Origin of the sequence: Algibacter agarivorans (genome assembly GCF_039543245.1) — a bacterium.
GTDB classification, from domain to species: domain Bacteria; phylum Bacteroidota; class Bacteroidia; order Flavobacteriales; family Flavobacteriaceae; genus Algibacter_G; species Algibacter_G agarivorans.
Genome location: NZ_BAABJJ010000014.1, coordinates 115,344 through 173,014, shown reverse-complemented (window position 1 = coordinate 173,014; position 57,671 = coordinate 115,344). Strand labels below are relative to the sequence as shown.

General features: G+C 33.5%; 38 protein-coding genes and 1 tRNA gene (2 of these 39 cut by a window edge). 31 read left to right on the top strand and 8 right to left on the bottom strand.

Annotated features, from left to right (window positions below; translation table 11 throughout):
* The 3 genes from ABD935_RS07215 to ABD935_RS07205 form a co-directional block, all read left to right on the top strand.
* Positions 1–816: the 3' end of a M1 family metallopeptidase gene (locus ABD935_RS07215; RefSeq protein ID WP_345191085.1), read on the top strand. The gene continues 1,047 nt to the left of window position 1, outside the view; the window shows 816 of its 1,863 coding nt (coding positions 1,048–1,863); the start codon falls outside the window, past its left edge; it ends in the stop codon at positions 814–816.
* A 209-nt stretch (positions 817–1,025) separates the two neighbouring features.
* On the top strand, positions 1,026–1,664 hold the full coding sequence (locus tag ABD935_RS07210) for a hypothetical protein (protein ID WP_345191084.1): 639 nt from the start codon (positions 1,026–1,028) through the stop codon (positions 1,662–1,664).
* Entirely contained in the window at positions 1,664–2,197 is a 534-nt protein-coding gene (locus ABD935_RS07205) for a GIY-YIG nuclease family protein (protein ID WP_345191083.1), read from the top strand. Before ABD935_RS07210 ends, ABD935_RS07205 begins: the two co-directional genes overlap by 1 nt.
* 55 nt (positions 2,198–2,252) lie before the next feature.
* Here ABD935_RS07205 and ABD935_RS07200 read toward each other — a convergent pair whose 3' ends face one another.
* Both ABD935_RS07200 and ABD935_RS07195 read right to left on the bottom strand, forming a co-directional pair.
* Positions 2,253–3,443, bottom strand: coding sequence for a succinylglutamate desuccinylase/aspartoacylase domain-containing protein (locus ABD935_RS07200; protein ID WP_345191082.1), 1,191 nt, complete (start codon positions 3,441–3,443; stop codon positions 2,253–2,255).
* Positions 3,444–3,446: 3 nt separating this feature from the next.
* A complete protein-coding gene (locus ABD935_RS07195; RefSeq protein WP_345191081.1) occupies positions 3,447–5,297 on the bottom strand; it encodes a glutamate-cysteine ligase family protein in 1,851 nt (616 codons plus the stop codon).
* 186 nt (positions 5,298–5,483) lie between these two features.
* On the opposite strand from ABD935_RS07195, the gene rnpA reads away from it, so the two are divergent.
* The 4 genes from rnpA (at position 5,484) to ABD935_RS07175 (ending at position 9,892) form a co-directional block, all read left to right on the top strand.
* Positions 5,484–5,861: a ribonuclease P protein component gene (rnpA, locus tag ABD935_RS07190; RefSeq protein WP_345191078.1), complete on the top strand. Its 378-nt coding sequence runs from the start codon at positions 5,484–5,486 to the stop codon at positions 5,859–5,861.
* A 6-nt stretch (positions 5,862–5,867) separates the two neighbouring features.
* Positions 5,868–7,502 carry a S41 family peptidase gene (locus ABD935_RS07185; RefSeq protein WP_345191077.1) on the top strand — a complete coding sequence of 545 codons (1,635 nt, stop codon included), beginning with the start codon at positions 5,868–5,870 and terminating at the stop codon, positions 7,500–7,502.
* A 119-nt stretch (positions 7,503–7,621) separates the two neighbouring features.
* Entirely contained in the window at positions 7,622–8,479 is an 858-nt protein-coding gene (locus ABD935_RS07180) for an OmpA family protein (protein ID WP_345191076.1), read from the top strand.
* A 6-nt stretch (positions 8,480–8,485) separates the two neighbouring features.
* A complete protein-coding gene (locus ABD935_RS07175; protein WP_345191075.1) occupies positions 8,486–9,892 on the top strand; it encodes a T9SS type B sorting domain-containing protein in 1,407 nt (468 codons plus the stop codon).
* 80 nt (positions 9,893–9,972) lie between these two features.
* Here ABD935_RS07175 and ABD935_RS07170 read toward each other — a convergent pair whose 3' ends face one another.
* The 3 genes from ABD935_RS07170 to rpiB form a co-directional block, all read right to left on the bottom strand.
* On the bottom strand, positions 9,973–10,416 hold the full coding sequence (locus ABD935_RS07170) for a GNAT family N-acetyltransferase (RefSeq protein ID WP_345191072.1): 444 nt from the start codon (positions 10,414–10,416) through the stop codon (positions 9,973–9,975).
* Positions 10,417–10,543: 127 nt separating this feature from the next.
* Complete coding sequence (locus tag ABD935_RS07165; RefSeq protein ID WP_345191070.1) at positions 10,544–11,461, bottom strand: cation diffusion facilitator family transporter; 918 nt, start codon at positions 11,459–11,461, stop codon at positions 10,544–10,546.
* Positions 11,462–11,896, bottom strand: coding sequence for a ribose 5-phosphate isomerase B (rpiB, locus tag ABD935_RS07160; protein WP_345191069.1), 435 nt, complete (start codon positions 11,894–11,896; stop codon positions 11,462–11,464).
* Between the two features lie 744 nt (positions 11,897–12,640).
* Between rpiB and rnr the strand changes: the two genes are divergently transcribed.
* From rnr to ABD935_RS07060, 20 genes are all read left to right on the top strand, one after another.
* Positions 12,641–14,842, top strand: a complete 2,202-nt coding sequence (rnr, locus tag ABD935_RS07155; RefSeq protein WP_345191068.1) for a ribonuclease R — start codon at positions 12,641–12,643, stop codon at positions 14,840–14,842.
* 373 nt (positions 14,843–15,215) lie between these two features.
* Complete coding sequence (locus ABD935_RS07150) at positions 15,216–15,887, top strand: head GIN domain-containing protein (protein ID WP_345191066.1); 672 nt, start codon at positions 15,216–15,218, stop codon at positions 15,885–15,887.
* A 289-nt stretch (positions 15,888–16,176) separates the two neighbouring features.
* On the top strand, positions 16,177–18,951 hold the full coding sequence (locus tag ABD935_RS07145; RefSeq protein WP_345191065.1) for a helix-turn-helix and ligand-binding sensor domain-containing protein: 2,775 nt from the start codon (positions 16,177–16,179) through the stop codon (positions 18,949–18,951).
* A gap of 239 nt (positions 18,952–19,190) precedes the next feature.
* Positions 19,191–22,397 (top strand): SusC/RagA family TonB-linked outer membrane protein, encoded by a 3,207-nt coding sequence (locus tag ABD935_RS07140; RefSeq protein WP_345191064.1) that lies wholly within the window; start codon positions 19,191–19,193, stop codon positions 22,395–22,397.
* Positions 22,398–22,409: 12 nt separating this feature from the next.
* Entirely contained in the window at positions 22,410–23,888 is a 1,479-nt protein-coding gene (locus ABD935_RS07135) for a RagB/SusD family nutrient uptake outer membrane protein (protein ID WP_345191063.1), read from the top strand.
* Between the two features lie 11 nt (positions 23,889–23,899).
* Complete coding sequence (locus ABD935_RS07130) at positions 23,900–26,140, top strand: hypothetical protein (RefSeq protein ID WP_345191062.1); 2,241 nt, start codon at positions 23,900–23,902, stop codon at positions 26,138–26,140.
* 11 nt (positions 26,141–26,151) lie between these two features.
* A complete protein-coding gene (locus ABD935_RS07125) occupies positions 26,152–27,099 on the top strand; it encodes a PKD domain-containing protein (RefSeq protein WP_345191061.1) in 948 nt (315 codons plus the stop codon).
* A gap of 173 nt (positions 27,100–27,272) precedes the next feature.
* A complete protein-coding gene (locus ABD935_RS07120) occupies positions 27,273–28,391 on the top strand; it encodes a glycoside hydrolase family 16 protein (protein ID WP_345191060.1) in 1,119 nt (372 codons plus the stop codon).
* 485 nt (positions 28,392–28,876) lie between these two features.
* The gene (locus ABD935_RS07115) at positions 28,877–32,050 is read left to right on the top strand and encodes a glycoside hydrolase family 2 TIM barrel-domain containing protein (RefSeq protein ID WP_345191059.1); all 3,174 of its coding nucleotides are present in this window, start codon (positions 28,877–28,879) and stop codon (positions 32,048–32,050) included.
* A gap of 12 nt (positions 32,051–32,062) precedes the next feature.
* Positions 32,063–33,463: a glycosyl hydrolase family 16 gene (locus ABD935_RS07110; protein WP_345191057.1), complete on the top strand. Its 1,401-nt coding sequence runs from the start codon at positions 32,063–32,065 to the stop codon at positions 33,461–33,463.
* Positions 33,464–33,517: 54 nt separating this feature from the next.
* Positions 33,518–34,402: a glycoside hydrolase family 16 protein gene (locus ABD935_RS07105; protein WP_345191056.1), complete on the top strand. Its 885-nt coding sequence runs from the start codon at positions 33,518–33,520 to the stop codon at positions 34,400–34,402.
* Positions 34,403–34,418: 16 nt separating this feature from the next.
* Positions 34,419–36,251, top strand: coding sequence for an immunoglobulin-like domain-containing protein (locus ABD935_RS07100; protein WP_345191054.1), 1,833 nt, complete (start codon positions 34,419–34,421; stop codon positions 36,249–36,251).
* A 143-nt stretch (positions 36,252–36,394) separates the two neighbouring features.
* On the top strand, positions 36,395–39,850 hold the full coding sequence (locus tag ABD935_RS07095; RefSeq protein ID WP_345191052.1) for a hypothetical protein: 3,456 nt from the start codon (positions 36,395–36,397) through the stop codon (positions 39,848–39,850).
* A gap of 11 nt (positions 39,851–39,861) precedes the next feature.
* On the top strand, positions 39,862–41,130 hold the full coding sequence (locus ABD935_RS07090; RefSeq protein ID WP_425550204.1) for a glycoside hydrolase family 17 protein: 1,269 nt from the start codon (positions 39,862–39,864) through the stop codon (positions 41,128–41,130).
* Positions 41,131–41,186: 56 nt separating this feature from the next.
* Entirely contained in the window at positions 41,187–42,635 is a 1,449-nt protein-coding gene (locus ABD935_RS07085; protein WP_425550206.1) for a glycoside hydrolase family 30 protein, read from the top strand.
* 31 nt (positions 42,636–42,666) lie between these two features.
* The gene (locus tag ABD935_RS07080) at positions 42,667–44,229 is read left to right on the top strand and encodes an MFS transporter (RefSeq protein WP_345191049.1); all 1,563 of its coding nucleotides are present in this window, start codon (positions 42,667–42,669) and stop codon (positions 44,227–44,229) included.
* A 25-nt stretch (positions 44,230–44,254) separates the two neighbouring features.
* Positions 44,255–45,139: a glycoside hydrolase family 17 protein gene (locus ABD935_RS07075; RefSeq protein WP_345191048.1), complete on the top strand. Its 885-nt coding sequence runs from the start codon at positions 44,255–44,257 to the stop codon at positions 45,137–45,139.
* Positions 45,140–45,256: 117 nt separating this feature from the next.
* Positions 45,257–48,562 carry a VCBS repeat-containing protein gene (locus tag ABD935_RS07070; protein WP_345191046.1) on the top strand — a complete coding sequence of 1,102 codons (3,306 nt, stop codon included), beginning with the start codon at positions 45,257–45,259 and terminating at the stop codon, positions 48,560–48,562.
* Between the two features lie 496 nt (positions 48,563–49,058).
* Positions 49,059–50,540 (top strand): T9SS type A sorting domain-containing protein, encoded by a 1,482-nt coding sequence (locus tag ABD935_RS07065; protein WP_345191045.1) that lies wholly within the window; start codon positions 49,059–49,061, stop codon positions 50,538–50,540.
* A gap of 128 nt (positions 50,541–50,668) precedes the next feature.
* Positions 50,669–51,364, top strand: a complete 696-nt coding sequence (locus ABD935_RS07060; protein WP_345191044.1) for a LysE family translocator — start codon at positions 50,669–50,671, stop codon at positions 51,362–51,364.
* Positions 51,365–51,587: 223 nt separating this feature from the next.
* Here ABD935_RS07060 and ABD935_RS07055 read toward each other — a convergent pair.
* Positions 51,588–51,658: transfer RNA gene (locus tag ABD935_RS07055), tRNA-Cys, on the bottom strand.
* An 81-nt stretch (positions 51,659–51,739) separates the two neighbouring features.
* On the bottom strand, positions 51,740–52,111 hold the full coding sequence (folB, locus tag ABD935_RS07050; protein WP_345191042.1) for a dihydroneopterin aldolase: 372 nt from the start codon (positions 52,109–52,111) through the stop codon (positions 51,740–51,742).
* Positions 52,112–52,212: 101 nt separating this feature from the next.
* Here folB and ABD935_RS07045 point away from each other — a divergent pair, with 101 nt between their 5' ends.
* From ABD935_RS07045 to ABD935_RS07035, 3 genes are all read left to right on the top strand, one after another.
* Entirely contained in the window at positions 52,213–54,210 is a 1,998-nt protein-coding gene (locus ABD935_RS07045; protein ID WP_345191041.1) for a glutamine--tRNA ligase/YqeY domain fusion protein, read from the top strand.
* A gap of 343 nt (positions 54,211–54,553) precedes the next feature.
* Entirely contained in the window at positions 54,554–55,039 is a 486-nt protein-coding gene (locus ABD935_RS07040) for a DUF1761 domain-containing protein (protein ID WP_345191040.1), read from the top strand.
* A gap of 66 nt (positions 55,040–55,105) precedes the next feature.
* The gene (locus ABD935_RS07035) at positions 55,106–56,287 is read left to right on the top strand and encodes a GNAT family protein (protein ID WP_345191039.1); all 1,182 of its coding nucleotides are present in this window, start codon (positions 55,106–55,108) and stop codon (positions 56,285–56,287) included.
* Between the two features lie 85 nt (positions 56,288–56,372).
* Here ABD935_RS07035 and ABD935_RS07030 read toward each other — a convergent pair whose 3' ends face one another.
* Positions 56,373–57,296 carry an SPFH domain-containing protein gene (locus tag ABD935_RS07030; protein ID WP_345191038.1) on the bottom strand — a complete coding sequence of 308 codons (924 nt, stop codon included), beginning with the start codon at positions 57,294–57,296 and terminating at the stop codon, positions 56,373–56,375.
* A 73-nt stretch (positions 57,297–57,369) separates the two neighbouring features.
* On the opposite strand from ABD935_RS07030, the gene ABD935_RS07025 reads away from it, so the two are divergent.
* Positions 57,370–57,671, top strand: the 5' end (the start) of a protein-coding gene (locus ABD935_RS07025; RefSeq protein ID WP_345191036.1) for a hypothetical protein. 382 nt of this gene lie beyond the right edge of the window; the window shows 302 of its 684 coding nt (coding positions 1–302); it begins with the start codon at positions 57,370–57,372; its stop codon lies beyond the right edge, outside the window.

Here is a 57,671-nt window from a genome sequence, read left to right as displayed (position 1 = left end):
GGCGGTATGGAATACGGCATGTGTACACTTTTATTAGGCGAAGGTACTTATGAAGGGTTAATAAAAGGCGTAATTTCTCATGAAATGGCGCATACTTGGTTTCAGTTTTTATTAGCAAATAACGAATCGAAACACCCGTGGATGGACGAAGGGTTTTCAACTTATATTGAATACCACGGTGTTAACATTATTTTTAACGAAGGAAAAACAAACCCTTTAGAAGGTGTTTATAATGCCTATATCGCTTTAGCAAATTCTGGGAGAGAACAACCGTTAACGACTCATGGCGACCGCTATACATTTAACCGTTCATACAGTTTAGCATCGTACTATAAAGGGGGGGTGTTTTTATCGCAATTAGGATATATTATGGGTGAAGAAAATTTAAATCTTACTATTAAAAAATATTTTACAGACTTTGTTTTCAAGCATCCAAAACCTTTAGATATTATTAGAACGGCAGAAAAAATATCTGGTTTAGAATTGAATTGGTATTTAACCGACTTTGCACAAACTACCAATACTATTGATTATGCCGTTAAATCTGTTAAAGGCAACTCAGTAACTTTAGAGCGTATTGGCTTAATGCCCATGCCAATAGACCTTACAGTAACTTATACTGATGGGGTAACCGAAGAGTTTTATATTCCGTTACAAATGATGCGTGGTGAAAAACCAACGGCAGCCACCATAATAAAAGATTGGGCCTGGGCATATCCAACTTATACTTTTGAAACTAAAAAAACTATAAAATCTGTTGAAATAGACCCCTCTGGGTTAATGGCAGATGTTGATAGGGGGAATAATAAAAAGTAATGTTTAACTTAGAAAAAACAAAAAGTCACTTCGTTTAAAACGAAGTGGTTTCTTATTTATATAGCTATTTGACTTTGTCAGAAAAAAAACATAACTTCGTTTAACAATCGATAAAGCTCACTTGTGCTGAACTTGTTTCAGTATTGAAACGGAACTTAATCTTTGCGTTAGCTTTAATTTCCAAGAAAAATTCAAAACACAAGAAAAATATGATAATTGTAATAAGTTGTAGTGGTTCAAAAAACGGAGGAAATTTAGTTTATAAAAACAACGAAATTACGTTTACTTCATCGCCAGATAAAGAAAAGACTAATAATTTTAAACCTGACAGCGAAATTCCCAACGAAAATAGAACTTGGCGTGAGTATGTAAATTCTCAAGAAAATGAGATTTTACTGGAATCCTACAAACTTTACAAACCAAAAATATATAGCTCATTATATGAAAAATATGAATCCAATTTATTCATTTTATCAGCAGGTTGGGGAATAATAAATTCCGAATTTAAAATCCCAAAATATGATATTACATTTTCAAAAAAAGCGGAACAAAACTCACAACGAAAGAAAACGGACTTTTTTATAGATTTTAACCATTTAGAAAAAGTCAATCCTAATGAAAAAATCGTTTTTTTAGGTGGAGCAGATTATTTAAAACTGTTTTACAATCTAACAAAAGATTTACCAAACGAAAAAATAATATTTTATAAGAAAAAGAATATTTATTCAGATTTACCATTTCTAAAAAACGAAAGTTCATTTAAACTTATAAAATACGAAACTAAAGCGAGTACAAATTGGCATTATGGTTGTGCGAAAGGTTTGTTAGCTGACAAAATAAAACTATAATGGAAAGATTAGAAGTTAAATTTATTAGAGAAAACGACCTGAAAATCACAAAAGAACCAATTGTTTATTATTGGTGGTTTAAAACTAATGTTTTTAGGAATTTACTTTCTAAATTAGAAACAGAAATTGAATTTGAAAAAATTGAATTAAAAAAAATAAATGATATTGAATACGGTTTACTTTATATAGGTCAAGCAAAAAATGGAAATGATAGATTAGTGAAATATCATATGTTAGATTATAATAATTTTCATCAAAAAGGAGTTGAAAATGGAAGATTGTCATCTTTAAGAACTACTCTTTGTGGCTTATTAGATTTACCAATGTCTAAAAGTAAGATATCTATAAACGAATTTATGGACGAAAACTGTATTGTTGAATGGCAGAATTGTACTTTGAGTGAACTAAACGAGTTTGAACAAACTAAAATTAAAGGAAATTATTTACCATTAAATTACCAACATACGAAAGGAGTTCTTACTTCTAAACATAGAAAAATATTGAGTGAATCGAAAAAAAGAATGAGGAAATAAAAAACTTAAGCTTATACAACAACGTTAAACAAACGTCCAAAAAAACCACAACCTTTCAATACCAAGGTTCCTTTTTATAAATAGCCGTTTTAGCCACACGCTCCCGATTATTAAGCCTTAAATGCGTGCTGGTAATTTGTCTATTTCTATACCCTAACAAATGAAAAAACGCTTTGGCAAAAAATTTGGCCACGGTTAAATTTACTTGTAAAACACCTTCGGTTTTGTTTACCCAAGAAATACCTGGTAAAAGCACTAACAAACTATCCGTTTTAATACGTCTTAAAGCCATGGATAATCTTAACAAAAAGGGTTTAATAGGTTTTATAATAAAAAAACCTTCAGCACCTCTTTTTTGATACAAAGGCATAAAAATAGTGCCGTTATAGGGCGATGAGATTTCGTTAGCGTTGCTTATGGCAAGTTTTGTACCTTTTTTTATGCTTTCAAAACTTTCAAAACCATTCAACATTTTAAAGGTTTCGTTTTTTTGTATGCTATGAAGATAGACGACTTCAAAAACATCAAAAGTGTTGTTAGCTTGTTGTTTTAATTGTTCGTGATATTTAGAAAAATGAATTACCGCTTCTTCCTTTAAAATACCTGAGTACACTAAAGTTAAATAGACAAACGCAATACTATTTGTTATCGCATTTAATTCGTCATGCTGCCCAGATTCAAATCCTAAAGACACATAACCTAATTGATTTATATAACTCAATAAGGGGCCATTTAAATATTCTTCAATACCCAAAACTATGGGTAAAGGAAACTGTTCTGAAAATTTTCGGTTTATTAAAGCGTCATTAATGGTAATAAAAGGAAGTGTTTTACTGGATGTGGTATGTAAATCTATAAAATAAAACGGGGGTTGATTGGTTTCTAAAATGCTATTTAAAACATCTAATAATTCTAGTAACTCTTCTTCATCAGCATTTAAATCCGTCTTATTTTTAATGATTTGAATATCATCTTTAGTCCAAAGCCTATTTAAATCTTTTTCTATATACCGTTGATGCTTTTTTAGCGCCTTTAGGTTTCCTGAAATACCATAAATAGTACCCTTTACATAAGCCGCATTTATACCTGCCAATGCATCTTTTAGAGCAAAAATACCAGAAGTTTCATTACCATGGATACCACCAAAAAACACCACTGTTGGTCCAAGACTAGCCCCTTCAATCTTACCAAGTATTCTATCTACGGCTATAGTATAATCTAGCGCTTTGCTATAAACATTAGTCATGTATTAAAAATCATTTGAGGTCATTAAGCCTACTAATTTTCCGTCTTTAACTACCGGAAGGCTGCCGATAGCATGGTCTTTCATTAATTTTTTAGCGGTTTCAATGGGGGTGTATTCAGTAACCGTTACAATATCCGTCTTCATTAATTTTGAAACACTATGGTATTTCTGTTTGGGTTGATCTAAATACGCTTCTACATCTTTCCAACTTATTAAACCTTCCAATACCCTATCTCTATTTATAACTGGCATATGATGAATACCCTTCCATTTCATGATACTTGCAACCAAACTTATACTGTCTTTTTTATCAACCGAAAAAATATCTGAACTCATGATATGCTTTACGACTCGTTTTGCTTCAAAAGACAGGTTATCTGAATGTTTCAACATGCCCCAAACAGAAACCGGGTATCCTTTTTCTTGTTTTTCATACATTTTAGAAGTAAGTATTTGCATAGCATCATAGCGTTTATGATTCTTTAATAAACTTCTGTAACTTCTAACCATCCACTCAGAGCTATTAAAGCTTCCAACCCTGTCCTTAATAACCTTTAAATAGTATTCTGCATCTTTGGGTATAATACCAACACGATATAAACCTTTATAGGCCATAGGTAACAATTCACTTAAAATAAGCTTGTGGCTTGAGATATATTCCCCATTCCAATAAAACTGGGTAGCCATACCATAGCGCGCCGCATTAAAGAAGTTTGTTTTTACATCTTTAAAATCCCACTGTTCATGGATTCTATTATATTTACTAGGTTTCCCCATCATAACACCCACCCAAAACATCATGTTGGCAATTTCATCAATCGTGGTAGGTCCAGAAGGCATATATCTATTTTCAATTCTTAAATTTGGTTTGCCATTCATTACGCCATAGCACACTCTATTCCATGGGTAAACAGTACCGTTATGTAGCTGTAAAGCTCTTAATTTAGGGGTCTCGTTGTTGTTTATCATTTCTACACTATCTCGTGTAAAATCAGTTGTTAAAAAACTTCTGAACCTAGAAATATTGTTTTTAAAAATATCTGTAATTGTTCCTGTTTGCCATGCGTTTCCAAAACTAACTCTAGATTGCTTTTCGTTTAATAAATAGGAATTAACTCTAGTATCAATACTTTGAGTAAATAGTGCAATTCTGGTTTCGCTCCAAAGTTCTTTTCCAAATAATATAGGTGAATTGGTACACGCGCTTAACAAAGGGCCAGCAATAGCCTGTGCCCAATTATAATCATCTACAAAGTTTTTAGGGCTTAATTGTAAATGCATTTGAAAACTAGTGTTGCACCCCTCTAGCATTACCGAGTCATGCAATAAATTGAGTTCATCAACACCTTTTATGTGGATATCGAAACTTTTTCTTCGACTATCTTTTATAGCTTCGTTTAAAACTGAATAACGCGCTACGTCCGTCATACTTTGCTCATCAACATTATTAATAGATAGTGAAGGCAATATACCAGTTAATATGATTTTGATTCCTTTTTTGGAAGCCGCTTTCTTTGCTTTATCTAACAAAGCTTCCAACTGCTTGTGTAATTTTGAAAAACAGTCACCGCCTAGTTCTATAGGGTCTAGGTTGATTTCAAGATTATATTTACTTATTTCTGTTGTAAAATGACTATCGTCAATATCTTTTAATAATTCCAAGGACTTACTTTCTGGTAAAAACTCGTCATTAACCAAACAAAATTCTTGTTCAGCGCCAATACGTAAAGGGCCTTCCTCAATTAACCCTTTTTCAATCAACATATCCAACGCTTTAATATCGTTTAATAAGTGATGTATATAATTAGCTCTGTCTTTTTTAGTATTAAGTTTAGCAACATTATAATCTCCCATAAATCAATGATTTACTTAGTTTTTAAGAGAGTTAAATTTACTTTGATTTAGGGATTTTAAATATGATTTATATCATGTTGCTTAATGGCAATCGATATGTAATAACATTTTCATGAATTATTTATATCATTTAAAGGAGGACATAGTATTATTGTTATTGCTACTTTTGTAATCACAAAATTGTTTATGTCTGCAACCTACCCTAAAAAAGAAAAACTAAAAAGCAAAAAACTTATTGATCAGCTATTTACTGAGGGGCAATCGGTTTCTGCTTTTCCGTTGCGTTTGGTATATATGCCAACTACTTTTGATGAAGACGTTATAGCAAAAACAGGAGTTTCGGTAAGTAAGCGAAATTTTAAAACGGCTGTAGACAGAAATCGCATAAAACGTTTGTTAAGAGAAGTTTACCGATTAAATAAAGCAGATTTTTTTAACAATTTAACAACACAACATGCGTTTATGATTTTGTACATTGGCAAAGACAAACCCACATTTACGCAAGTTGAAACTAGAATGAAAATTTTGTTTGAAAAGTTTTCGAACAAAATTTCTAAAAAATAAATCAACATGAAAAACTTACTAAAAAAGAAAATCATAATTCCCATAATAGCCTGTGTTATATTTTTCAGTACCACTGCTTTTAAAAACGATTTTTTTGAAATAGCAAAGCAAATAGAAATCTTCACCACGTTATTCAAAGAACTCAACATGAATTATGTTGATGAAACCAATCCGGGCGATTTAATGGATACCGCCATTAAAAGTATGTTGGCAGACTTGGATCCCTACACCAATTTTATGAACGAGCAAGATGTTGAAGCTGCTAGAATCAATAATACAGGAGATTACACAGGTATCGGTGCAAAAATAAAAACCTTAAAAAATAACTTAGTGGTTATTGAGCCTTATAAAGATTACCCAGCAGATAAAGCAGGTCTAAAAGCGGGAGATGAAATTATTAAAGTTGGAAACACCTTAGTTGAAAACTATAAAGAAAGTGCTGGGGATTTACTTAAAGGCGCTCCAGATACATCTATTGAAGTTACTTACAAACGCCAAGGAAAAACACAAACCGCCACTATAAAAAGAGCAGAAGTAGAAATAAAAGCCGTGCCTCATTTTTCGTTGATTAATGACAAAACAGGATATATAGTTTTAAGCAGGTTTAGTAGAAAAGCATCAGCAGAAACAAATTATGCATTACGCGATTTAAAAGCCCAAGGCGCTGAAAAAATTATTTTAGATTTAAGGGGAAACCCTGGTGGGTTAGTTAATGAGGCCATTAATATTGTTAATCTTTTTGTTCCAAAAGGTCAACTGGTTGTAACAACAAAATCTAAAGTTAAAAAATACAACAGAACTTACTACACTAAAAAGGATCCGATAGATACCGAAATTCCATTGGTTATTTTACTAGACGGTAATAGTGCTTCTGCTAGCGAAATTGTTTCGGGCGCATTACAAGATTTAGATCGTGCCGTTATTGTTGGTTCTAGAAGTTTTGGAAAAGGCCTAGTACAACGCCCTAAGCAATTGACTTACGGCACACAGGTTAAAATTACTATTTCTAGATATTACACACCTTCTGGCAGATGTATCCAGTCTTTAGATTATTGGAATAGAAACGAAAAAAACGAGGCTATTCGAGTAACACAAGACAACTACAACGCATTTAAAACTAAAAACGGGCGACAAGTATTTGATGGCGGCGGTGTTTTACCAGATGTTTCTATGGGAAGTGATAAAAACTCACCAATTACAAAAGCTATTGTTAATAACGATTTAGTTTTTAATTATGCTACTGATTATTATTACAAACACGATGTAAAAGATGTTAATAATTTAAAGCTTTCGGACAAGGATTTTACAGACTTTAAAAACTATTTAAAAACCAATAATTTTTCATTTAAAACAGATACAGAAAAGGCACTTTATAAAGCATTTGAAACTTCAAAAAAAGAAGCCTTAAATGATAATATTGAAACCGATTTTAACGTTTTAATGTCAAATTTAACGCAATCCAAAACAAGTGTTATAGATGAAAATAAAGACTATCTATTAAAGTTAATAACGGAAGATATTGTTAAGCAATATGTCTATAGAGAAGGTTTGTATGAGTATTATAAAATACACGATTCTGAAATAAAAAAAGGCACAGAAATACTTAGTAATACATCTACTTATCAAGGCTATTTAAGATAATTTTTATTTGTTTTGATTCTTGTTTTTTGAGAATATAATATTTAAACAGAACCTATAGATAGTGGCTTGTGGCATGGTTTAGATTAAAAAACAGTATATTTATCACCTATTATCCTACTATGAATAAACTTTTGGTATTTATATTAATAACGCTTTACAGTGTGTTGGCTTTTTCTCAAAAAGAATTAACACACGAGGTGTATTTTGAAACCGATAAATATGATGTTCCTAATACTGAAGAAAATAGACTGCTTTTGTTTATTTCTACTTTAACAGATGTTGATATTGAATCTATTTCCATATTTGGTTTTTGTGATGATATTGGTGCCGATACTTACAATTTAAAATTATCACAACATCGTGCTGAGGCTATAAAAGCCATTTTTTCCAATAACGAAATAAGCGAAGATTTAATTACTAATGTAGATGGTAAAGGCGAGATTCTGCTTAAAATTGTTGAAGAAAAAAACATTTTAAAAATAAGAGGCCTAAATAGAAAAGTTGAAATTATTGTAAAACCTAAACTCCCTGAACCTAAAAAAGAAGCACCTGTTGAAATTACACCAGTTGCTAAAGAAAAAGGGGTTATAGACTTAATTAAAGAAGGTCATAAAGGTGATAAAATAATTTTTAAAGACATTTTGTTTAAAACCGGCTACGCCACAGTAACTCCAGCTTCTAAAAAAACACTAACTGATATTGCTCAAGCACTTGTAGAAAGAAAAGATATCTATTTTACTATTCAAGGGCATGTGTGTTGTACACAAATGACTAGAGATGCTGTAGATAGAAAAACTAAAAAGCGTAATTTATCTGAAGCTAGAGCAAAATATGTTTATGATTATTTTGCAAAAAAAGGTGTTAGTAAAAAGCGCATGCGTCATTTAGGATTACGTCGAAAATTTCCTCTTGGTGGTGAACCTGAATTTGATAGACGTGTAGAAATTGTAATTACCTATGTTGGCAATGCTAATTAAAAGATTATGTTCTATAAAACATGTTTTTTATTAATTAGCTTTTGTTTAATAAGCTTTAAAAGTCTTTGTCAAAACACCTTTATTCCTGATGATAATTTTGAGCAAGCATTAATAAATTTAGGTTTAGATTCTGGACCTTTAGATGATTTTGTACCAACTGTAAATATAAGCGGCCGCACAGATTTAGATGTTGCAGGTATGAACATTACAGATCTTACTGGAATAGAAGATTTTTCAGCATTAACAAGTCTGGATTGTTCAGATAATCAATTAACCGTTTTAAACATTTATCAAAACACGAGTCTAACAGAGTTATATTGTAGTAACAATCAATTAACAAATTTAGATGTCACCAATCTATCTAATTTAATACGATTGTGGTGTTTTAACAATCAATTATCGAGTCTAAATATAACTCAGAATACAGATTTGATTTCCTTGCGTTGCGAAAACAATAATTTAACAAATTTAGACACCTCAAATAATACAAACTTAAATGTTTTGGTTTGTGAGCAAAACCAAATAAACACGCTTAATTTAGCTAACAATACGGTATTGAATCGGTTTCAATGTGGTAATAACCTATTATCAAATTTAGATGTAAGTACAAATACCGATTTATCTTATTTATCGTGTGAACAAAATCAATTAACAGACTTAAACCTTGCTAATAATAGCCATTTAGCTGTTTTATTATGTTTTAACAACGAATTAACCGAACTAGATCTTTCTCAAAATTTTAGTTTAACAGATTTGAATTGCAGTAATAATGAGCTGTGTGGATTAAATATTAAAAACGGAAACAACACTAATGTCATTTTAATGAATTTTGATTCTAATCCCGTTTTAAACTGTGTTGTTGTTGATGATTCCAATGGAAACCATACAACATGGCAACCTGCTTCTTTTTCAAACTATGTAAATTCAAGGGACGCATGTGGTAACTTTATTCCTGTTGATTCTTTAGTTGATTTTATAGGTATAAATTACATATTGCCTATACTTAATAATGGTAATTATTATACTCAATCTGGTGGCTTGGGTATATTGCTAAATACTGGAGATGTTATTTCCTCATCGCAAACCATTTATATTTATAATGCATTAAATTGTAACAGTAACGAATCTAGTTTTAACATTATAATAAGTGATAGTAATTATTTTATACCAAAATACTTTACCCCAAATAACGATGGAAAACACGATGTTTGGAACGTTTTAGATAATTCAAATAGCATTAATAACATTACCATTTACAATAGATACGGAAAGCTTATAAAATTTTTACCTCCAAATTCTCAAGGTTGGGATGGCACTTTTAATGGCACGGTATTAAGTAGCGATAGTTATTGGTATGAAATTGTTTTAAATACTGGAAATGTTTTAAGAGGTTATTTTGCTTTAAAACGATAATACAAATGTCAGGTTGAGTACTTCGACTGCGCTCAGTATAAACTAAAGTCGAAACATAATTTTATACTACATTTTTTTAATCATTCTCTTACCATAGCTATATGCGGAATATCATCTTCAAGGTACTCCTCACCTACTGCTACAAAACCTAAATTAGTATAGAATTTTTTAAGATAACATTGTGCGGAAATCTTTATAGTGGTTTCATTAAAATGATGTTTTATCGCTTCCGCGGAAGCGTTCATAATATCGTAGCCATATTTAAACTGCCTTTGGTTTTTAGCAACTACTACCCTTCCAATACTTGATTCTTCAAAATAATCCCCTGGCTTAAAAACACGTGTATAAGCTACTAATTTTTCATTTTTACAACCTAAAACATGCAGCGCTTTTTGGTCTTTTCCATCAATATCTTGATACACACAATCTTGTTCTACTACAAATACTTCGCTTCGTAGTTGAAGTAAATCGTAAAGCTCTTGTTTAGTTAATTCTAAAAAGGTTTTTGTTTTAATTTCTAGCATGTTTAATGATATTTTCGTCATTGCGAGACTTTTCTAAAAAAGTCGTGGCAATCTTTTTAATTGAAAAATGAAGTTAATATATTAAACAGATTCCCAAGTCGCACACTCCTCGGAATGACGTTTCATATTAATCCTGGACAATCACGTCTTTTGCATCATCCTTACCAAATTCTGGCTGGATATTTACGTGGTTAATATCATATTTATCGAACACTAAATCTTCTATATCATGTAAAACAGCGTCAAATTGTGATAAGGTTATATCTTCGTTAAAATCGATGTGCGCTTCTAAATGAATTTCTTCTTCATTTAACTGCCAAACATGAACATGATGTACATTTTTTATACTTTCAAAGGCGTTTATCTCATCCACTATCTTCTTTATAGGAACCGTATCTGGAGTGAATAACATCAATACTTTGGTAGAATTTTTCAATAAATCAAAACCCATCCAAATTAAATATAAAGCTATAACAAATGTAAGTACACTATCTACCCAAAATACTTCATAATATTTCATTAAAAGTCCGCCTATTAAAACCGCTACACTTGCCATCATATCGGTAAATAAATGTAGGTAAGCACTTTTCATGTTCATATTGACTTCAGAATCTTTCTTTAATAAAAGTACACTAAAGCCATTACCTAAAATAGCTATTAAAGATAACCAAATAACTAAATTAGATTCTATTTCTTGTGGGTTTTGAAAACGTTCAACAGCTTCTATAATTAATAAAATAGCCACTACAATTAAGGTTGCAGCATTAATAAAAGCAGCTAAAATTTCAGCACGTTTATAACCGAAAGTTTTATGAAAAGACGCTTTCTTTTTTGATAGACCATTAGCAACGTAACTAATAATAAGCGAAATAACATCGCTAAAATTATGCAATGCATCACTTAAGAGTGCTAAACTACCAGATAGTATACCTCCTATTACTTGTGCTACAGTAATAAGAATATTAAGTAAAATGGATATAAAAAGATTACGGCTTTTTAAGTCGTTATGAGAATGTGAGTGGTTATGAGAATGGTGGTGTCCCATTTAGCAAGATAACGGAATTTTATCTATACGGTTTTGGTGACGACCGCCTTCAAATTCGGTATTTAAAAAAACCTCAACCATTTCTAAGGCCTGTGGAATAGCAGTAAACCTAGCTGGAATACATAGAATATTTGCATTATTATGTTGTCTTATTAAATGAACAATCTCTTTATTCCAACATAAACCAGCACGTATTTTTTGATGTTTATTAGCGGTCATAGCTACACCATTTGCGCTTCCACAAATTAAAATTCCAAAGTCGGCTTTATTAGTTTCAACATCTTCTGCAACAGGATGCACAAAATCAGCATAATCAACACTATCATTAGCATCGGTTCCGTAATTATTAACGGTAATTCCTTTTGATTCTAATAATGCTTTTATAGCAAATTTATACTCTGTTCCAGCGTGGTCGTTTCCTATTGAAATTGTCATTATTGTATTTATTATTGTATCAGTATACAAAGGTAATAAATTAAGAATTTAGATTCCTTTTTTACTTATTTTACTTATTTGCTTCTATTTATTAAGTCTACATCTATTATATATAAGCAAAGCGGTTTTTTTATCTATAATTTTACTTACCAAAAACTAAAATGTTCATTACTCTTGATACAAATATTAGCAACTTGTTAATAACTGTGCATTAGTTTTTAAAAGAAAAACATTGAATATCCATTTAATTTTCCAATCAAAAACCTGTACCTAACATCCTAATAAGTTACTATATTTTTTTGGTTAAGTTATAAGCATTAAAAATACAGTTGTTAGTTCTGTAAAATAGAATACTTATTAAAAAATGTTGTTAATATGGGTTGCTAACAATTGTTAATAGGATTTTAGAAAAGGTTTAATTTAAACAAGTTACCTATTTAAATAATGTTCATTTCATATCAACAACATTCCATAAGATATATATCAAAACAAAACTTAAAAAACTTATACCGCTATCAACACACTATAATAACCACCATTTATTTTTTTAAATTTAAAAGAAAACTGATTGTATTATATATAATGTGGATAACTTCAATTTAATATTAAAAACACACTATTTAATATTAAAAGCCTAACTTTGTAAAAACAAATAGCAAATCTTCTCCTAAAAATGATGCTATTTAATAATAAAATTTCCTCCCGAAACTACGGGATTAGAAATAAAATGATTACAAAAATTACATGACAAGAAAGAAAAAAGGAAAATCCAAAAAGAATGGTATTTCCAACCTTACAGATACAATCTTAAGTATATTAAAAAAAGAAAGAAATCAAAGTTTTAATTATAAACAAATTGCGGCTAAACTCGGTGTTAACGATGCCAGTAGCCGAAACCAAATCATAAAAACTTTAGCAAAATTAGCTGCTCAAGAAGAGATTATACAAGTAGAACGTGGGAAGTTTAAAGCCGTTGTAAATACGGAGTATCATATTGGTAGATTAGATTTAGCAGCCAAAGGTAATGGTTACATTATTTGCGATGATTTTGATGACGATGTATTTATAGCATCCAATAATATCAACAAAGCGTTGCATGGCGATGAAGTAGAATTTTATGCTTACAAACGCAGAAAACGCGGTAAAGCAGAAGGTGAAATTACTAATATTATAAAACGTGCAAAATCAGAGTATGTTGGCGTTATCCAAATTCACGAAAAAAAGAATTTTGCATTTGTAGTACCAGATAGTAATAAAATGTACAAAGATATTTTTGTACCCATCAATAAAATTAATAAAGCTGAAGATGGTGATAAAGTATTAGTATTGCTTGAAGACTGGCCCGAAAAAGCAGATTCACCTCATGGAAAAGTGATTCAAGTACTTGGAAAACCAGGCGATCATAATACAGAAATCCATGCGATACTTGCTGAATATGGCTTACCTCATGAGTTTCCTCATGAAGTTGAAGCATTTGCTAAGTCACTGGACACATCAATTACAGAAGAAGAAATAGCAAAGCGACGTGATATGCGTAAGGATTTAACCTTTACCATAGATCCTAAAGATGCAAAAGATTTTGATGACGCACTCTCTTTTGAAGTTTTAGATAATGGATTATACGAAATAGGCATTCATATTGCTGATGTATCGCATTATTTACAAGAAGGTACCGTATTGGATGATGAAGCTTATGAGCGAGCAACTTCAGTGTATTTAGTAGATCGCGTGGTGCCTATGCTCCCAGAAGTATTATCAAATAATGCGTGTTCGTTACGTCCGAATGAAGAGAAATTAACCTTTTCGGCAGTATTTCAAATAAATGATAAAGCTGAAATTAAAAATCAATGGTTTGGACGCACAGTTACTTATAGTGATGCACGTTATGCCTATGAAGAAGCTCAAGCAGTAATTGAGTCTAAAACCAAAACCATTCCTGCAGAAGTGTCATTAACAGGAAAAGCATACCAAACCGATCAAAAATTAGCAGATGCCATCTTAAAAATGGATGAACTCGCTAAAATTATGCGAGGCAGACGTATGCGAGATGGTGCTATTTCTTTTGATAAAGTTGAAGTAAAATTCAATTTAGATGAAAACAATAATCCCGCTGGTGTATTCTTTAAAACCAGTCAAGATGCTAATAAGTTGATTGAAGAATTTATGCTTCTAGCCAACAGAAAAGTGTCAGAATTTATTGGAAAACAGTCGCCTAAAAAAACATTTGTGTACCGTGTGCATGATGAACCAGATGAAAGTAAATTAGCTTCATTACAAAATGTAGTAAGCCGTTTTGGTTATAAACTTAATTTTAAAGACAGAAAAAGTACAACTGCATCTTTAAATAATTTATTAAAAGAAGTTGCTGGTAAAAAGGAACAAAACTTAGTGGATACCTTAACGATTAGAAGCATGAGTAAAGCGGAGTATACCACAAAAAATATTGGACATTACGGGTTGGCGTTTGATTATTACAGTCATTTTACCTCACCTATTCGTCGTTATCCAGATGTGATGGCGCATCGTTTATTACAGTTATATTTAGATGGTGGTAAATCAGCAAATGAAGACGCTTACGAAGATAAATGTAATCACTCCAGTAATATGGAAGGTTTGGCAACCCGTGCTGAGCGAGATTCTATTAAATACATGCAAATTCGTTTTATGGAAGATCATAAAGACCAAGAATTTGTAGGGGTCATTTCAGGGGTTACCGATTGGGGAATTTATGTAGAAATCATCTCCAATAAATGTGAAGGCATGGTAAGTGTTCGGGATATGAAAGATGATCATTATGCTTTCGATCAAGATTTGTATGCCATGGTTGGAAGAAGTAATGGCATGGTATATCAGTTAGGTGATGAAGTTGTAGTAAAAGTTAAAAATACCGATTTAGTTAAAAAACACTTAGATTTTAATTTGATTGGAAAGCCTGAAGAGAATTAATTAGTTTAAATTTAACTAAAAATATTAATTATACTCCCTTTAAAACAAAGGGTATATAATTTCGATTTAATCGAAATTAGGAGGGTTGAAAGCTTAAAACTTCCGGACACCATTGTTTTCAATCTTGATAGCTATCGGGATTAAAATTACAATGCTGTTATAGGTATCAGATTAGCTATTGAAACATCTTCGATTTCTTTTATATTTGTTTCAATTACGGGTACAGCGTTTAAGGTTGTTTAACAATGAACTTATTTAAATATTAGCAAAATAATTTTTTTTGAGTTCTATTATAATGTTTTCCTAAAGTTAGTCTTCCTTGTAAGAATTATTGATAATTTTGCGTTTAATGAAAAATCAAAATAGTAAAAAGATGAAACATTTAGTAATTCTTATAACATTACTTATTTCAGTAACTGGAATATCTCAAAAGCCAATAGAAAAAACCATTGGAGAGTTTACCGAATTAAAAGTATACGATTTAATTCTAGTGGAACTCGTAAAGTCCAATGAAAATAAAGTTATTATTACTGGCGAAAACAAAGAAGATGTACTTGTTAATAACAAAAATGGCAAGCTAAAAATTAAAATGAAGCTTGAAGAAGCTTTTGATGGTGCAAAAACTAAAATTGTATTGCATTATACAGCAGTTGATATCATTGATGTTAATGAAGGTGCTAAAGTAACTTCAGATGATATCATAAAACAATTTGAAATAGATTTAAAAGCTCAAGAAGGTGGTTTGATCCGTGTTCCAGTAAATGTTACTTACACGAATATAAAGGCAGTTTCTGGAGGTATAATAAAAACAATGGGGAGTTCTAAAAGTCAAGACATTTCTTTATCAGCAGGAGGTGTGTATCAAGGCGAATTATTGGAAACAGAAAAAACAGAAGTAACTATTAAAGCAGCAGGCGAAGCTCATGTATATGCATCTAAATTAGTGGATGTAAAAATTAGAGCAGGTGGTGATGTATTTATTTATGGAGACCCGGAAACCGTAAATGAAAGTAGAGTTCTTGGCGGTAGGGTAAAAAGAATGTAATTAGAATAATTTTATTACACCTTAGGGCTTTAATATTTCTGGGCTTACCTGAAATGAAAAAAAATTTTCCGAATAGCACCTATTCGATTTATCTTGAGTTTACAGATTCAAATGCATATTTAAAACCGTCTTTTTAGGCGGTTTTTATGTTTGTATAGGTTTTATTTATAATGTCTATTACCCAAACAAAAACCATACATAGTCTTCCCTAATAGTTATTTTTATTAACTTAGTAGCACAACAACTAAACCATTTTAAATTGAGAGCACTTAAGTCTATATTATTATGTATGCTTTTTTCAGCTATTTCTGTAGCTCAAGAACGCCCACCTATTGATGTCTTTTCTCCAGAAGATTATGGTGCCGAAACACAAAATTGGTCTATTTCACAATCAAAAGAAAAAAACATTTATGTCGCAAACAATAAAGGTTTATTAGAATATAATGGCGCCAATTGGAGACTATACCTTTCACCAAACGAAACCATTCTACGATCAGTTAACGTTATTGATAATCTTATATATACGGGATGTAGTAATGAATTTGGCTATTGGCAAAGAAACGAATTTGGTTTGTTGTACTACACCTCGTTGTCAAAATCCTTAGAAATTGAACTTTTAGAAGATGAAGAATTCTGGAATATTATTAGTATTGATGATTATATATTGTTTCAATCTTTAAAAAGAATATATATATACAATAAAATCAATGGTACATACAATACCATTGATTCAAAAACTATAATTTATAAAATATTTAAAGTTGACCAAACTATTTATTTTCAAAAAACAAAGGACGGCATTTATAAAATTGAAAACGGAAAGGCAAAATTAGTTTCAAAAAATCCTATCCTTAAAAACAACAGATTGGCTAATATTTTTAGCAAAGACGGTAAGTTGTTATTGGAAACTGAGAATAATGGGTTTTATATTTTAGATAACGATTTGCTTACAGAATGGAATATTCCAGCAAATAAAGAACTTTCCGAGATCAGTGTATTTCGTAGCGCTCAATTAAGAGACGGCAGTTTTATTTTAGGAACGCGATCTAATGGTATATTGCACTTAACCCAAAATGGAGAAATAGACTTTAATATAGATGTTGTTCAAGGGCTAAGCAACAATACGGTTCATTGGGTTTTTGAGGATGCTGAAGACAATATATGGTTAGCCTTAGAAAACGGTGTTAATTGTGTAAATGTTAAATCTCCTTTTAGTATTTATGAAGATTATAAAGGCAAAATAGGAGCAGTTCGCACCTCAATAGTGTTTAATAACAATTTGTACTTAGGCACAAATCAAGGATTATTTTATAAAAAAAATGATTCCAAAGAAGACTTTAAATTAGTTGAAGGCATAGAAGAAGCGGTATGGTGTTTAACTGAAATAAAAAACACTTTATTTTGCGGACATGATACAGGAACTTCTATCATTACTTATAATAAAGCTGAAAAAATAAAAGGAATCCAACAAGGGACTTGGGATATAAAACCAATAAATATAAGTAAAGATTTACTCTTACAAGGTAATTACAATGGGCTTTACGTTATTCAAAAAATTAATAACAAATGGGTGTTTAGGAATAAAATTCAGGGATTTGACCTTTCTAGTAAGTTTTTCGAAATTTACGACAATCATGTTTTTGTAAGCCACGAATACAAAGGTGTTTTTAAGATTAAAATGGATGATGATTTCACAAAAGCAATAGAAATTGAGAAAGATACTACTATAGGTAAGGAATTAAATTCGAGTTTAATAAAATATAATAATGATTTACTGTTTTCTTATAAAGAAGGCGTGTTTAAATACGACATCACGAAAAATGAATTTTTAAAAGACACGATTTTAAGCACTTTATTTAAAAAAGAAGAGTACACCTCAGGAAGGCTAATTTATATAAATAAAAATATCAATACACTTTGGGGGTTTTCTAAAGCTAATTTGAGTTATTTTTCACCAGATAAATTAAGCAATGTTCCAAAGATTAACCAAATTTCATTTTCTAAGTCTTTACCAAAGGGATTAACCGGTTACGAAAACATTTCACGCCTAAATAATCAAAGGTATTTAATAGGAACTTCAACAGGGTATATTATTGTAGATTTAGATAAAGTACAGAATAAGAATTACAACATTGCTATTAACCATGTTACAACAAGCAGTATTGATGCTGATCAAGAAATAATTAATATGGCCAGTAACGGCTTCTTTAAAAATAAGCACAATAATATAGAATTTACTTATAGTGTTGCTGAGTTTGAAAAATACCTTGATACAGAATACCAATACCAATTAGAGGGTATGTATCCAAAATGGAGTAACTGGTCTAATAATGCAAGCACATTGTTTAAAAACTTGCCACATGGCGATTATGTTTTTAAAGTAAGGGCTAGAGTTGGAAACACCATTACTAAAAATGTAGCTTCCTATAGTTTTACAATAGATAGGCCATGGTATTTAACCAAAACCATGATCGGTATATATGTGTTTTTTGTTTTGTTGTTTTCCTTCATCATGCATAACATCTACAAAAGGTACTATATAAAACAAAGAGAAAAATTATTACAAAAGTCAAATCGCGAGTTAAAGTTAAAAGAATCAGAAAACAAACAACAACTCATGATGTTCAATAATGAAAAGCTAAGGCAAGATATTGATAACAAAAACCGGGAACTGGGCATATCCACAATGAGCTTAATTAAAAAGAATGAATTTTTAAATAGTATCAAAAAAGAACTATTGCATGCTCAGGATAATAAAAGCATTAAGCAAGTGATTAAGATAATTGATAGAAATTTAAATAATAACGATGATTGGCATGTTTTTGAAGAAGCGTTTAATAATGCAGATAAAGATTTCTTGAAGAAGATTAAAAACCTGCACCCATCACTTACTTCGAACGATTTAAGACTCTGTGCTTATCTTAGATTAAACCTTTCCTCAAAAGAAATAGCACCGCTACTTAATATATCTCCTAGAAGCGTTGAGGTTAAGCGTTATAGATTACGAAAAAAAATGGATTTACCCCACGAAGCTAGTTTATCCGATTACATTTTGGAAATATAAGACCACGACGAACCTTTTTATTACCACAACACTACCACAACATTAACTGATTTAATTACTTTATTATGGTATTTGGTATAGTAAGGTATATCGTATAAAACATAGTATTTATTAGTATTTCAATAAAAATTCATACATTTTTTTATGATGTATGTTTTTTGTTGAGGTGTAAAATTAGAATATCATAACACATGGGTTTAATTTTACAGAAACTAAAAACTCGACTAAATATGAAACAAATGTTCTTAAAAACTCTAGCACTGTTTTTTGTAGCTTTTACTAGCGCACAAAATGTAGATGTTAGTGGAAATGTACAAGACAACACAGGGTTTCCAATTCCTGGTGTAAATGTTATTGTAAAAAACACGAGTAAGGGTGCTGTTACCGATTTTGATGGTAATTTCACTATTACAGCTGTTGAAATTGGCTCAACGCTTTCTGTAAGTTACCTAGGGTATGTAACAAAAGAAATTGTTGTTGCCGATAATTCTAAACTATCAATTCAGTTAGAAGAAGACTTAGCACAACTAGATGAAGTAGTTGTAATTGGTTATGGTACGCAAATTAAAGAATTAGTTTCTGGAGCTTTTACAAGTTTAGATTCTGAAAAGATAACGGAATCTAACCCAGGAAGGATAGAAGAGGCGCTTATAGGTAATGCCGCAGGTGTTCAGGTTACATCAAATTCAGGATCTCCTGGAGCTGGATTAAATATTAGAATTCGTGGGGTAACAACTAATGGTGATAATAGCCCTTTAGTAATAGTGGACGGTGTTAATATCGGTCCTGATTTAGGTATTATTGACCCTAATGATATTGAAAAAATGGATATTATTAAAGATGCCAGTTCCGCTATCTATGGTGTTCAAGCGGCTAATGGTGTTATACTTATTACAACTAAATCTGGTAAGAAAAACAGAGCTACAAAGTTTTCGTATAACTCATTTTTATCCTTGCAACAGGCTTCAAATCAACTAGACTTAATGAATGCCTCCGAGTATGCTGTATATGTAAATGAAACAGAAGCAGCAGATGGCAATGGAATTCCTTACCCTAGCATTAATGGACTTGGTGTTGGAACAGATTGGCAAGATGAATTATTTACCACATCCCCAATAATTAGCCATACAATAGGTGCTAATGGAGGGTCGGATACCGTTACATATAGTGTGAGTGCCAGTTATTTTGCCCAAGATGGTATCATAGCTCCAGATAAATCTAATTATAATAGGATGACCATTAAGAACAACTTAGGCATCGATTTATCAAAAAAATTAAAACTAAACACCTTTTTACTGTACACAAACATTAAAAGTAAAGGTATAAATGAAAGCGGTAGAGGGTCTGTTTTATATTACGGCCTAAATGCATCGCCTTTAACTTCTGTTTATGATGGTACAGATGGATCGGGACCCTCAAGAGGCTTTACATATATTGGAGATAATCAAGGTTCTGAGATTGTGAATCCTTTGGCTGTTATTAACAATACATACAATCAGTCTAAAACGAATAGGTTTACAGGAAAAATAGAATTACAATACAGTATTTTAGAAAACTTAAAAGCAACTAGCCGTTTTAATTTTAACTATGCTGATGTAGTAAATAGAGGATATAACCCTTTAAGTTATTATGGATCTGGGAAGGTTGTAAATAATGTTTCATTAGATGGAGGCGTTTTCGATTTAGATAGAAATGATAACGGAGTTACAGATGTATTTAGTACAGTAAGTGAAGACAACCAAAACTACTTCGATTATAATTTTGAGAATTTTATAGACTATAAGTTTTCAATAGGAAACCATAATGTTAGTACTTTATTGGGCTCGTCTATAAGAAGTGAGAATTTTTATGGTGCCTATGGTTTTGGATACTTAACGTTAAGTTCTGACAGAGATAGTTGGAAAAATGCTTACCTATTTAATACGCAATCTTTTATTTATGATGAGGTTGTAGATGCTGACGGGAATATTGATAGCGGAGAAACTATAAGAACTAATAGCAATGCGTCAACAGGAATAAACGAAGATAGGTGGTATTCATTCTTTGGTAGATTGCAATATGATTTTGATGGAAAATACCTCTTCTCAGCTATGTTAAGACGTGATGCATCAACAAGATTCGGTCCAGAAAATAGAGTAGGATATTTTCCTTCTATTTCGGGAGGTTGGTTAATTAGTAAAGAAGATTTTTTTAAATCAGAAAGTATTAATAAATTAAAAGTTAGGGCTAGTTGGGGTATTACTGGTAATGACAAAATAGGTAGCTACAGATGGTTAGGCTTCCTGCAAGGAACCAACGGTACAGAAGCTTCGTATTCTTTTGGAGACAATTTATACTATGGTAATGCCATTGGTGCTTTGTCTAACCCTAATTTACAATGGGAAACCAATACACAAACAAACATTGGTATAGATGCAGGGTTTTTTAATGGAAAATTAGGCTTAACGGCCGATTACTATAAGAAAACAACAGAGGACTTATTATTAATCCCAGAAGTTTCTGCTTTAGTAGGTGCTGCGGCTCCGGGTAGTTCTGCTCCAATTGTAAATGCTGGAACTATTGAGAATAAAGGGTTTGATATCAGTTTAAATTTTAATCATGACTTTTCAGAAAATTTTAAATTAGGATTAGGCTTAAACGTAACTACCATTGAGAACAAAGCTGTTAAAGTAAATAATGCAGCAGGATTTATTTCTGGAGGCTTATTTGATTTGGCTCAGGAAACATCAAGGTTCCAAACAGGTCTTCCAATCGGTGTCTTTTATGGCCTAAAAACGGATGGTATATATCAAAACCAAGCAGAAATAGATGCTCTAAACACAGATACTAACGATGATGGTACGATAAATGACCTTGACGACAAGTTTCAAGATGGCGCAGCACCAGGCGACATTAGATTTGTTGACATTGATGGTGATGGTGTTATTGATAGCTCTGTTGATCAAACGGTAATAGGTAACCCTATCCCTGATGCCACGGTAGGATTCAATCTGAACCTAAATTATAAAGATTTTGATTTTGGCACCTCACTATATGCGTCAATAGGTAACGATGTGGTTAGAAGTTATGAACGTTTTTTAACCTATAGCAACAAATCAAGATTATACTTAGACAGATGGACTGGAGAAGGGTCTTCAAATACTGTTCCAAGAGCATCAAACAATGCGTCTGGTAATGTTTTGTTTTCTGATTTTTATGTAGAAGACGGTTCTTATTTAAGAATACAGAATGTTCAATTAGGATATTCTTTACCTAGTGAAGTCTTACAAAAATTAGGCTTAGACAGGTTTAGACTTTACGTAGCTGTAAACAACTTATATACATTCACTAACTATAGTGGATATAATCCAGATGTTTCTAATGCAAGTCCATTGGGCGCAGGAGTAGATTTGGGTCAATACCCTCAAACTAGAACGTTTACTACTGGAGTTAATATTTCATTTTAAAGACTAAGCGATATGAAAAATAATATAATAAAATTAATGATTCTTGCAGTCTTAACTATCTCAGTTAATGCTTGTGATGATTATATTGATATCTCTAAAGAAGGACAACAGAATACTGAAAACTTCTTTAATTCACAACAAGATTATGAAGATGCTTTAATTGGCACCTATGATCTTTTAGGAACCAATTATTTAATTCACATACTAGGAGAAATTGCCTCAGATAATGCTTTATGTGGAGGTGAGCGGCCTACAGATGTTCTGGAATGGCAGGAAATTGATGACATGAAGCATAATCCTGATAACCTAGCACTAAGAAATGTATGGAAATGGATGTATGCTGGTATTGGTAGAGCCAACTACATTGTTGAATTTCAAAATCAAGTTGATTTTGATAGAAAGCCTGAATTATTAGCTGAAAACTTATTTTTGCGGTCATTTTACTATTTTCAATTAGTTAAGTTTTTTGGGGATGTCCCGTTAGTTGTTGACGGCAGAATCTCTGTTGAAGGTGCTCAGTCTATTGGTAGAACGCCTAAAGCGGACGTCTATGATAAAATTGAACAAGATTTAATAACTGCTACAAATAGTTTGCCTTGGATACAAGCGCAACCAGGCAGAGCTACAAAAGGAGCTGCGTGGGCCTTATTGGGCAAAGTGTATTTATACCAAAAGGAATATGACAAGGCTGCAGATGCTTTTGATAAAGTAATTAAGTCAAATAATTATGATTTAGTTGAGGATTTTGGAACTATTTTTCTAAATGACAACGAGAATAATGAAGAATCTGTTTTTGAAATTCAATATTCTATTGGTGTAGAAGGAGGAAGTTACGAGGAATTAGAGTATTCTGAAGGTAATGTAGCAGCAGGTTTTATGTCACCAAGATTTACAGGTGAAAAGGTAAACTGGGGTCCTTATGATGATGGCAATACGTTTAGCACGCCTGTTCAAGCACTTGTTGATTTATATGATGTTGCAGATACTAGACTCAATGCAACATTTTTTAATATTGAAGCTTTCGTTGAACAAATGCCGGGATTAACTTTTGATAAAAGAAATGAATATACGGGTTATTACAATTATAAATACATGGTATATAAAGAAGCTAACTTACCAGACCCTAGAGTTACACACGGTAATAACTATAGAGCAATCCGCTATGCAGATGTTTTATTAATGGCAGCAGAAGCTAATCTTCAAGCTACATCGCCTAAAGGAGACCCAAAAGCATTGTTGGACGAAGTGAGAGATAGAGCCTTTGGCGGAGATACCGGCTACAGAGTTCCAGCTACTTTAGAAAACATTTTGCAAGAGCGAAGACTGGAATTGGCTGGAGAAGGTCATCGGTTTTTTGATCAAGTTAGAACCAAGAAAACGAGTACGATTCCTAGCTTTGAAGTCAATAAGCATGAATTATTTCCTATTCCAAGACTTGAAATCGAGCTTGCTGGAAACACTTGGTCACAAAACCCAGGATATTCAAATTAAAAAAATAAGATATGAAAACATTAAAATATATATTTAGTTTCGCTTTAATCTTCTTCATGAGTTGCGCCGAAGATGATAATGATTTAAGCTTTATTGATAAAGTTGAGGCGCCATCAGAAGTTTCTGCAGTTTTTAAGCCCACCTTAGATGAGGATTCAGGAAATTTAGGTCTAATTAGTATTACACCAAATGCTATAGGTGCCGCGTCTTACAATATAAATTTTGGAGATGGTACTGAAATGTTAGCAGAAGTAATTCAAGGTGAAAGTGTGGTACATCAATATGCTGAACTTCCCGAAGGAGAATTTTATGATGTAATTATAGAGGCTGTTGGAATAACGGGTCTAACCACTACTGGAACAGAATCGCTACCTGTGGTTTATGAAGCACCCGAAATGAGTTGTGTATTAAACGAAAATATTGAAATAAGCAATGATATAGCTATATCTAAAGAAGTAGATGTAACTGTAACGGCTAAATATGGTATCTCTTACGAGGTATATTTTGGTGAACCAGGAAAAGATGAACCTAAAACAGCTAATAATGGAGAACCCTTAGATTACCAATATCAAGAAGCTGGAACGTACACCATTAGAGTAGTAGCAATGAGTGCGTCGTCTCAAACAACAGAGTGTGTTTTTGATTTTGAAGTTACGGCGATTTTACAACCGCTAGCTTCAGCAAAGGCACCACCATTCAGACAAACATCAGATGTTATAAGTGTTTTTAGCGATAAGGCTAATTATGAATATAACCTAGCAAATGATTTGTTCCCTTACTGGGATCAAGGAGCAAATTGGAATGTGGGCCAATTTTTAATAGAAAATGCTACGTATACAGATACAATCGTTCGCTATACAGGATTAACCTACCAAGGAGTTCAGTTAGGAGCTGAAATTGACGCTTCAGAAATGGAATTTCTACATTTAGATATTTGGACCGCTGATGATAACGATGCTCAAGTATCGCCAATTAGTGCATCAACAGGTACTAATCAGTATGATTTAGCTTTAACGGCAAATGAATGGACATCGTTTGATATTCCATTGTCGTATTTTATCGATGGAGGTATGAGTATGAGTGATATTGCTCAATTTATGTTTTTGGGAGCACCAAATGGAGGCGCCATATTCGTAGATAATATCTACTTCTGGAGAGAAGCATCTAGTTACACGCCATTACTTTTTGACGATTTTGAAGGCAATGGAAATATTACAACTTGGGATGGAGATCAAGCAGGATTAAACACCGATTTTGTAAACCCGTATGTTAATGCCGATAATTTTTCAGATACTGTTTTAGAGTATCAAGATACTGGCGGACAGTATGCAAATGTTCAATTTTTAAGAGATTCTAAATTCGATTTATCTGCAGGAAAAAGTGTATTTTCTTTAAAAATATATGTGCCATCTTCTGGTATTACAGGTAGTCAAACGAATCAAGTTTCATTAAAACTTCAAAATAGTGAATTAGGACCAAATTTATGGCAAACACAAACATACATTATTAAAGAGATTGTTCTAGACGAATGGCAGGTCGTAACATTCGATTTTGAGAATGATAACTGGATAAACCAGAATAACAATGGTACAGATCCAGATCCTGTTGATAGAACAGATTTAGATAAAGTTGTCATTCAAGTTAATGGCGAAAATAATAATGATAATGTAATAGCCTATATCGATGATTTCAACTACGGCACAACACAACCTGCAGATAGTCCTCCCTCTCCAAGAGATGGTTTTGAAGGAAAAGGGACAATCACAACATGGGTTGAAGATCAAGCAGGGTTAGATACAGATTTTGCAAATCCGTTTATGGATGCTAATAATAATTCACCTACTGTATTAGAGTATCAAGATACAGGAGGACAATATGCCAATGTTCAGTTTACTGTAACGCCTAAATTTGATTTAATGGCTAAGAGTAAATTTACATTGAAAATATATGTACCATCTTCTGGTATTACAGGAAGTCAAGAAAATAATATTTCTTTAAAACTTCAAAACAGTGAATTAGGACCGAATGTATGGCAAACACAAACATTTATTATTAAACCTATTGTTCTAGACGCTTGGCAGGAAATTACATTTGATTTTGTAAATGATGATTGGATCAATCAAAATAATAATGGTCCAGATCCAGATCCTATAGACAGAACAGATTTAGACAAAGTTGTGATACAAGTTAATGGCGAAAATAATAATGATAATGTAATAGCCTATATCGATAATTTCAATTATCATAAATAAAAAATAAAAAGATGAAAACAATTAAATATTATATAACCTTTGTTCTTGCATTAATAACATTAATGAGTTGCGAAGAAGATAATTACGAAGTTGGAGATATTATTGCACCAAGTAATGTAAAACTTACAAAAGAGATTGTTGGTGAAGACTCCAGCAATCCAGGTGGAGATGGTAGTGGCTTAGTACACTTTACAGCTACGGCTGATAATGCTATAACTTATATATACAACTTTGGGGACAATACAGATGCTGTGGCCGCATCAGGAATTACGAGTCATAGGTTTTCAAAAGTTGACACAAACACATATACGGTTACGGTTATAGCCTCTGGAACTGGAGGGTCTCAAAGTACGTCTTCAATAAATATTGATGTATATAGTTCTTTCGACGACCAAGAAGCGAAAACCTTTTTAACTGGTGGTGCTGGTAATAGTAAAAAATGGTACTGGGCAGCAGATAAAGATGGAAATATTGGATTAGGACCAAACGATGTTCAGGCAGATGGCTCACATACATATTCTGCTTGGTTTAATGCAGGTCCTTGGTGGGAAGATAAGCTATGTATGTATGATGCAGAATTTGTGTATTCACAGTCTGCTGATGGCGATGTTACTTTTGAACAGTTAACAGAAATAGCCTACGTTAATGGAGATTATGCAAACATTATAAGTATTGATGGTAATACCTGTCATGGTCTTGAAGTTGCTCCAGGACTTACTGGAGTTAAAACTGTAACCTTATCTCCATCATCTTCTATTGCAACAGAGGATGCAAAAGACCCCGCTTATAGAGGGACGACAATAAATATTTCAGATGGCGGTTTTATGTGTTGGTATAACGGTGAGAGTTCAGGTACTTTAGAGATTATTGAAATAACTAATAGTACTCTGAAAGTGAGGGTTGAAGATGGGCCTAGAGCTTGGTATTGCTTTTTTCAAACAGAAAAACCAGTACAATAAAATTTATAATTTGAAGGAGTATACGTTATGCTCCTTCATTTTTTCTTGTAGTTGAATTGAATTTTCAAAAGAAAAATAAGTAATAAATTGTAATGTAAGGAAGGGGGTTATTCACTATAATTTCCTTCCTTTTTTGTTTAAAAAGGGATTAGTAATTCAAAATCATGTACTTTATGTTTAAAAAGTTAAAATACTCGACACCATTAATTACAAGTATCTTTTGCGCGTTAATATTATCATGTTCTGCAGGAGGAGATGATTCTATAGCAACAATAACAGAACCTCAAGAAGTTATTCCTTCTAATTTAGCATTAACCATAGAAATTGTTGGAAAGGACGCTAACTATCCTTTCGGTGATGGTTCAGGAGTTATAAAGTGTACTGCAACGGCAGCTAATACCATAAAATATGGTTTTAAATTTGGAAACGATACAGAACAAGAAAATATAACAGGTAATATTCAGCACACATTTACAACTAAAGGTACAAACGATTATCTGATTACGGTTTTCGCTTATTCTAGTACTGGAAACGTAATAAGTACTTTTAAAACAGTTAGCGTTATGGTTGGAAATCAATCTGGGGTTACCTGGGCTGATGAGTTTAATACAGATGGCCCTCCTAGCCCAGCAAAATGGAATTATGATATAAGTAATGGATGTCCAAATCTTTGTGGTTGGGGGAATAATGAAGCACAATATTATACCAATAGATTAGATAATGTTATTGTCGAAAATGGAGTATTGAAAATAACTGCGAAAAAAGAGAATTACCAAGGCGCACAATATACGTCTGCAAAATTATTGACAAAAGGGAAATTTGATTTTAAGTATGGTATTATAGAAATTAGAGCAAAGCTTCCTAGCGGAGGTGGCACTTGGCCAGCAATTTGGACTCTAGGTTCTAATATTACGTCTGTAGGCTGGCCTGCTTGTGGTGAAATTGATATTATGGAACATGCTGGGAATAGGCAAGGGACCGTTCAAAGCGCTATGCATACTCCTTCAAGTTACGGGAACACCTTTAATAAAGGTTCGCAGATCCTATCTAATGTTTCAACAGAATTTCACATATATAAAGTTGAATGGACTTCTGAAGAAATGGTATTTTCTGTTGACAATATAGAACACTATAGATATAATCCATCTAATAAAAACAGCAGTACATGGCCTTATGACGCTAATCAATATCTCATTTTGAATGTTGCCATGGGCGGTAGTTTTGGAGGTGCAATAGATTCTAATTTTATTGAATCTACAATGGAAATAGACTATATAAGAGTCTCTCAATAAATTAAAAAAATATGATTCCCTTTTATCATAAACCTTATGATTCAACATTGTAAAATATTATAATTATCATACATCAGATGAAAGTTTATATGTTTTAAAAATGTCTAGTAATTTGAAGAGATAAACAATTTAGGTTTATAGAAAGTATTATTTCTCCCAAATTTGACATAACATGTAATGTGTCAAAAAAAACAAACCACAACAAACCTGATATATACCCATACAATACCACAACATTTATGTTTTTTTAGGGTGTCTTGTATTTATTGTTGCGGTGGTTATCACAATAAAACCTGGATATAATTGAGGTTTGTACAATAAAACACTAATTTTTTTAACATGTATGTTTTTTGTTGAGGTCTTTTTTGTTGATTTCTCAATTTACAAGGGTAATTTAGTTCCTAACAAACCCCTGCTATACCTTAATATTAGCATTCTATAAATTTATAATATTAGAATGATCAACTTTTAAACTAAATAAAACTATGAAAAACAATTTTCTAAAACTAGTCCTTTTCTTGTTTACAGCAACTGTATTTGCCCAAGCAGATAAAGTATCTGTTTTAAGTAATGAAGAGGGTATGAAATTAGTTGTCAATGGAGAGGACTTCATGATTAACGGTATGAACTGGGATTATATTCCTATTGGGACCAATACAGTGAATGCCGATTTTTGGAATAAATCTGATGACGTCATCAAAGCTGGGCTTGATACTGAAATGTCTCTTCTTAAAAACATGAACGTCAATGTGATTCGTCAATATACCGGTGTGCCAGCAAAATGGATTCAGTATATATACGAAAACTATGGTATCTATACCATGCTTAATCACTCTTTTGGGCGTTATGGTTTAACGCTTGATGGTGTTTGGACACCAGTAACTAAATATTCTGAGGCTCGTACTCAAGAATTTTTGATGTCTGAGGTTGAAAACCTAGTGAATGGTTATAAAAATACGCCTGGTTTGTTGCTATACTTGTTGGGTAATGAAAATAACTATGGTTTGTTCTGGGCAGGTGCAGAAACTGAAGATTTTCCAGATAGTGAAGAAGAAAAGAAATTCATTGGTGAATCCCGAGGAAGACCAATGTATAAACTCATGAATGAAGCTGCTAAAAAAATGAAGGCTATGGATGCTTCCCATCCAGTAGCTATATGTAATGGCGATGTGTTGTTTATAGATATCGTAGCAGAAGAATGTAAAGATATTGATATATACGGTGTCAACTCGTATCGGGGTGCTTCTTTTACCGACATGTTTAAGGTGGTTAAAGAGAAACTTAACAAACCAATTATGTTTACAGAGTTTGGTGCCGATGCCTATAATGCTATTGAAAAAAGTGAAGATCAAAAAGCGCAGGCCTATTATATGGTAGAAAACTGGAAGGAGATTTATCAAAATGCTGCTGGTTTAGGAAAAGCTGAAAACTCATTAGGAGGTTTTACATTTCAATTTAGTGATGGATGGTGGAAATTTGGTTTTGACAAGAGAAAGAACGCCGATGTTCATGATATTAATGTGTCATGGGCCAATGGGGGTTATGGAATAGATTTAGAACCTGGTAAAAACAATATGAACGAGGAGTGGTTTGGTATCTGTGCCAAGGGGCCAACGAATCCTAGAGGTCTTTATGATTTATACCCCCGTGCGGCATATTATGCTTTAAAGGAGGCGCATCAATTAAACCCATATAGAGAGGGTGTTAAAGCAGAGGACGTTAGTAGTCATTTTGAAGGTATTTCATTAATGGATGCAGTTCTTAGAGCGCGGGGTGATAAAGCGGCTTTAGTAGGCAGTGAAACCTCTAAAATTCGATTAAGCAATATGAGGGCAGAGTTTACAACATATAATACTGGTGGTAGTTTACTTACAACGCCTGATAGCCCAGATCCAGATGAAGATGTTTATCCAAATCAATTGGGATTTGATCATATGCAATCTTTCTTTATTGGTGTAGAAGGGAATCCAGCTCCAAATATGCGCGCAAATTTCAATGTTAATATTCTTGGAGATGTAGCTGAAAATCCCATAGATGAAATTTTTTACGAGAATAGAGGAAGAACGAAATCAGTAAACACTATCGATGGACCTTTGCCAATTACCGATTTGGATCGTGTTCAACTATATAATGCAGAGTTTGAATGGAACACGGAAGAATTGGATGTAAGGGGATTTTATCGTACCGGACATGGTCACTGGGGTTATGAAGGTGATTTCTTCGGTTTGTATCCAGAAGCAAATTATGGTCCTAATCTAGACATTTATAACGGCGTCATATCTGGTATTGAAATAGATGGTAAGAATAACTTGAACGGTTTTAAAGGCGCTTTTGGGCCTCAATTGTGGTGGGGAGCAAATCCAGCAATCTTGCTTAAATATAGTACAAAATTAGGGCATTTTGATGTTTCTGGTGTTTATCATGAAGATATAGATGATCTTGGTGAAGTAGTATCATCAAACGCTATCCCAATGCCTAAAACACGAAGAGCCACCATTCACATTAAAAGGGAATTTGGAAACCTAGGACTCGAAGTAGGAGGTATTTGGGGCGGTGACCCGTTAAATGGAAGAACATTTCAAGTTGCAGAAAACAATCCAGATTATGATGAATTTGCTCCAGATTCTGAGGCTAAATATATTATTTATAATGATAAAATTAATTCAGATGATAATTGGGGGGCAAAAGCTAAAATAACCTATCAGGGTGGTAAGTTCAATTGGTATGCTCAAGGTGCTATGCAAGGTTTAGTAGCTAATGGTGGTGCCGATCAAACCCAAACATTTACAGGATGGCAACTTAAAGACACTGGAAGTGGTAACCAAACTAATTTTCTTTCAGGGTTCACCTATACCATAGGAAATTTTCAAATTGCACCAAATTTCTTATGGCAAAAACCAATTGTAGATGCCATGCCAAATGATGTGCAGGCACCAGGAAGATTGAGAAATATTTTTGACGATCCATTTGCCGTAAGAGGGAATAGAGAAACAACCGCCGGTGAAATATTATTTACCTACGACCCTACACCAGGAACCTGGTATTATGAGTGGGATAACGATAGCGCGGAAAATGCCAAATTTGCGATGAATTTAGGTTTTGTGTTTCGTCATCATCCCACAGCTCAAGATGCTGCCATTGGATTCCTCGCAGATCGTTCATTATTTGCATTTCCAAATGCTGCACCAGCACAAGACTTGTGGGAAGCACATACTCGTATCGTATCTAAAGTGAGTCCAGATCTTGGTTTAATCGCTAACCTTTATGCTGGGAATGGTCAAGCCAAAGGTAGCGACGATAGATTAATTACACGTATTGGAGGTGATATTAGATTACTCTATAAAAAGGTTAAGCTAGTACATTCGTTTAAAATTGATGACTGGGGGCCTTTTGATTATCACCGCGATTTTAACTTAACATACCCAGTCCAGTTGATGCTGGATATTTCGACTACAGTTGGGAAACCAGGTTGGTTTATTTTACCAGGTACTAGAATGGGAATACGAGGTACATGGCGATCTCTTAATGAATTTTCGCCCAGATACAGTCCAAACAATGCTTTGGAATTTGCGAATGCGCCTATCATTAGTCCAGTTGGATTTGATAACGGAAATGAATGGGAAATTAGAACCTACGTGCACATCAATATTGGAAAATAAAAATTTATAAAAATGAAAAACATAAAATTTATTTATTTAAAAATAACACTTCTTTTCGGATTGATTTTTACAATGACTGTGAGTTGTGAAAGAGATTTGTCAGAAGATGTTGAATTCGGCAAATTCGGAACTTCTGGAGAGGTTTTTATTGATGGTTTTAGTGGCGGATTGAGCTATGATCCCTTTGGTGATTCAAAGCTAGATGCTTTCTCTGTTGATAGTGAGGTAAAATATTCAGGAAGCGCATCGATGAGATTTGATGTTCCTAGCTTTGGTGATCCTTTAGGCGCTTATGCAGGAGCTACCTTTCGGGATGCTTCTGGTCGAAATCTAACAGGGTATGATGCGCTTACATTTTGGGTAAAAGCCTCTCAGGCAGCCATCTTAAATGAAGTAGGTTTTGGAAATGATTTTGAGGGAAATAAATATCTGACTACGTTAAACAATGTTCCTTTAACCACCTATTGGCAAAAAATCATCATTCCTATTCCTTATGCCTCTAAATTACACCAAGAAAAAGGGATGTTTTGGTACGCAGAAGGTCCAGAAAATGGCTTTGGTTATACATTCTGGATTGACGATTTAAAGTTTGAAAAACTAGGTACCATTGGCCAACCTAAACCGGCTATTGTTAACGGTGAAGACCTTATACAAGACACTTACACAGGAGTTAATCTTAAAGTAACAGGGTTAACACAAACGTTTAATTTAGGTTCTGGTCTTAATCAAACGGTTTCTGCGGCGCCAAGTTACTTTGATTTTGCCTCCTCTGATCCAAGTTTAGCATCAGTAAATGAATTTGGGGATATTGAGATTATAAATGACGGAGCTCCAGTTATAACAGCAAGTTTAGCAGGTGTGGAGGCCGCTGGGTCTTTAACAGTAAATAGTTTAGGTGATTTCCAATTAGCGCCTGTACCAACAAGAGCCCCTGATAATGTGACTTCTATTTTTAGTGATTCATACACAAACTCGCCTGTAGACTTTTTTAACGGATTTTGGGAACCCTATCAAACAACCCTATCTGCTGATTTTCAAGTTGAAGGTAATAACATCTTAAATTATACCAATTTTAATTTTGTTGGAAACCAATTTTCTAATCCAACGATTGATGCATCACAAAAATCAAATGTTCATATAGACATGTTCATTCCAAGTGAGGTGCCTTCAAATATGGACTTTTTAATTACAATTGTCGATTTTGGTATTGATCAAGCCCAAGGAGGTGGTGATGACACAAGAGAACAAATATTTTTCGATAAATCTATTTGGGTTTCAAATACATGGATTACACTAGAGTTTCCAATAACATTGTCTAGTAGAAATAGTATAGGACAGATTATATATGAGAATATTAATTTTTCGTCACTAGGAAGCTTTTATTTAGATAACATCTATTTCTATAGTGAATAACACTGTATTTAGAGATTATAAATTTAAACTATGAATTCAAAAAATATAATAAGAATGAAAACGAAAATCTTTAAGCAGCATATAATATATAGAAAAGTAAACTTGGTATTTGGTATTCTTGGTCTTACGGTATTAGTTTTATTGACGGTGTTCACTAGCTGTTCAACTGACGAAACCCAAACGGTTGCCAGATTTACAGAATTGGCAATGGCGGATGAGTTTGATGTTGAAGGGGCTCCTAATCCAGCCATTTGGGGTTATAATATTGGCGATGGTAGCGATACTCCAGCAGGATCAGGCTGGGGTAATGGCGAGTTACAATACTATACCAACCGTACTGAAAACGTAAAAGTAGAAAACGGTGTTTTGATTATTTCTGCAAGGAAAGAATCATTTAACGGGTCTTCATATACTTCTGCGAGACTTTTAACCAAAGGAAAATTAGAACAAACGTATGGGCGTTTTGAAGCTCGTATGAGATTGCCTTATGGACAAGGTATTTGGCCTGCATTCTGGTTGTTGGGAGACGATTCAAACGGTACGGAAGTTTGGCCTCAAATAGGTGAAATAGACATTATGGAATATGTAGGTGATGAGCCCACTAGAATGTTTGGAACTGTTCATGGGCCATTATACTCAGGAGGGGAATCGATTAGTAAAGCATATGAATTGAATAACGATAGATTTGATACTGGATTTCACATTTTCGGAATTGAATGGGGCCCAGATTATATTAATTACTATGTTGATGATGTATTATACAATCAAATAACACCAGATGATGTTCCAGGAGAATGGGTGTTTAATCGTGGGCCTTTTTATATCATAATAAATCTCGCGGTTGGAGGATCATTACCAGGACCTCCAAATGATGAAACCGTATTTCCTCAAAACTTGCTTGTAGATTACGTAAGAGTATATAAAAGAAGTAACAACTAAACTAATAAAAAAGACGATGAAAAAATTAATTAGAACATTTAAACAGATATCAATTTTAATCTTGGCGATAACCTTTTTAGGTTGCGAAGATGATGAGGGGAATTTACCAAAAGTTGTTGCCGGGTTTACCCATACTATTAATGTAGACAATGGAGTAGTAACATTTATAAATATATCAGAAAATGCAACCAACTACAGTTGGGATTTTGGAGAGGGAAGTAATTCAACGCTTATTAACCCTGTTAAAGCTTACCCACCAGGAGAGTACTTGGTTACTTTAAAAGCAACCAATGTTGCAGGAGCGACAGAAATTTTTGTGGATACCATAGTCATTTCAGATGTTGGAGCACCAATAATCACGTTACTTGGGGATACCACTCTAAATATTAATGTTGGTGGAGTATTTACCGACCCAGGAGCAACGGCTACGGATGATTTAGATGGAGATATTACTGCTAACATTGTAGTTGCAGGAGATACTGTGGATGCTGATACAGCAGGCACGTACATCATTACATACAATGTAAGTGATGCCGCAGGAAATGCAGCGACTCAAAGAACAAGAACGGTTATAGTTGCCGCAGATGTTGTAGCGCCAGTAATCACTTTAGTAGGAAGCGAAACGATAAATATCACACTTGGAGAATCATTTACCGATCCAGGAGCAACAGCTACAGATAATGTAGATGGAGATATTACAGCCAACATTGTAGTTGCTGGAGATGCTGTAGATGTAAATACAGCTGGCACTTATATAATTACTTATAATGTTAGTGATGCCTCAGGTAATGCTGCGACGGAAGTTACAAGAACGGTTGTTGTGACTGACCCTGATGCTTGTTTAGCAGAAACAACGGAATCTTTTGCAGCAGCAGATTTTAATGTAACGTTTCAATCAGCAAATTCAGCAACAACTATAAAAACAGAAGCGTCAACCATAGTAAGAGTGGCAAATCCTGATACCAATAATGCTGTAAACAGTTCGTGCTATATAGGTGAATTTAAAAGAGAAGGAGGAGCTACAAGCGCATACGCCCATAATAAATTTGAGCTTAGTACAGGTGTTGATCTTGTGGCTAATGCTGGGTTTAAAATAAAAGTGTGGTCTCCAGTTGCTGGAGCTAAACTTACCTTAAAATTAGAAGGTGGTAACGCTGTACAAACGGATAAAAGTACTACTGTTGCTAATGCTTGGGAAGAATTAACCTTTGATTTTAGCACTGCTCAAAATGATACAAACAATAAAAGCATTGTGCTATTCTTTAATATAGAAACTACCGCAGCAGCAACGTTATATTATGATGACTTTAGGCTTTATGCCCGCACCGGCGGCGGCGGAGGCGGAGGCACACCAGGTACAGCTGCTGGTGATATAGCTGTAAATGGTGGTTTTGAAGATGGAAACCTTGATGGTTGGGCAGCATATAATAACGGAGGAACAATTGAAGCTGTTACAACACAACCTAGCACAGGAACTTATTGTGCCAAACTTTTTGCAAGTCCAGAAACTGGATTAAATCCAACACTTAAACAAGAAAGAAAAGCTGCTGGCACACTTGCCGTAGGAGATGAAGTTAAAATCACGTTTGATTATAGAGGAGCATTAACAGGAGAAAGTGGGGCTTATTCAATTCAATCTTTTGTTGAGGCTGCAAATGGAGTTAATCAAGTTGTGAATATTTCAGTTGACCCATCAGATACTTGGCAAACCTATTCAACAACTTATACTGTAGCTGCCGGTGACATAAGCGGTGGTATAACATTGGAGTTTGTAGCAATATGTGGTGGTGTACCCGGTTGTAGTTCAACGTTGTATTTAGACAACATTTCTGTAATAATAAATCCATAAGCTTTGGTCTATTTTGATATAGATAAGTAATAACAAGTAATGATATAAAAAGGTTAGTACAAAGGAATTTGCTGGCTAGCCTTTTTTTAAAAATTGAAATAAGAAAGGTTTCAAAGACCTAATAAAATTTTAAGTAAATAATAATGAATCAAACCATTTCGAAATCAGAAGAAATCGCTTTAGGGCTTTCAGATAAAGTGACTGGAGAACTAGTTACCATTAATAATGAATCGTATTATAAGATTTCTAACAGTGATGCTATGCGCCCATTTTTTATGAGCATTGTTAGTGATTCAAATCACTGGATGTTTATTTCAAGCAATGGCGGTTTAACGGCTGGGCGAAAAAACGCTGAATTTTCATTATTTCCTTATTATACAGATGATAAAATAACAGAATCTGCTGATATTACAGGAAGCAAAACCATATTTCAAATTCATATTAAAAGTAAAACCTATATATGGGAGCCATTTTCCGTAAGACAAGCAGGGTTGTACCAGATTACAAGGAATTTATACAAGAATAGTTATGGTAATAAAGTTATTTTCGAGGAGATTAATAAAGATTTAGGACTTACTTATAGGTATCAATGGAGTTCTAGCAATCAATTTGGATTTGTAAAAAAATCAACTATTATAAATAACTCTTTTAAAAACATAAGTGTTACTTTTTTAGACGGATTACAAAACATCTTACCTTCTGGAGTTACTTCCGATTTACAAAATAGTAGAAGTAATTTAGTAGATGCCTATAAAAAAAGCGAATTACTGCCAGAAGTTGGTTTAGGTGTTTATGCGCTTAGTGCTTTTATTGTTGATAAAGCAGAACCAAGTGAAGCTTTAAAATCCAATATCATTTGGTCTATAGGTGCTGAAAATCCAACATATTTAGTGTCGTCTTTACAGCTTGATAATTTTAGAAGCGGAAATAAGGTAAAACAAGAAATAGATATTAAAGCTGAAAAAGGCGCGTATTTTATTTCTTCAGATTTAGAACTTGAAGCAAATTCAGAAAAAGACTGGACGTTTGTTACCAATGTAAATCAATCGATTACTGGAGTAATTGAAATTTCAGAAATGATAAAAAATGAAACAGATTTGGCGGTTCTAGTTCAAAAGGATATTGACGCTGGAACTGAAAGGTTAATTCAATTAACGGGTGCATCTGATGGTTTACAGGCATCAGAAGATACGCTTACCAACAGCAGGCACTTTGCTAATACCCTATTCAATATCATGCGTGGTGGTATTTTTGATGATGGTTATCAAATAGAAAAAGGAGATTTTGTAAAATATATAGCTAAAGCTAATAAAGAGGTTTTCAACAAAAAAGCAAAAACCTTAAAAGCCTTACCAGAGTTATTTTCTTTAAAGGATATAAAGCATTTTGCAGAACAAAGTAAAGACAACGACTTTAAACGGCTTTGTTTTGAGTATTTACCCTTAAAATTTAGTAGAAGACATGGTGATCCGAGTAGACCTTGGAACAAGTTTTCTATTAATACACAAAGTGAAATAGATGGTTCTAAAATTTTAGATTACGAAGGGAATTGGCGCGATATTTTTCAAAACTGGGAAGCATTAGCACATGCATATCCTGAGTTTATAGAAGGTATGATTCATAAGTTTTTAAATGCGACTACTTTTGATGGTTATAACCCATACCGTGTTACAAAAGATGGCTTTGATTGGGAAATCATTGAAGAGAACGACCCTTGGTCTTATATAGGTTATTGGGGAGATCATCAAATTATATACCTTTTAAAATTCTTAGAATTTATAGAAGGGCACTACCCTGGCGCTTTAGAAAAACGCTTTAATCAAGATGTATTTGTTTATGCCAATGTGCCTTATAAAATAAAAAGCTATGCCGATACTTTAAAAAACCCAAAAGACACGATTGATTTTGATTACGATTCAGACCATAAAATCAATGAAAAAAGAGCCATTTTAGGTGCTGATGGCGCATTATTGGAAGATCAAAACTCTAACATATACAGAGTTAATTTAATCGAGAAATTATTGGCTACAGTATTGTCTAAGGTTTCAAACTTCATTCCAGAAGGAGGCATTTGGTTAAATACACAACGCCCAGAATGGAATGATGCTAACAACGCTTTGGTGGGTAATGGAGTATCCATGGTAACGCTTAATTATTTATACAGATTTTTAAGTTTCTTTGATCAAGTGGTTTCAAAAGCTGAAACAAAAGATATTAAAGTATCAGAAGAGTTAGTGAACTTCTTTAGCAATGTTGTTAAAACACTTCAAACAAACGCTAATATTCTATCTGGCAACATATCCGATAGAGACCGAAAAACAGTACTTGATGGTTTAGGACAAGCTGGAAGTAATTATAGAGAAACTATTTATAATAAAGGATTTTCAAGCTCTAAATCAGAATTAAAATTAGAAGAAATTTCGAATTTTATCGAGCTTACCAAATCATATTTGGAACATAGTATTGATGCCAACAAGCGCCCCGATAATATGTATCATGCCTATAATTTAATGACGGTTGAAAATGATGATGCCGTGTCTATTTCTTATTTATCAGAAATGCTAGAAGGTCAAGTAGCAGCATTAAGTTCTGGCTACCTCTCCCCTACTCAAGCATTGAGTTTGTTGGATGGACTAAAGCATAGTGCGTTATTTAGAGAGGATCAATACAGTTACATTCTGTATCCAAATAAAGATTTGCCTCGATTTGATAAAAAGAACAATATTCCTTCAAATAAGGTAGAGCAGTCTGCACTATTAAAAAAATTGGTTGAAGATAAAAACAGACAAATCATCGAAAAAGATGTTAAAGGACATTATCATTTCAATGGGAACTTCAACAACGCAAATAGTTTAAAAGAAGCGTTAATGAATCTAGATGATTCTTATAAATCTTTAGTTGAAAAAGAAACCGATTTATTGCTTCAAACTTTCGAAGATATTTTCGATCATAAATCTTTTACAGGGCGTTCAGGAACTTTCTTTGGTTATGAAGGATTAGGGTCTATTTACTGGCACATGGTATCTAAGTTGTTATTAGCGGTTCAAGAAAATTGTTTGTTAGCTATTAACAATAATGAAAGTGAAGAACTCATCGGGAAACTTTTAGATCATTATTACGAAATAAACGCTGGTATTGGGGTTCATAAATCGCCTGAATTATATGGTGCTTTTCCAACCGATCCCTATTCACATACACCAGCAACAAAAGGCGCACAACAACCAGGCATGACCGGACAAGTTAAAGAAGATATATTGAGCAGGTTTGGAGAGTTAGGTGTTTTTGTTGAAGATGGAAACATAGTATTTAAACCAAGTTTATTACAAATTAAAGAATTTTTAAGAACCCCATCTACATTCAATTTTACTAATGTTAGTAAAGAGCAGCAGGACATTTCACTTGATGCTAACTCATTATGCTTTACATATTGTCAAGTTCCAATCATCTACAAATTATCTGATAAAGAAGCTCTGCAAGTTGTTTTTAATAACAGCAGGCATATGGATCTAGATAATACAAGCCTTGATTTGGAAACCTCTAAATCTATTTTTGAAAGAAAAGGAGAGGTAAACCATATTATCGTTTCGATTAAAAAATAGAAACGTAAGCCATGTTAATAATTAAAAAATATATAACACTTTCAATATTAATACTAATGCTAGGATGTAATGAAACGCCGAATGCTAAAAAGCAAATAACGGCAGCCACTATTTTAGGAAATCCAGATTATTTAGCAATCTCTTATGGCGGTTACCGTCAAAAAACGCGAGATATTCAACCTACTATTGCTGAACTTAAAGAGGATATGAAGATTTTAGCAGCTATGGGTATTAAAATTCTTAGAACCTACAATGTTCAATTACAACAAGCGCCAAATATACTAAAGGCTATTTCTGAGTTAAAGGAAGAAGAACCAAACTTCGAAATGTATGTGATGTTGGGCGCTTGGATAGATTGCCAAAATGCTTGGACAGACTTGGAACCAAACCATGAAGTTGAAAGCGAACAAAATACAGGAGAAATTGCTAGAGCAGTGGCCTTAGCAAAGCAATATCCAGATATCGTAAAAATTATAGCCGTTGGAAATGAAGCTATGGTAAATTGGGCAACTAGTTATTTTGTGCGCCCTAATGTCATTTTAAAATGGGTGAATCATCTTCAGGAATTAAAGAAGTCTGGTGAACTTTCTAATGATTTATGGATTACCTGTTCAGACGATTTTTCTTCATGGGGCGGTGGCGATCCAAGTTATCATACTAAAGATTTAGAAAAACTAATCAAGGCAGTAGATTATATATCTATGCATACATACCCTATGCATAACTCTCACTATAATCCTGCTTTTTGGTTAGTTCCAGAAAATGAGAATACACTTTCGGATAAAGAAATGATAGAATCCGCTATGCAACGTGCATTAGAGTTTGCTGTAAAGCAATATGATTCTGTATCCAATTATGTAAAAAGTTTAGGGGTTAATAAACCCGTCCACATTGGAGAAACAGGCTGGGCAACGGTTTCTAACGGACATTACGGTCCCAACGGGTCAAAAGCAGCAGATGAATATAAATCTGGGCAATATTATAAGCTTATGAGAACTTGGACAAACAAACAAAAAATATCTTGCTTTTATTTCGAAGCCTTTGATGAGCAATGGAAAGATTCCCATAACTCTAAAGGGTCTGAAAATCATTTTGGTTTAATAACCCTTAATGGTGAAGCAAAACATGCCATTTGGGATTTGGTTGATAAAGGTGTTTTTGAGCGGTTAACAAGAGATGGACAATCTATAAAAAAGACCTACAATGGCGATAAAGAAGCCTTAATGCAAGATGTTTTTGTTCCGCCTACAGCAGTAGAGTTTAGTATGTCGCATCAATAAACAAACAATCAAAAATGAAAGCAACAAATATATATTTCTATAGTCTTTTTATAATTATGATGAGCTGTAATAAACCAGAAAACAAATTACAAGTTGAAGTATTTGAAACTTCAGCACAAGGAAATAAGTTGACTAAAGTTTCTGAGTTTCCTTTTACAGAAAAGAGAGTGACTATTAAGTTGATTCCAGAACAAACCTTTCAAACCATTTCGGGGTTTGGAGGCGCGTTCACGGAGTCTTCAGCGTATCTTTTAAATAAGTTAAGTCAAAAAAATAGAGATACCATTTTAAAAGCCTATTTCGCAAAAGAGGGTGCTAATTATTCGTTAACAAGAACACACATGAATTCTTGCGACTTTTCATTAAGTCAATATTCATATACTCCAGTTGAAGGGGATAAAAACTTGGAACACTTCACTATTGAAGAAGATAAGGATGATTTAATCCCCATGATAAAAGATGCCATGGCAGTATCAGAAGACGGATTTAACATTTTCGCATCACCATGGACCGCAGCACCGTGGATGAAAGATAATAACCATTGGGTGGGCGGCAAACTACTTCCAGAATATTACGATACTTGGGCGCTATTCTTTTCTAAATATGTAGACGCTTACGAGACAGAAGGCATTCCAATTTGGGGCTTTACGGTAGAAAACGAACCACATGGAAATGGTAACAATTGGGAAAGCATGCATTTTTCACCTAAGGAAATGACTGATTTTGTACAATTTCATTTAGGGCCAAAATTAGAAGCTGATGGCTATGGTGATAAAATTATTTTAGGGTATGACCAAAATAGAGCGGGCTTAAAAGAATGGGTAGATGAGATGTATAGAGATGAAGCTTCTTCAAAATACTTTCATGGTACGGCCATTCATTGGTATGAAAGCACCTATGATTATTTCCCAGAAGCCCTACAATATGCACATCATAAAGCGCCTAATAAATATTTAATAGAAACCGAAGGTTGTGTAGATTCCGAAGTCCCAAAATGGCAAGATGATGCTTGGTATTGGAGTAAGGAAGCTACGGATTGGGGTTGGGATTGGGCATCTGAAGAAGACAAACACCTACACCCAAAGTATGCTCCAGTAAACCGTTATGCCAGAGATATTATTGGATGCCTTAATAATTGGGTTGATGGTTGGGTAGACTGGAATATGGTTTTAGATAGACAAGGCGGTCCAAACTGGTTTAAAAACTGGTGCGTTGCACCTGTAATTGTAGATCCTGATGCCGATCAAGTGTACTTCACCCCTATCTATTACACCATGGCACATTTTAGTAAATATATTAGACCCAATGCTAAAATTATAGGACTAAAAAACTCCGATGATAAATTGATGGCAACAGCAGCACAAAACCCAGATGGTTCAATAGCTGTTATACTTTTTAATGAATTTGAATCCCCAAAAACTGTTACCCTAATTCTAAATGAGAAAAATGTTGAAATTACAATAGATGCGCAAGCAATTCAAACTATCGTAATTCATAAAGTATAAAAAGAAGATTAATTAACTAAACCAATAAGATATGTCAAATATAAAAACAGCAGCAAAAGATAAAGTTCCTTTTGGACAAAAAATGGCCTTTGGTTCTGGTCATTTCGTTCTTAATTTGCTACCAGGAGCCTTAGGGTTTTTTATGTTCTTTTTGCTTACGGCTTTTGGAATGGACCCGCTTTATGCAGGTATATTAGGGGCCTTACCAAGGCTTTTTGATGCACTTTCTGATCCTATTATGGGTTTTATTTCAGATAATACGAAGTCAAAATGGGGTCGTAGACGACCATATATTTTTATTGGTGCTATTTTAAGCGGATTACTATTTGCTATGACTTGGCAAATGTCTCCTGACAATTCTCAAATGTATAATTTTTGGTACTTCCTTATTTTATCAATTCTGTTTTTAGCCGGTAATACAATGTATGCTACACCATTGGTAGGTTTGGGGTATGAAATGACTTCAGATTACAATGAGCGTACCAGATTAATGGCTTTTTCAAATACTATGGGGCAAATTGCTTGGATGATTGTGCCATGGTTTTGGGTGATAATTGCAGACCCACAAGTATATGAATCTCAGGCTGTAGGAGTAAGACATTTATCCATAATTGTGGGTTGTGTCTGTGTTGTTTTAGGAATATTACCTGCTATTTTTTGTAGAGGTATAGATTCTGCCAATATGGAAAACAGAAAAGAAATAAATGTTAAAAGTTTATCTTCTAATTTAAAGGATTTATGGGAAGGTATTAAGCAGGTGTCAAAAAACAAGCCATTTATGAAGCTATGTGGAGCTACATTTTTAGTGTTCAACGGTTTTCAAATGGTAGCCGCATTTAGTGTGTATATCATTGTGTTTTATATGTATAATGGTAGTTACGCAGATGCAGGTACATGGCCAGCTTGGTTTTCAACAATTACTGCAGTTATTACAGCTTTTATTGTCATTCCTATTATTTCTGCAATGGCAAATAAATGGGGTAAAAGAAAAGCATTTATTATCTCTACAGTTATTTCTATTATTGGATATATCCTTAAATGGTGGGGATTCGATAATGAATTAAATAAAGAGTTTAATAATACAAGTCTTGGTGAATCATTAAATAACGGAGTTGCTGCCCTTTTCGAATCTTTAAATCCATTTTTGGAAAGTATGGGAATGTCTTGGTTTAGTATTGATACAAGTGCAGGTTCACCATGGCTTATGTTTCTTCCAATACCATTTATAGCATTTGGTCTTGGGGGGTTATTTACTTTGATGATGAGTATGACCGCTGATGTTTGCGATCTAGATGAGCTACAAAATGGCATGCCTCGAAAAGAGGGAACGTTTGGCGCTATTTATTGGTGGATGGTTAAAATTGGTCAGTCTATTGCTTTGTTTTTAGGTGGTTTAGTATTAAAATTAGTAGGGTTTATTTCTGATGCCGAAGTGCAGACCGCCGAAACAATGCACAGTTTAAGGGTTGCAGATATAGTTATTCCTTCCGTAACTGCTGGTATTGCTATTTTTATAATGTATAAGTATAGTTTGAATGAAACAAGAGCTAGAGAAATAAAGGCAGAATTAGTAGAACGTAGAGGGGAACTTTAAAAATAATAATATATATTGAAAAATCATGTCATACAGAGCAGATAAAATCAGGTCATTAGCAGGATTAAATCTTGATAATAAAACAGAAAAGGGATTACACAATTTATTCAAAAGAACATTAAAGGGTGGTATGCATGGGCTATGTTTTAGCCCCTATGAAGAAGGTCAAGAACCCGGTGACCAAATGACTGAAAAACAGATTAGAAGGCGTATGAAAATCATTAAGCCTTATACCAAATGGATACGTTCTTTTTCATGTACCGATGGTAATGAGGCTATTCCTCGAATTGCTAAAGAATACGGCATTAAAACCTTAGTAGGCGCATGGTTAGGTGATGATGATGAAATCAATAAAAAGGAAATAGCAGGACTTATAAAACTCGCTAAAGAAGGCTATGTGGATATTGCTGCTGTTGGTAATGAAGTGATGTATCGAGGTGATTTAACCGAAGATGAGCTTTTAGTTTTTATGCAAGAAGTAAAAGAAGCTGTTCCAAATACACCAATGGGGTATGTAGATGCCTATTATGAGTTTAGTCACAGACCAAGAATAACAGAAGCTTGCGATGTCATTTTAGCTAATTGTTACCCCTATTGGGAAGGTTGTAGTCAGGAATACGCATTAGTTTATATGCGTGATATGTATAATCAGGCAAAAGATGCAGGAAATGGAAAAAAAGTGATTATAACCGAAACAGGATGGCCTTCTTTTGGCGAAGGACTTCAAGGGGCAATACCATCACATAAAAATGCTTTAAAATATTTTGTAAATTCTCAAGTATGGTCTGCTGAAGATGATATTGATATGTTTTATTTTTCATCTTTTGATGAATCATGGAAAGTAGGAGCCGAAGGTGATGTAGGTGCTTATTGGGGACTTTGGGATAAGGATGAAAAGTTAAAATTTTAAATGATAAAAATGTTTTGTATTTATTAGGCAGAAAGTACAAAACATAAATTTTTTTTGGAACCCTTTAAATAACTTACGTATTTTTATAATATTGAAAACACGTAAGTTATTGTAATTATGAAAATGAAATTCTCACAGTTTGGACTAATAGTATTGGCAATTTTTTTGTTGATTTCTTGTCAAAATTCCAAGCGAAATCTATATCCAGAAACATTGCTAGGTGGTTTTGAATTACTTCCTTCAGAAAAAACAGGTATCGATTTTAATAATGCTATTAAAGAATCAAAAACTGTAAACCATCTCTATTATAACCAAATTTATAGTGGGGCTGGCGTAGCTATTGGAGATATAAATAACGACGGTTTATCCGATATTTTCTTTTGTGGTAACCAAGTTAATGACCGATTGTATTTAAATAAAGGAAACTTTCTGTTTGAAGATATCACAAAAAAATCAAGAGTTGCCATAAATCCAGGTTGGTCTTGGGGTGTTACTATGGTCGATATTAACGCTGATGGCTATTTGGATATTTATGTGAGCAGAAATGGGGAGTCTATGAACCCTGAAGATCGTAAAAATCAACTATATATAAACAATCAAGATCTTACTTTTACTGAGTCCGCCATGGCTTATGGACTTGCCGATGCTGGATTTTCTTCACAAGCGGTATTTTTTGATATGGATAATGATGGCGATTTAGACATGTATCAAGTTAACCAACTTCCAGATGCCAGATTGTTTAGACGCTACATAAATATCCCTAAAGAACGCTATAAATTCTATACTGATAAATTATATTTAAATGATAGTGGCCGCTATAGAGACATTTCTAAACAGGCAGGTCTTATAGATAAATATACCTATGGTTTAAGTGTTAGTGCTAGTGATTTTAATAATGATGGTTGGACAGATTTATATGTGTCAAATGATTATGACGAACCAGACTACTTATATTACAATAATGGCGATGGTACTTTTAAGAATGTCATAGATGAGAAGCTAAAACATATTTCCAACTTTAGTATGGGGACTGATACTGGCGATATTAATAATGATGGTTTTATGGACATAATTACATTGGATATGGCTTCGGCAGACCACTACAGATCCAAAACCAATATGGGTTCCATGAGCATTGAAAAATTTAATAATATGGTAGCAGACGGGAAACACTATCAATTTATGGCTAATACCTTGCAAATTAATACAGGGGCAGGCGGTTTTTCAGATATTGCCAGTATGACAGGAATGGCACAAACAGATTGGAGTTGGGCTGGTTTATTGGTGGATTTAGACAATGACGGATGGAAAGATGTTATCATATCTAATGGGGTTAAAAAAGATGTTAGGAATAACGATTTTTTAACAGATTTATATATAAAATTAGAAACAGATTCTCAGGATTTTTATGGAATGAGTAAGCTCGCACCGTCAGTGCCTCTGTCTAATTATGTTTTTAAGAATAAAGGTAATTTAAAATTTGAAAAGCTCACTACGGAATGGGGTTTAGAGACTCCTGGTTTTTCAAGCGGAATGGCCTATGGCGATTTAGATAATGATGGTGATTTGGATATGGTGATAAATAATATGGAGGCTTCTGCCTTTGTATATAAAAACAATGCTACAGGGAATTTCCTGAAGATAGATTTTAAGGGTCCAAAAAACAATAAATTCGGATACGGAGCTAAGGCTATAATTCGCCATAATGGAAAAACCCAATCTGGAGATAATACACCCACTCGTGGTTATTTATCCTCTGTAGAACCAAAATTGTTTTTTGGTTTAGGTAAAGATATTGAAGTTAGTGAGATTGAAGTGATTTGGCCAGATGGAAAGAAAAATTTATTCGAAAATGTTCAAGCTAATGCCACGATAATTGCTATATATGATAAGGCCGTTCAGGTTGCTAAAAACACAGTAACGCATAAAAAATTGTTTAAAACAGTCAGCCCAGTGGATATAGGGGTGTCATTTATACATAAAGAAAACAATTTTAATGAATATGAAAAGGAAGTGTTATTGCCTCATAATATTTCTGAAAATGGTCCGTTTTCAGCGGTTGCAGATGTTAATAATGATGGTTTAGATGATTTATTTATTGGTGGGGCTGTGGGACAAGCAGGCGTGCTTTATCTACAAAATCAAGATGGTACTTTTTTGAAAAGTAGCGAACAACCTTGGATACAGGATAAAGAATCTGAAGATTTGGGACTGCTATTTTTTGATTCGGATGCAGATGGAGATCAGGATTTATATGTTGCTAGCGGAGGCAGTGAATATAAATTAGGAAATCCACTTTTAATTGATAGGTTATACATAAATAATGGCTTGGGGGTATTTACTAAAAGTGCAAAAGGCTTGCCTAATATCGCGCAAAGTTCGCAATGCATTAAAATCTCTGATATTGACGCTGATGGAGATTTAGATGTTTTTGTTGGCACTAGATTGATTTCAGGGCAATATCCATTTCCTGCAAGTAGCTATTTATTAATCAATGACAAAGGCATTTTTACAAAAGCCGATGATAATATTGCTCCAGATCTTAAAAATATTGGTATGGTTACGGATGCCGTATTTACTGATATTGATAAAGATGGAGATAAGGACCTGATGTTAGTTGGAGAATGGATGGAAATAATTCTTTTGGAAAACTCAAACGGATTATTTTTAAACAGTTCAGAAAAACATGGACTTATAGATACTCGAGGTATGTGGTGGTCCATAACCGTAAATGATATTGATAATGATGGCGATGATGATTACATAGTTGGTAACCTAGGTAAAAACAATAAGTTTAAAGCAACTAAAGAACATCCATTTAAGGTGTATGCTAATGATTTTGATAATAATGGCACTAACGATATTGTTTTAGCGAAATTCTATAAAGATGATTATGTGCCAGTAAGGGGAAGAGAATGCACAAGTCAGCAAATGCCTTTTGTGGCTGAAAAATTTAAAGATTATCACAGTTTTGCATCTTCTAAATTATTAGATATCCTTCCAGAAGATGAAGTTAAAGATGCCGTTATTTATGAAATAAGTAATTTTGAAAGCATTATTTTAGTTAACGAAGGTGGCATGCTCAAACGTCAATCCTTACCCATTCAGGCTCAAGTTAGCCCTATAAAAGGGGCTTTGGTTAATGATTTTAATGCTGATGGATTCAAGGATATTCTCCTTGTTGGTAATCATTATGGTGTTGAAGTTGAAACCATACGTTATGATGCCGGTTATGGTACAGTTCTTTTAGGAGATGGTAATAACAATTTCAATTTTATACCACCATATAAAAGCGGGTTTTTTATACCCTCTGATAGTAGGGATATTAAATATTTGAGACAGCAGAATATCCAGAACCTCATAATTATTACAAACAATAATGCCCCCCCATCTGTTTTTAATTGCATAAGTAAAGCGCTCTAAAAAACTACATGCTATTTTAAAAAACATATAGGATTATAATTTTTAAAGCTTGTACTTAATAGGTCAATATTTAGGAGTGTTATTTTATAATCTTTATAAAATTTTATATAAACATGCTGTTTTTATGTAGAATTTCTGCTTTCAAAATAAAAAGTTAACACAGCAGTTAACAATATCACCACAACATCACCACAACATTTTTGTATAGGAGCTTTATTTAGAAATAACTAACACGAATTATGCATTCCAAATAAAGTAATTCAAAAAAGACCTAATACCTTGTTAATACAGGTTTAATTTAATATAAGGATTACGAATATCACATAAACATAATGCTTTTGTTGTGTTGTATGCTTTTTGTAGTGGTATGAGGTATTAATTTATTAGTAATTGCCTGCTATATTTATGAAAATCTAAAAACGCCCTTTGATGGCTTGTGCATGATAGTTTGCAAAGAGTGAATTTTAGTTTAAATAAATAATTCTAAAAACAAATTATGATGAAAAAAATTACATTCTTATTTTTTCTTTTGGTAACTGCATTTGGGTATTCACAGACCTTACCTTTCGATTTTAATAATCCAAATCAAGAATTTACCCCTGTTGGAAACGCTGTAAGTATAATTCCAGAACCAGGTAATGAGTCTAATAACGTTTTACAGATTATAGGACCCGCAGCACAATGGGATAATGCAGAGATTGCTTTTGCTGCACCAGTAGATCTTTCAATTGGTACATCAAATTCTATTTCATTTAGATTTAAAGCAGATGCTGAGTATGGCACTAGAAAGCATTTAATGAAGTTTATTGGTGGTACAGCTGGTGGTACAGACATAGAACTATTCTTTGAATTGGACGCAGGGACTGCTTGGCAAACAATTTCTTTAGACGCTGATGATGCTCCACAATTTAATGGAGCTGCTGCAAACTTTGAAAAAATGCTTTTATTTACTGATGCAGGGGATGGTAATACAGGGACTTATTATTTTGATGATATTTCAGCACCAGAAGCAGCTCCTGAAACCTGCTCTGATAATATTAAGAACCAAGATGAAACAGATGTTGATTGTGGTGGTACGTTTTGTGCGCCTTGTGATGTAACAGCCCCAACGGGCTTTACTGCTGCCAAAGGAACTATTGGAGCATTTTCAGTTGAATTATTGTTAAATGCTACAGATGCTTCTGGAACCATAACCTATGACATCTCATATAATGGTGGTGCTAACACAACCCAAACAACAGGGGCATCAGGAGTTGAAACACCTTTTGTAATTAATGGCTTAACACCAGAAACACTTTATAGTTTTGAGGTTTCTGCAAGCGATGCATCAGGAAATCAAGCTGCAAATAACCCTATTGCAGTAGAGGCTACTACTCTAGCAGATCCAAGTACACCTTGTGATGGTTTCTCTACCGAGACAAGAGAAGGATCATTTTCTACAGGCTTTAATTATACTATAGAAACATTGCCTAGTGGTACAGAAGTAAAATATACAATAGAAATATTGGATACCGATAAGCCTGGTCTTTGTTGCGGCCAATTACATGCAATAGGACCTGATGTTTATATTAATATGACCAATACAGGACAAACTTTTGTAGGAACAGTAACTGGATTAAGTAATGGGCAGGTTATTTCTTATGCAGGACGATTTCCATATGCAGCAGGTGGTTTAGTTGAAACTAAGCTTTTGGAATACACGGTTGGTGATGATTGTGGTACTTTAGGAACAGAAGATTTTAACGCAGATTCATTTAGTCTTTTTCCTAACCCAACACAAGACAGCTGGACGCTAAAAACTAAAATAGAAAATATCGCTTCGATTAATGTGTTCGATATTTTAGGTAAAAGCGTATTATCATTATCACCAAATACAAGTGAAGCAACCATTGATGGTTCAAACTTAAAATCTGGATTATATTTTGCTCAAGTCAAAACAGCCAATGGTATTAGTACCTTAAAGTTGGTTAAGAAATAGTATATTAGTAATAATTTAGTTTGCTTTAAGCATGTGGTCTTTAAAAACCACATGCTTTTTTTTAGCATAAGCAATCATCAAAATAGTTTAAAATATTTCTTTACTTTGTGTAAATATGCTTTTTACACATGTTCGATGATATTTTAACAGCGATTCCTTTTGGCATCATCCTAGCCTTTACAATTGGGCCTGTGTTTTTTGTATTGCTTGAAACTAGTGCTACTAAAGGTTTTAGAAGTGCCTTGATTTTTGATTGTGGTGTTATTTTAGCTGATATATTATTCATTATTGTTGCTTTTTTTAGCACAAATAAGTTGTTGGATAAGGTTAAAGATGAGCCACATTTTTTAATTTTTGGAGGCATGCTCTTGGTGGCCTATGGCCTAATTTCATTTATTAAGACCTCTAAGTCTTTTCGGGAAATAGTTAGAGAGTATCATAAAGTTGAAATAAAAAAAGGCTACGGTAAGTTATTTTTAAAAGGCTTCTTACTTAATTTTATAAACATTGGTGTGTTATTAGGTTGGGTTGCTTTTATAGTATTAGGTAACTCTTTAACCGAATCTACCGATGGCGTTGTTGTATTTCTTTCAACAATACTTATTGTTTACTTCTTGGTAGACTTGGTAAAAATTGTGATTGCAAAAAAGCTTAAAAACAAACTAACCCCACGTTTAATCTACAAAACAAAAAAAATTGTAGCCTTAGTTATTCTTGGTTTTGGTGTGTTACTTTTGGTTCAAGGTTTTTTTCCAGAAGAAAAGGAACTTATCAAGGAAAAGTTTGAAAAGATTAATCCCATAAAAGAAAAACATCTAGAATAAATTTAAAGCTTTGTTTGGAGGGAGCTTTTTTATCTCCAGCTACTGTATGTCTTTGCTCCTCTTGAAAATTAGAAATATAAAAAATACTGAAAAACCATTTCTTTATTAAGGCTTTGAGCAGATTCGAAAAACAAACTCAAATAGAAGGTTTTGCTCCTCTTTTAATTAATTTTTTATAAAAATTTAAAATAAAAAAAGCTTCCAGAATAACTGAAAGCTTTTGAGGCGTCGAGCGGATTCGAACCGCTGTAGAAGGTTTTGCAGACCTCTGCCTAGCCACTCGGCCACGACGCCCTATTCATGTCAATCCCGATAGTTATCGGGAAGGAATCCATTTTAAGGGAGCACAAATGTAAAAAAAATAAACTTTTCATACTACTTGTCTTGAGATTTTCTTTTGTCGGTCATTTTTATCGTCACTTTCGCAACATCACCACCAATGGGTGGGTTTAATTTACTAATCCAAACGGTAGCTTTTTTAACCAATTCATCTTCATTAAAAATCCTGTTTAATATCCGTTTAGCAACCGTTTCCAATAAATGAGAAGCCTTTTCCATTTCTTCTTTAATAATACGATTTAAAAACACGTAATCTACAGTATCACTAAGTTTATCTGTTTTTGCTGAGGTTTGTAAATTGGCTTTAACTTCTAAATCTACACGGTAATCGCTACCTATTTTGGTTTCTTCTTTAAGACAACCATGGTATGCAAATACTCTAATGTTTTCAACTTTTATAATTCCCATTGTATGGCATTTTAAGTCGGTAAAATTACCTAATTTTACACAATATTTTTGTTTAATGTTGTTAGTTTCTGTTTAACTAATGGCGCACAGTACTATTTTTTATGTCTGAAGAAAAAAAATCACTCAATTTTATTGAGCAAATTATAGAAGAAGATTTGGCAAGTGGCATGTCTAAAAAGGACTTGCGTTTTCGTTTTCCACCAGAACCTAATGGCTATTTACATATTGGGCACACCAAGGCTATTGGTATTAGTTTTGGTTTGGGAGAAAAATATAAAGCACCTGTAAATCTTCGTTTTGATGATACTAATCCTGCAAAAGAAGAACAAGAATATGTTGATGCTATAAAAGATGATATTGCATGGTTGGGTTATACATGGGATAAGGAATTATTTTCTTCAGATTATTTCCAACAATTATACGATTGGGCGGTTCATTTTATAAAAGAAGGAAAAGCCTATGTAGATTCGCAATCTAGCGAAGCCATGGCAGAACAAAAAGGCACACCAACACAACCAGGTGTTGATGGCCCATATAGAAATAGGAGTGTAGCCGAAAATCTGGATTTATTCAAGCGCATGAAAGCTGGTGAGTTTGAAGAGGGAACACACATTTTACGTGCAAAAATTGATATGCAACACCCAAATATGTTGATGCGCGATCCTATTATGTATCGTATTTTAAAGAAACATCACCATAGAACGGCTAATAACTGGTGTATCTACCCTATGTACGATTGGACACACGGCGAGAGCGATTATATAGAGCAAATATCTCATTCCTTATGTTCTCTTGAGTTTAAGCCTCATAGAGAGCTATACGATTGGTTCTTAGACCAAGTTGTAGAGACAGGCAAATTAAGGCCAAAACAACGCGAATTTGCCCGTTTAAACTTGAGCTACACCATTATGAGTAAGCGTAAGTTGCTTCAATTGGTTAACGAAGGTGTTGTAAGTGGTTGGGACGACCCTAGAATGCCAACAATTTCTGGTTTACGACGAAGAGGCTATACGCCAAATGCTATCAGAAAATTTGTAGAAACAGTAGGGGTTGCGAAACGTGAAAATGTAATTGATGTATCACTATTAGAATTTTGTATCCGTGAGGATTTAAACAAAACAGCACCACGGGTTATGGCTGTTTTAGACCCTGTGAAATTAGTAATTACTAATTATCCAGAAGCAAAAGAGGAATGGTTGGAAGCAGAGAATAACCAAGAAGATGAAAGTGCGGGCTATAGAAAAGTGCCGTTTTCACGCGAGTTGTATATTGAAAAAGAAGATTTTAAAGAAGAAGCTGGAAATAAATTTTTCAGGTTGAAATTAGGTGGTGAAGTAAGACTTAAGAATGCCTACATCATTAAAGCTGAAAGTGTTGTAAAAGACGCTAATGGAAACATCACAGAAATTCATTGTACCTATTCTGAAGATACAGAACGAAGAATAAAAGGCACATTACATTGGGTGTCTATAAAACACGCCGTAAAAGCGGAGGTTAGAGAATATGATAGGTTATTTGTTGATGAAGCACCAGATAGCCATCAAGACAAAGATTTTATGGAATTTATTAATCCTAATTCGTTAAAAACTATTGAAGCGTTTGTAGAGCCGAGTTTAAAAGAGGCTAAAATAGGAGATAGGTTTCAGTTTCAACGTTTAGGGTATTTTAATGTGGATGACGATTCGACTTCAGAACATTTAGTATTTAATAAAACGGTTGGCTTACGTGATACTTGGGCAAAAATAAAGCCTCAACAAAACGGAAATCAAAACCAGCAAAAGCAACCGCAACAAAATAATCGTCCAGCTATCGAGCAAATAAAATCGTATGGTAAAAAGTATGATAGGTTGTCTGAAGATAAGCGCGCTAAGGCTAAATCAGAGATTCAAGAATTAGCTAAAAAGGTGAGTTATGATGAAGTTGAACCCTTGTTTAACACATCGGTTAAAAAATCAGGAACACGTATTATTACCATGATTACGTTAGGTGTTTTAATAGAAAATGGTTTAGAAAAAAATGATGCTATTCATGATTTTATTGCTAAAGCTTTAGATGATAAAAATGCACTGTTGGTTGAAGAAGCTAAAGCGATCTCTTAAACAATTATGGGCCCTTCAGGTTTTTAAAACCTGAAGGATCTTGCTAAATATTGGTGCAAAAACATTAATTAACGCTTCTTGATTTTGGTTAATCTAAAAATGTTATTGAAACCTGGTTCCTCCCTTTAAAATAAAGCGAGGACAATTTCGATGTATCGAAATTAGGAGGGTTGAAAGCTCAAAATGTTATCTTCTATAGGCTTAATTTCTAGACGTTTATCAATCCGCAGTTTTTCTGGGGGCACTTACATTCTGGAGGTGGTGGAGCAAGTGGTCGTGGGTATTGTTTTTTAGGTAGTATTTAATTTTTTGTACATTTAACTACAAACTAAAAATATAAATTATGGAGTATTTAAACCCCGTTGCAATACTAGTTGCAGCAGTTTCGGCATTAGTTGTCGGATTTATTTGGTACAACCCTAAAGTATTTGGAAACGCTTGGATGCAGGCTGCAGGGATGACAGACGAACAAGTTAAGGGCGGAAATATGGTAAAGATTTTTATCCTAGCCCTTATTTTTGCTTTTCTATTAGCAACAGCATTACCAGGAATAGTAATTCATCAAATGGGTGTTTTTAGCCTTATAGGTGGAGACCCTTCGGTAGCTTTACCATCTTACGAAGCTTTAATGGCAGATTACGGAGATGCTTTTAGAACCTTTAAACACGGTGCTCTTCATGGTGTTTTAACAGGTGTTTTTATTGCGCTTCCTATTATAGGTACTAACGCTTTATTTGAACGTAAAGGGGCAAAATATATTTTCATTAACGCGGGTTACTGGATTGTAACACTTGGAATAATGGGTGCTATTATTTGCGGTTGGAAATAATAAATTTGTAATTTTTTAACATAAATAAAGACTGAGGTGGTTAACTTCGGTCTTTTTTCTTTTGTATTGATACACTATACTATTTATAACTCATTTAAAAACCTTCCAGAAGGTTGGAACACCTGTGTGGAGCACGATGTGTTCTTGCAATCTCATTATTTACAGGCTTTAGAAGAAGCTCCGCCAAATAATATCCAGTTGTTTTACATTGGGGTTTTTAAGGACGACACTTTAGTTGGTATGGCTGTTATCCAACGTGTACAGTTGTATTTAAAAGATATGTTTAGGCAAACTAAGGTGTCTTGTATAAAATCATGGTTTCAAGATGTGGTTTCAAAAGTATTAAAAGGAAATGTTTTAGTTGTTGGAAATTTAACGCATACCGGGCAGCATGGATTGTTTTTTCAGAAGGAAAATATATCTCAAACTGAGTTTTTTGAAACTATTTTTTCCGCTTTAAGCGCTATAAAAGCGACTATTAAAAGCAATCAGAATAAAACCATCAGAATGATTGTGTTGAAGGACTATTTTAAGAATGACCCCATACATGACAATAAGAATACTTTTGATTCCGATAAATTACATCAGGTTTTTGTGCAGCCTAATATGATATTGCGGGTAACACCAGAATGGTCAACTATTGAAGATTACACAACAAGTTTAAACAAAAAGTATCGTGATAGATACAAGCGTGCTAGAAAAAAACTTAATAGTATTATAGCCTTAGAATTGAGTCTTGATGATATTAAAAGGCATAATTCTGAATTACATCAATTTTACATGAACGTATCAACCAACGCTAAGTTTAATACGTTTTTGTTACCAGAAAATCATTTTTATAGTCTTAAACTTCAGCTGAAAGAAAATTTTAAGGTTTATGGGTATTATTTAAAAGACGAGTTGGTTGGTTTTTATACCTTAATTCTAAATAACAAGGCTTTAGAAACCTATTTTTTAGGTTATGATTCTGAACATCAATACCCAAATCAATTGTATTTAAACATGCTTTATGATATGCTTAAGTTTGGTATTGAAAATAAGTTTGAATCAGTTGTATATGCCAGGACGGCTATGGAAATTAAAAGCTCTGTAGGTGCAAAAGCAGAGCCTATGGTGATTTATTTAAAACATACTAATAGTTTTTTGAATGCCATTTTAAAGCAAGTTTTTAAATTAATGAACCCAAAACAAGATTGGAAAGAACGGCATCCTTTTAAAAGTCAAAACCCTAAAGAGCTACAGCTCTAAAGGGTTTGTCAACCTGAACTATTTCAGGTTTTTATATTATTTTTTCTAATAAGATTCTGAAAATCAGAATAACTCACAAGAGGTTTTATTCACCTCTTTTTTTCTTTTGGTTTTTCATGGCTTCACCAATTTGATTACTGGCTGTAAAACTAGCCACCATATCGTTTAGCATATTGCTTCCTGCTTGCGGCGAGTTAGGTAATAAAATAAGGTTACTATTGGTTTCTTGCCCAATGGCTTGAAGTGTATCATAATGTTGTGTTACTACAATTAGCGCCGAGGCTTCTTGAGAATTAATACCAACTTTGTTAAGCACTTCTACAGATTCTTCTAAACCACGTGCAATTTCGCGACGTTGGTCTGCAATACCTTGCCCTTGTAAACGCTTGCTTTCAGCTTCTGCCTTAGCTTTTTCTACTATTAAAATACGTGCTGCATCACCTTCATATTGCGCAGCTGTTTTTTCTCTGTCTGCCGCATTAATCCTATTCATCGCTTCTTTTACTTGCGCATCAGGATCAATATCTGTAACCAGCGTTTTAATGATATCGTAACCATATTCCATCATGGCATCATTAAGTTCTGATTTTACTGCAATAGCGATATCATCTTTTTTTAAGAACACATCATCTAAAATCATTTTTGGTACTTCTGCACGGACCACATCAAAGACATAGGACGTTATTTGCTCGTGAGGATAATCTAATTTATAAAAAGCGTCTTCGACCTTATTTCTTATGACTTTATATTGAACTGATACTTTCAATTTAACAAATACGTCATCTTTTGTTTTGGTCTCTACTATAACATCTAATTGCTGAATTTTTAAGCTTAAACGACCTGCAACTCTATCTACTAACGGGATTTTTAGCTGTAAACCAGATTGACGAATACTTGTAAAACGACCAAAGCGTTCTATAATAGCGGCAGTTTGTTGTTTAACAACAAAAAAGGATGAGATTAAAATAAATAATCCAATAATTACAAATGGGATGAAAACGAAGCTCATAATTGTTTATTAAAATGGTTAAAAATAGAGTTACTAAATTAAGTTATATTTGTGCACTTAACCCTAAAATAGTATGAAAAAAATACAACTTTACCTATTAGTAGCATTATCAATATGTTTTGTTACAAAAAGTTTTTCGCAAAGAGGGAATTATAGAATTTCAAATGGTATTGGCATAACAGGAGGCGTTACTCAATTTGACATTGTTACTGATAATTTCACAACCAAATCTTCTAATGGTTTTATTGGTGGACTGAGCGCAACGGTTGATATTCCAAACCGATGGTACAACATGAGTTATGGCATGCAACTCTCAGAAAGCAACATTGAAATCTCGGGAAGACCTGCTCTAATTAGTACCGAAGAAGAATTTAT

What these genes read in the sequence shown, in the direction of transcription:
- ABD935_RS07210 (WP_345191084.1), top strand. Translation starts at nt 1,026, where the DNA reads ATGATAATTGTAATAAGTTGTAGTGGTTCAAAAAACGGAGGAAATTTA.
- ABD935_RS07205 (WP_345191083.1), top strand. Translation starts at nt 1,664, where the DNA reads ATGGAAAGATTAGAAGTTAAATTTATTAGAGAAAACGACCTGAAAATC.
- ABD935_RS07200 (WP_345191082.1), bottom strand. Translation starts at nt 3,443, where the DNA reads ATGACTAATGTTTATAGCAAAGCGCTAGATTATACTATAGCCGTAGAT.
- ABD935_RS07195 (WP_345191081.1), bottom strand. Translation starts at nt 5,297, where the DNA reads ATGGGAGATTATAATGTTGCTAAACTTAATACTAAAAAAGACAGAGCT.
- rnpA (WP_345191078.1), top strand. Translation starts at nt 5,484, where the DNA reads ATGTCTGCAACCTACCCTAAAAAAGAAAAACTAAAAAGCAAAAAACTT.
- ABD935_RS07185 (WP_345191077.1), top strand. Translation starts at nt 5,868, where the DNA reads ATGAAAAACTTACTAAAAAAGAAAATCATAATTCCCATAATAGCCTGT.
- ABD935_RS07180 (WP_345191076.1), top strand. Translation starts at nt 7,622, where the DNA reads ATGAATAAACTTTTGGTATTTATATTAATAACGCTTTACAGTGTGTTG.
- ABD935_RS07175 (WP_345191075.1), top strand. Translation starts at nt 8,486, where the DNA reads ATGTTCTATAAAACATGTTTTTTATTAATTAGCTTTTGTTTAATAAGC.
- ABD935_RS07170 (WP_345191072.1), bottom strand. Translation starts at nt 10,416, where the DNA reads ATGCTAGAAATTAAAACAAAAACCTTTTTAGAATTAACTAAACAAGAG.
- ABD935_RS07165 (WP_345191070.1), bottom strand. Translation starts at nt 11,461, where the DNA reads ATGGGACACCACCATTCTCATAACCACTCACATTCTCATAACGACTTA.
- rpiB (WP_345191069.1), bottom strand. Translation starts at nt 11,896, where the DNA reads ATGACAATTTCAATAGGAAACGACCACGCTGGAACAGAGTATAAATTT.
- rnr (WP_345191068.1), top strand. Translation starts at nt 12,641, where the DNA reads ATGACAAGAAAGAAAAAAGGAAAATCCAAAAAGAATGGTATTTCCAAC.
- ABD935_RS07150 (WP_345191066.1), top strand. Translation starts at nt 15,216, where the DNA reads ATGAAACATTTAGTAATTCTTATAACATTACTTATTTCAGTAACTGGA.
- ABD935_RS07145 (WP_345191065.1), top strand. Translation starts at nt 16,177, where the DNA reads ATGCTTTTTTCAGCTATTTCTGTAGCTCAAGAACGCCCACCTATTGAT.
- ABD935_RS07140 (WP_345191064.1), top strand. Translation starts at nt 19,191, where the DNA reads ATGTTCTTAAAAACTCTAGCACTGTTTTTTGTAGCTTTTACTAGCGCA.
- ABD935_RS07135 (WP_345191063.1), top strand. Translation starts at nt 22,410, where the DNA reads ATGAAAAATAATATAATAAAATTAATGATTCTTGCAGTCTTAACTATC.
- ABD935_RS07130 (WP_345191062.1), top strand. Translation starts at nt 23,900, where the DNA reads ATGAAAACATTAAAATATATATTTAGTTTCGCTTTAATCTTCTTCATG.
- ABD935_RS07125 (WP_345191061.1), top strand. Translation starts at nt 26,152, where the DNA reads ATGAAAACAATTAAATATTATATAACCTTTGTTCTTGCATTAATAACA.
- ABD935_RS07120 (WP_345191060.1), top strand. Translation starts at nt 27,273, where the DNA reads ATGTTTAAAAAGTTAAAATACTCGACACCATTAATTACAAGTATCTTT.
- ABD935_RS07115 (WP_345191059.1), top strand. Translation starts at nt 28,877, where the DNA reads ATGAAAAACAATTTTCTAAAACTAGTCCTTTTCTTGTTTACAGCAACT.
- ABD935_RS07110 (WP_345191057.1), top strand. Translation starts at nt 32,063, where the DNA reads ATGAAAAACATAAAATTTATTTATTTAAAAATAACACTTCTTTTCGGA.
- ABD935_RS07105 (WP_345191056.1), top strand. Translation starts at nt 33,518, where the DNA reads ATGAAAACGAAAATCTTTAAGCAGCATATAATATATAGAAAAGTAAAC.
- ABD935_RS07100 (WP_345191054.1), top strand. Translation starts at nt 34,419, where the DNA reads ATGAAAAAATTAATTAGAACATTTAAACAGATATCAATTTTAATCTTG.
- ABD935_RS07095 (WP_345191052.1), top strand. Translation starts at nt 36,395, where the DNA reads ATGAATCAAACCATTTCGAAATCAGAAGAAATCGCTTTAGGGCTTTCA.
- ABD935_RS07090 (WP_425550204.1), top strand. Translation starts at nt 39,862, where the DNA reads ATGTTAATAATTAAAAAATATATAACACTTTCAATATTAATACTAATG.
- ABD935_RS07085 (WP_425550206.1), top strand. Translation starts at nt 41,187, where the DNA reads ATGATGAGCTGTAATAAACCAGAAAACAAATTACAAGTTGAAGTATTT.
- ABD935_RS07080 (WP_345191049.1), top strand. Translation starts at nt 42,667, where the DNA reads ATGTCAAATATAAAAACAGCAGCAAAAGATAAAGTTCCTTTTGGACAA.
- ABD935_RS07075 (WP_345191048.1), top strand. Translation starts at nt 44,255, where the DNA reads ATGTCATACAGAGCAGATAAAATCAGGTCATTAGCAGGATTAAATCTT.
- ABD935_RS07070 (WP_345191046.1), top strand. Translation starts at nt 45,257, where the DNA reads ATGAAAATGAAATTCTCACAGTTTGGACTAATAGTATTGGCAATTTTT.
- ABD935_RS07065 (WP_345191045.1), top strand. Translation starts at nt 49,059, where the DNA reads ATGATGAAAAAAATTACATTCTTATTTTTTCTTTTGGTAACTGCATTT.
- ABD935_RS07060 (WP_345191044.1), top strand. Translation starts at nt 50,669, where the DNA reads ATGTTCGATGATATTTTAACAGCGATTCCTTTTGGCATCATCCTAGCC.
- folB (WP_345191042.1), bottom strand. Translation starts at nt 52,111, where the DNA reads ATGGGAATTATAAAAGTTGAAAACATTAGAGTATTTGCATACCATGGT.
- ABD935_RS07045 (WP_345191041.1), top strand. Translation starts at nt 52,213, where the DNA reads ATGTCTGAAGAAAAAAAATCACTCAATTTTATTGAGCAAATTATAGAA.
- ABD935_RS07040 (WP_345191040.1), top strand. Translation starts at nt 54,554, where the DNA reads ATGGAGTATTTAAACCCCGTTGCAATACTAGTTGCAGCAGTTTCGGCA.
- ABD935_RS07030 (WP_345191038.1), bottom strand. Translation starts at nt 57,296, where the DNA reads ATGAGCTTCGTTTTCATCCCATTTGTAATTATTGGATTATTTATTTTA.